Below are 40,380 nucleotides of genomic sequence, written 5' to 3' on the forward strand. Positions count from 1 at the left end.
CCTCAGACAGCGAGATTGACACGGCAGAAGGCCCAGGACCTGACACCCGAACAGGGTAGCAACTTACCCTCGTGATTTCTGGCGCACCACACTAGCGTGACGGCCATGGCAATCACCGCTTCCACCGCATCCAGTACCTCCATCGCGTCCGTCACCCTTGAGGTGGCCGATCCCGAGGCCACTCGCCGCTTCTACACCGCCTTCGTGGCATCGCCCGAGTCCTGGCCCTCGGCGGCCGGGAGACCGGTGAGCGGCACGAGTATGAGGAGGGCGTGGTCGTCGTCCTGGCCGATCCCGAGGATCACGAGTTCTGTCTGAGTCAGTTCTACTGAGTCGCTCCGCGTCGAGGCAGTCCGTCTTCGTGGTCGGTCAGCCGAGTGAGGTGACGTCGCCCGTCGGGAGCGGCGGCGGCGGAGCCGGGGGGCGGCAAGGCCACCGAGGTAATGACCCGGCAAGCCCAGCCGCCCGCCTCAGGCTGGTTGGTCACGGTCTTGTCCAGTAACTGGTCTTTGGCAGGAGGGTGATTGGTCAGGACTGGATCCTGGGGGACACCGGCGGGAGGAAGAACCCACTGGTATGTTGCGCCGATGTCAGCGATCAAGAAGTTCCAAGTCACCTTTGACTGCGCAGAACCTGAGCGTCTCGCTCGTTTCTGGTGCGAGGTGTTGGGGTACGTCGTACCACCCCCACCGGAGGGGTTTGCCACTTGGGACGACTTCAAGTGCTCGCAGCCACCCGAGCAGCGGGATTCATGGTTCGCCTGCATAGATCCCTCAGGTGTGGGCCCGCGACTGTACTTCCAGCGCGTACCCGAAGGGAAGGCCGCCAAGAACCGGCTACATCTTGATGTGCGGGTCGGCACCGGACTCGTGGGGAAGGAGCGCCTCGCGGCACTTGAGGCCGAATGCGCACGATTGGTCCCGCTCGGCGCGGTACACGTGCGAACGCTGTATGACGGCAATGATTCGTGCATCCCGATGCTGGACGTCGAGGGCAACGAGTTCTGTATCGACTGAGCATTCCGCGTCCTTCCAAGCGGGCGGTCGAGGGCGGTCAGCAGGACCGCGACGCCGGCCACGACCACTACGAGACCGAGGGTGTCCAGGCCCAGGGGTGGTGCCTGTCTGGTCGGGCGGGGCCGCAGGGCGGAGAGCCGTCTGGTTCCCGACCGTGGTGGCGGAGGAGGTGACGCCGAAGACCAGGGACACCGGTCCGTGCACCAGGTTCCGGCTGGCGACCGGGCGCGAGAGCAGTACGGAGACGGCGCCCATGGGCAGCAGCAGAAGTCCTGACGTCGCGGCGGACATGCCGCGCGCGGACTCGACCGGCGGTTATGGCGATGCCGCGAGATGGACTCAGCACACGAGGGCGAACCGCACTCCCAGGAGCGGGCGGCAGTGTGGTCGCCGGTGGACAGGGGGGCAGTACGCTGAGCGGCCGGATCGACCCGCGCATCACCCGAACCACCCAGGCCTTCGAGCAGGCCATCGTGGAACTCGCTTCGGAGCGTCCGGTCTCCCAGATCAGCGTCGCCGAGCTGGCCGACCGCGCCGGGGTCACCCGTGCGACCTTCTACAACCGCTACAGCACTCCGCTGGCGCTGCTCATCCAGGTCCGCGATGCCGACCTGGACCGTGGTCACCGGCTGGAGGACGAGAGGGCGGCTACTCGGCTGCGGAGTTGCTGCGCCTGACCACCGCGGAAGTGGGCAACCACGTCGAGCGGTTCCGGGCGATCTACCGGCTCTCCCTCGACGATCCGGCGGACAGCGGAGTCCACGAAGCGCTCGTGTGCCACTTCAGCGAGTACGCCCTGGCGTTCATGGCGCGCGGTGACCGCTCAGAGCTTCGCGACGCCAACCCTCAAGTGATCGCACAGTTCATGGCTCACGGCTTCGCCGGCGCCATCAAGGCCTGACTCAAGGACCCCTCGGTCACCAAGGACGACATGGTCGACGCAGCCGTGGCCTGTGCTCCCGCATGGTGGACGCCCGGCTGTCTGCCGCGTGGGTCCTGACCGCGGCTCACTGGTCGGCACGGGCTGGTCGGATCAGCGCGGGCTACTGCGACGCGGCCCGGCGATCCGAGAACCCGCGCCCTCACCGGCACCTGCCGTAGCCCCTACCGCACCGCTCCCCCGCCCTGGGCGGCCGAGGCGTACGACGTCGTCCGCTATGCCGCCCACGGACCTGCCGCACCCGGCGGCGACGAACACGACTCGCTGCGTGCGGAGTTGTTGCGCAGGCCGTGGCAGGCTCGCATCACCCGCCGGTACAGCTACGGGAGCCGGTCCCAGTACCTGATGACCGACCGGGACGGCGGCTGGTTCCCCTACCGGGTGGAGGGTGCCAGAGCCAGGTTGGTGGCCCGGCACGACGACATCGGCAAGACCACCTGGATCGGTGGGCCTCTAGAGGTCTTCCGGCGTCCCCAGTCCCGTCAGCGCGCCCACCGGGTCCAGGTCGGGGGTGCCTCGGGGCCACCAGTCGTCGTGGTCCGGTTCGGACTCGTAGGCGTACCACAGGCCGTCGCGGCCCAGCCGGAGCTGGACATGGCCGCCGGGGTGGGTCAGGTGGTTGCGCCACGGGCGGAATGCCGGGAGGTCGGCGGCCAGGAGCAGGGGTCTGGCCCGGTCGAAGCGGCCGGCCGGCGGATCCCAGGGCTCCTCCAGCACGGCCAGTCCCTCCAGGCCGCCCTGCCGCCAGGCGGCGACCGCGCGCGCCAGGTCGCCCGGGGTACGGCCGACGGCGTCCGCGAGCGACGCGTAGAGGGCGCGGGTGGACGCGGTCAGGCCGGAGCCGGGGCGGGCCGCGGCGAGGCGTACCGCGTCCTGCCAGAGGGTCAGTTCGCCGACCGGGTCGCGTCCGGTGGCGAGCAGGGCGTGGGCGCGGGCGGCGGCGTCCGTGGCGAGCTGGTCCAGCGTGAAGGGGTCGGGTCCGCCGGGCACGCCCGGGTACACCGGAGGCTGCTCGGGGTGCGGCGGAACCGGCAACGGGGGTGGCAGCGGCGGGAGTTGACGCGCTACGAGGGCCTCGGTGGCCCGGACGCCGGGCAGGGACACCGGCTGCCGCTCCCGGGCCGCGCGGGCGGCGTTCCGCCTGGACAGCGCGTCGAGTACCTCGCGCTCCCCGCGGCCGCGCAGCAGAAGCAGCACGAACGGGTCGGCGTCCAGCAGTCGCGCGGTCTGGTAGCAGAGGGCGGCCGCGTGCTTGCAGGGATGGCCGGAGTCCGGGCAGCTGCAATGGGGTTCGAGCTCACCGGGCCCCGGCAGCAAAGGCACCCCGCTCTCGGCGAGGGCCTGCGGCAGCTCCTTGTCGAGCAACGCGGCGATGTCCGCGGGCCGGTCGGCGGCGGCCTCCAGGAACCGCTCCCACTCGTCCGCGCCGAAGGTACGCAGCCGAACCTGCACGCGATACGGCCGCGGCCGGCTCCCCTGCACATACGCCAGGACCAGCCCGGGGGTCACGGTGATGGCGTCCACATGCCCCCGCTCGGCATAACTCCGCCCCCGCGCCAGCCGCTTGACGTCCAACGCCCCCTCTTCCAGCGCCCGAACCCAGGCGTTACCCCACCAGGTCTCGGCGAAGTCCGGGCCGGAGGCGCCGACACGGGAGTGGAGGGTGGGGAAGGAAGGGAAGGTCCGGCGTAGTTCGGTGTCGCGGTGGGGGGTGGCCATGGTGCGGGGCAGGCGAGGGGTGGTGGAGGTCGCCGCCGGGTCCGGGTGGCCGGCAGCCGTGGTGGGTGCGGGGGTGTGCGACTCCGGGTGGTCGGAGGGCGTGGCGGACACAGCGGCGCCCGGCTCCGGGTGTCCGGGGGTCATGGCGGACGCGGGGGCCGTCGGCTCCGGACGGCCGGGGGCCGCGCCGCACACGGGAACGGCCAGCTCCGGATAGCCGGGCGCCACGGTAGACCCGGAGACGCCCGACAACGGAGGCTCGGACGCTCCAGCAGACCCGGGAACGCCCGACTGCCGACGCTCAGACGCCCCAGCAGACCCGGAGACGCCCGACTGCCGACGCTCGGACGCCCCAGCAGACCCGGGGGCGGTCGGCTCCGGTCGGGCGGAGGCCGCGGCGGGCGCGGAGGGAGTGGGATCCGTTTCGTAGCCCTGCGATGCGGTGAGGTGCGCGCCGTCCTCGTCGAAGGGTTCCGTCGAAGTACCTTGATCTGCCTGGGCGGTGGCCCGCCCCGGCTCGTCCGGCTCGGAATCCTCCTTCGGCATCAGGAACGCAGTGGCCAGGAACTGCCTCAGGTCGCGGGCGCGACCGCGAGCCGCATCCGCCGGGGCCGGCGACGGCAGCCGGCGTACCGCGCGAGCCGGGGCCCTTTCCGAAGCCTCTGCCGCTGTCGCCTCGGCCCGCCGTGCCTCCGCGCGCGCCGCACGCAGCGCCTCGCGCGCCACGTCACCGGGGCGGGCGGCGCCCGGCCGTACGGCAGCGGATGCCGCAGCACCGGCGTCCACCACCCCGGCATCCTCGTCGGCCTCGGGTTCGGCGTCCCCCTTCTCCGCCTCCCTCGCCGCGGCAGCCGCCCGCAGCGCCAGCCGCGCGGCGTCACTCGGCCTGGGCACTCGCGCCTCCGAGGCATCCGCACCCGGCGGAGCCGAGCCTTCAGGCCACGCCCCGGCTGGAGCCGCCTCGTCGGCCCCGGTCTCCGCACCGTGTCCCCGCGCCGCTCGCAACGCCCGCCGTGCCGCATCGCCCGGCCGCTGCTCGCCCTCGCTCATGACGTCCTCCGCAGCGACACCAGGTCGGACAGCTCGCGGTCCGTCAGTTCGGTCAGGGCGGACTCGCCGGAGCCCAGGATCGCGTCGGCGAGGGCGCGCTTGGCCTCCAGCATCTCGGCGATGCGGTCCTCCACCGTGCCCTCGGTGACCAGACGGTGGACCTGGACGGGCTGGGTCTGGCCGATGCGGTAGGCGCGGTCGGTGGCCTGCTCCTCCACCGCCGGGTTCCACCAGCGGTCGAAGTGGACGACATGGCCCGCGCGGGTGAGGTTGAGGCCGGTGCCCGCGGCCTTCAGCGACAGCACCAGGACCGGGGTCGCGCCGCTCTGGAAGCGGTCCACCATGCGCTCCCGCTCCGGTACCGGTGTGCCGCCGTGCAGGAGGTCGACCGGGACCGCGCGGGCCTGAAGGTGGGCGGTGATCATGCGGGCCATGCCGACGTACTGGGTGAAGACCAGCGCCGAGCCGTCCTCGGCGAGGACGGTGTCGAGCAGTTCGTCGAGCAGGGTGAGTTTGCCGGAGCGGGCGGCCAGGCCGTCGACTCGTGTCTCCTCTTTGAGGTACAGCGCGGGGTGGTCGCAGATCTGCTTCAGGGCACCGAGCAGCTTGAGGACCAGGCCCCGGCGCGCGATGCCCTCCGCCGTCTCGATGGCGAGCATCGATTCACGGACCACCGCCTCGTACAGGGCGGCCTGTTCGCGGGTGAGCGGGACCGGGTGGTCCGTCTCCGTCTTGGGCGGCAGCTCGGGAACGATGCCCGGGTCGGACTTCTTGCGACGCAGCAGGAAGGGGCGGACCAGGCGGGCGAGCCGGGCCACCGCCTCCTGGTCCTCGCCGTTCTCCACGGCGCGCGCGTGCCGGGCGCGGAAGGACTTCAACGGACCGAGGAGTCCGGGGGTGGTCCAGTCGAGCAGGGCCCACAGTTCGGAGAGGTTGTTTTCCACGGGGGTGCCGGTGAGGGCCACGCGCGTGGGGGTCGGGATGGTGCGCAGCGCCTTGGCGGTGGCCGAGTAGGGGTTCTTGACGTGCTGTGCCTCGTCGGCGACGACCATGCCCCAGGGCTGGTCGGCGAGCCTGGCCGCGGTGGCGCGCATGGTGCCGTACGTGGTGAGGACGAAGCCACCGTCGAGGCCGTCCAGGGTGCGGCCCTGGCCGTGGAAGCGGCGGACCGGGACGCCGGGGGCGAACCGGGCGATCTCCCGCTGCCAGTTGCCGAGCAGCGAGGCGGGGCAGATCACCAGGGTCGGTTCGGTGCGGGCCCGCTTGAGGTGCAGGGCGATGACGGTGATCGTCTTGCCGAGGCCCATGTCGTCGGCGAGGCAGCCGCCGAGGCCGAGTGAGGTCATGAGGTCGAGCCAGGCCAGGCCCCGCAGCTGGTAGTCACGCAGGGTGGCCTGCAGTGCGGCGGGCGGCTCGGCGGGCCGGATGCCGGCCGTGAGGCGGTCGCGCAGGGCCGCGAGGAGGCCGACGGGGACCGCCTCGACGGTCTCGCCGTCCACCTCGGCCTCGCCGGTGAGCGCCACGGAGAGCGCGTCGACCGGGTCGAGCAGGCCCAGTTCGCGCTTGCGGGCCTTGCGTACCAGGGCCGGGTCGACAAGCACCCAGCGGTCCCGCAGGCGTACGACCGGACGGTGGGCCTCGGCCAGGGCGTCCATCTCGGCGTCGCTGAGCGGGTCCCCGCCGAGCGCCAGCTGCCAGCGGAACTGGAGCAGTTCGTCGCCGTCGAAGAAGCCTGTGCCGTCGGTCGCCGATCCGGGGGCGGAGCGGACCACGGCGGCCGCGGTGAGGTCCTGGGCCAGGTCCCGGGGCCAGTGCACGGCGACCCCGGCCGCCGCGAGCCGGGTCGCGGCCACTCCGAGCAGATCACCCAGCTCTTCTTCGGAGAGGGCGAGTACGTCCGGCACGTCCTGCTCGGCCAGCCGGTCCAGCGGTGGCCACACCCGCGCGGCCCGGCGCACGGCCAGTGCCGCGTCCACCCGCGCGCGGGGGCCGAAGGCGGCGTCGGACTGCCCCGACCACAGCGCCGCCGCGTCGGTCATCAGGGTGGGGTCGGCCAGGCTGTGCACCTGGACGATCGCCGCTCCCGCGCGGTGCGCTCCCTCACCGTCGTCGAAGAGGTCGTACGCCGAGAGGTCGAGGCGCAGTGAGATCCGCACACCCGCGTCCATGCCGGCGGCGACCTCCGCGGCCCACTCCTGGGCGTCGGGCAGTGGCTGGGCCTCGCGGGCGGCGAACGGCCTGCCCGCGGTGTGGGGTGCGGCCGGGGTGCGGGGCAGGGTGTCGGCGACCGCGTCCAGGAAGGAGCGGATCAGCGCCTCAGGCTGGGGCAGCCGGAGCGGGCCGTGGCCGGGCAGCGGCACGGCATGGCCCTCGGCGGGCAGGGCGGCGGCCACCGCGCGCAGGTGGGCGATGTCGGCGGGCTCCAGAGGCCCGGCCCGCCAGGCGTCGTGTCCGGCCGGGGTGAGGCCGGGCAGCAGGCGGCCCCGGGCGGCGAGCCTCAGCGCGTGCTGGGCGGCGGCGCCCCAGCAGGCTGTGGCGGGGTGGGCGGCCGGGTCGCGGCGGGCCCGGACGAGCAGCGGGAGGGCCTCGCCGAGCGGCAGGGTCAGCGCGGGCACCTGCCGACGGCGGACACCGGCACCGTGCCGTCGTACGACCGTCAGGTCCTCGGTCGCGGCGCCCGGCAGCGGGTCGCCGTCCGGGTCCCAGAAGGCGATGCGGCCCTCGCGCGGGAGGTCGGCGGGCAGATAGATCGCCGCCAGGCGCAGGGGGACGACGCCCTCAGGGGTCTCGGTAACCGTGCCACCCATACGTTCTGCCACCTCCTGCCCACATCTCGGATCAGACGTCTTCGACTGTACGGGCGGGGTCTGACAACCGGCCCCGGCGACCGGCCGGGGGCCGTCTCTACGGCACGGTGCGTGAGACGACGTAGATCATCGGGTAGTTCGGGTCGGCCGTGTTCACGACCACGTCCTGGGTGGGCGCCGGGTTCTTCTGCTTGTGCGTCAGGCCCGACCAGGCACCGGGGGCGGTGAACTTCCAGCCGGTGACCTTCTGGTCGCGGGTGCTGATGCTGATGTCGTCCTTCTTGAGGTCGTCCCGCTTGACGCCCATGCCTTCCAGGAAGCTGTCGAGTCCGGCGCTGTTGGTGCGGAACTGGACGTAGAGACGGCTGGTCTTCCAGTTGTTCGTCTCGTAGTACGCGATCTTGTCGGCCGGGTGCGGGACCGGTACCTGGTAGAGCCGCCGCTGCACCTTCGACGGCCAGCCCTCGCTGAGGCCGGTCGCCGAGTACTTGGACTCCTTGTCCTTGCCGCTGTTGCGGCTCTGGTTGGCGGAGATCACCAGATAGCCGGCGGGTACGCCGATGAGCAGCACGATGATCAGCAGCGTCAGCGCCCGGCGACGCGCCTTGTGGCCGGGGGTCTCCGGCGGGCGGTGCGGTTCGTCCGGGGGCACGGCCTGGCTGGGCAGCGAAGCGGTCATGCGCTGTCCGGGGTACGGCGGGCCTCCGCGAACCGCTCGTAGCGCTCGTACCGCTCGACCCGGCGCCGCTTGGCGCGCCGGAAGCGGCGGGCGACAAGGCGGGCGAGGTCGGCGGCGCCGACCATGCCTGCCTCGGGGCCCAGCTGGGCGCGTGCGATCCGGGCCTCGGGGCGGTAGCCGCGGCCGGTCAGCTGGCGCTTGAACGCGTCCCGCGCGGGGCCGATCAGCAGGTCGTCGGCGGCGCTCACGCCACCGCCGATCACGAAGCAGGACGGGTCGAGGGCGGCGGCGAGGTTGGCGATGCCGACGCCGAGCCACTGGCCGATGTCCTGGAGCAGCTCGACGCACATGGCGTCGCCCTCGCGGGCCAGCTCGGTGATCATCGGGCCGCTGATCTCGTTGATGTTGCCCTTGACGTGCTCGATGATCCCGTACGCCACCGGGGAGTCGGCCGCGGCCAGTTCCTTGGCCTCGCGGACCAGCGCGTTGCCGGAGCTGTACTGCTCCCAGCAGCCGCGGTTGCCGCACGGGCAGCGGTGGCCGCCGGGCACGACCTGCATATGGCCGAACTCGCCGGCGACGCCGTACTTGCCGCGCTTGACCTGGCCGTCCTCCAGGATGGCGCCGCCGATGCCGGTGCCGAGAGTGATCATGACCAGGTGGTCCTCGCCGCGGCCGGCGCCGAACCGCCACTCCGCCCAGGCGGCGGTGTTGGCGTCGTTGTCGACCAGGACGGGAACCGCCAGGCGGCCCGAGAGGCGGTCCCTGAGGGGCTCGTTGCGCCAGGACAGGTGGGGCGCGAACAGCACGCGGTTGCGGTCGGCGTCGACCCACCCCGCCGCGCCGACGCCGACCGCGTGCACGTCGTGCCGGTCGGACAGGTCCAGGACCAGCTCGACGATGGTGTCCTCGACGACCTTGGGGCTCTTGGACTTGTCCGGGGTCTCCGTGCGGAGTTTCTCCAGGATGTTGCCGTCGGCGTCCACTACGCCCGCCATGACCTTGGTGCCGCCGATGTCGATGCCGACGGTGGGGACACGGGGGGCCGTCAGGTGGGACCGGCGCTCCCTTGTGCCGACCGTTCGCAGGACGGTGGCTCGGCGGGAGCCTATGGGGGCGGTGAGGTCGCGGTAGGTGCTCATCGGGCTTGATTCTGCCGCACGAGAAAGGGTGGCGCCGTTCAGGGGAGATAAGGAGCGGGGCGTCGCCGTTGCCGGGTGACGGTCGTATGTGGCTGGTCGCGCCCACGCGGCGGAGCCGCACATGGATACGCCCGCGCCCCTTTCAGGGACGCTGCAGCTCGTGGCGTAGAGCGTCGAGGTCGCTTCCACCAGCCATCTGGCCGGTCAGTTCCTCCAGCGTGATTTGGTCACGTGTGTAGCTCCCCACCATCGTGCCCCTCTTCAGCAGCACAAAGCGATCGCCCACCAAGTACGCGTGATGCGGATTATGGGTGATCAACACAACACCCAGCCCCTGGTCCCGTGCCGCCGCCACGTATTTCAGCACCACACCGGACTGCTTCACTCCGAGTGCCGCCGTCGGCTCGTCCAGGATCAGGACCTTCGCGCCGAAGTAGACGGCCCTCGCGATCGCCACGCACTGGCGTTCGCCGCCCGACAGGGTGCCGATGGGCTGGTCGACGTCCCGGAGGTCGATGCCCATGCGGAGGAGTTCGGTGTGGGTGGTGCGGCGCATGAAGTCGACGTCCAGGCGCTTGAGGACGCCCTTGCGGGGTTCCGAGCCGAGGAAGAAGTTGCGCCACACCGGCATCAGCGGGACCACGGCCAGGTCCTGGTAGACGGTGGCGATGCCGCGGTCCAGGGCCTCGCGCGGGGAGGCGAGGGTCGTCTCCTCGCCCTCGATGCGCAGGCTGCCGCCGTCGTGCCGGTGCAGGCCCGCGACAATCTTGATCAGGGTGGACTTGCCGGCTCCGTTGTCGCCGAGGACGCAGGTGATCTCGCCCGCGTGGACCTCCAGGGAGACCCCTTCCAGGGCGCGGACGGTGCCGTAGTGCTTGCTGACGTCGGTCAGCCGGACGAGGGTCATGCGGTGGCCTCCGCGCGCTTGCGGACCCAGGTGTTGAGCAGGGTCGCGAGGAGCAGCATCGCTCCCAGGAAGAACTTGAACCAGTCGGGGTTCCACTCGGCGAAGACGATGCCCTTGCTGGTCATACCGAAGATGAGCGCCCCGACCGCCGAGCCGACGGCACTGCCGTAGCCGCCGGTGATCAGGCAGCCGCCGATGACGGCCGCGATGATGTAGATCAGCTCGTTGCCGACGCCCTCGCCGGACTGGACGGCGTCGTAGGAGAAGAGCAGGTGCTGCCCGGAGATCCAGGCGCCGAGCGCGACGCCCATGTAGAGGCCGATCTTGGTCCTGGTGACGGGGACGCCGACCGCGCGGGCCGCGTCCTGGTTGCCGCCCACCGCGAAGATCCAGTTGCCGGCGCGGGTGCGTAGCAGGATCCAGGAGGCGATCGCGACCAGGGCGAGCCACCAGAGGATCGTGATCTTGAAGTCGACTCCGCCGACGGTGAGCGTCGAGGCGAAGACCGCGCGGGCGGACGGGAAGCCCTCCATGTCGGCGATCGTCTTGGTCGAGACCGTGCCGTCGATCAGCTTGGTGAAGCCGAGGTTCATGCCGGTGAGCATCAGGAAGGTGCCCAGGGTGACGATGAAGCTGGGCAGCTTGGTGCGGGCTAGCACGAAGCCGTTGAAGGCGCCGATGGCGAGGGTCACCAGGAGCGAGACTCCCACGCCCACCCAGGTGTTCGCCGTCATCTGGTAGCTGAACATCGACGAGATGAGGGCGGAGGACGTCACCAGGACGCCCGCGGAGAGGTCGAACTCGCCGCCGATCATCAGCAGCGCCACCGGGACGGCCATGATGCCGATCGTCGAGGAGGCGTAGAGGACCGTGCTGATGCTGGACACGCGCAGGAAGCCGTCTGCTGCCACCGCGAAGAAGAGGAAGACGGCGACCGCGCCGACGACCGAGCCCAGCTCCGGACGGGAGAGGAGTTTCCGCAGCGGAGAGGTCTGCAGAATCCTTTCGTCAAACGGGTGTTCCATGGTGGTGCTCATCGGGTGCCCCGCTCGGTGTACTTCGCCAGTGCGGCCGCCTGGTCCTTGGTGATGATCTGCGGGCCGGTGAGCACCGGCTGCCCGCCGCCGAGGACGTCGCCGTTGTACTTGTAGAGCCACAGCAGGTCGACCGCCTGGTAGCCCTGGAGGTACGGCTGCTGGTCCACGGCGAAGCCGAGGGAGCCGTCCTTCAGTTCGGCGGCGACCTTGGCGTTGAGGTCGAAGGTGTCGACCTCGGCCGTGCTGCCCGCGTCCGTCTTCGCCTTCACGGCGGTGTCGGCGTACGGCGCCCCGAGGGTGACGACCGCGTCGATCGACCTGTCGGCCTGGAGCTTCGCCTCGATCGAGGACTGCACGTCGGGCATGTTGGTGCCGTTGACGTAGAGGTTCTCGACCTCGCCGTCGAAGTTCTTCGCGACGCCCGCGCAGCGCTGCTCGTGGCCGACGTTGCCCTGCTCGTGCAGGACGCACAGAGCCTTCTTCTTGCCGCGCTTGTTCAGCTCGTCGCCGACCGCCTGGCCCGCGATGGTCTCGTCCTGGCCGATGTGCGCGAGGGCGCCGAACGCCTTGGACTCCTCGGAACCGGAGTTCACGGTGATCACCGGGATGCCGGCCTTCTCGGCGCGGGCCACGGCCGCCTTGAGGGCGTCGGGCTTGGCGAGGGTGACGATGATTCCGTCGACCTTCTTGTCGACCGCCGCGTCCACGAGCTGGGCCTGCTGCTGGGCTTCGTCGTCGTGCGAGTAGAGGAAGTCGATGTTGTCCTTGCGGGCGGCCTGCTCGGCACCGCTCTGCACGATGTCCCAGAAGGTGTCGCCGTCCCCCGAGTGAGTGATCATCGCGAAGGTCCAGCGGGGGGTGTTCACCGCCGCCCTCCCCTGGGCCGCCGCGGCGTTCCGGGCGTCCTCCGCCCGCTTGCCGCCGGTACTGCTGCATCCGGCGAGGGTGACGCTGAGCGCCCCCGCCACCGCGATGCCCACCCAGGTCCGAAACCGTGCCACGAGGCCGTGCCCTTCTTGCCGTGCTCATACGTGCGAGAGGGGCGGGCGAGCTCACCGTGGGTGACCACCGACGGCGACCGCGCCTGCCCCAAAAGCCTCAGTATCGAACATGGGGTACACCCCTTACGGCGGCGGGGGCACTCTACGGTCGCATTGTCCGGACATTGCGACTAACAGAACGTCGGGAACCGGGCCGTGCGCTCAGGACCGTACGAGCAGCTGGAACTCGAAGGAGTAGCGGGTCGGCCGGTAGATGTGGTCGCCGAACTCGACGGCGCGGCCGGTGTCGTCGTACGTGGTGCGCCGCATGGTGAGCAGCGGGGCGCTCTCCGGCTCGGCGAGCCGCTCGGCCTCGGCGGCCGTGGCACCGCGCGCGCCGATGGACTGGCGGGCGCTGTGCAGGGTGATCCCGGCGGCCCGCATCAGACGGTAGAGGCCGGTCGCCTCCAGCTGCCCGGTCTCCAGGTCGAGCAGGCCGGGCGGCAGGTAGTTGGTCAGATACGCCATCGGCTCGCCGTGCGCCAGCCGCAGCCGCTCGATGCGGTGCACCTCGGTGTCCTCGGCGACCGCGAGCGCTGCGGCGACTTCGGCGGACGCCGGGACGACGGTGTTGACCAGCACCTTCGTCGCGGGGCGCTGGCCGGCCGACTCCAGGTCGTCGTAGAGGCTGCTGAGCTCCAGGGGGCGTTTGACCTGACTGTGCACGACCTGGGTGCCGACACCCCGGCGACGGACCAGGAGGCCCTTGTCGACGAGGGACTGGATGGCCTGACGCACGGTCGGGCGGGACAGGCCGAGCCGTGCGGCGAGCTCGATCTCGTTGCCCAGCAGGCTGCCGGGGGTGAGCGAGCCATGCTCGATGGCCGCCTCCAGCTGCTGCGCGAGCTGGAAGTACAACGGCACCGGCGAGCTCCGGTCCACACTCAGGTCGAGCGGCACGGTCGGGTCCACATCTGGTTTCGGCACGGGCCCGAGCGTATCCCCGTGACGGGTTGACGGGAAGTTGTGTAGTCCGATTGTCCGGACATACGGATTGACAGCGCGCGGGGTGCACCCGCACCTTGTTCCCATGCGCATCGGGGTCATCGGTACGGGCCGCATCGGTACCATTCATGCGAACACGCTCAGCCGTCATCGCGAGGTCGGATCGCTGATCCTCACGGACGTGGATCCGGCGCGGGCCCAGGATCTGGCGCACCGGCTCGGCGAGACGGCGGCGCCCGGCGCGGACGAGATCTTCAAGTGGGGCGTGGACGCCGTGGTGATCACCACGGCCACCTCGGCGCACGCCGACCTGATCGGCCGGGCGGCGCGGTCCGGGCTCCCGGTCTTCTGCGAGAAGCCGATCGCCCTGGACCTGCCGGGCACGCTGCATGCCCTGGCCGAGGTGGAGAAGGCCGGGACGGTGCTGCAGATGGGCTTCCAGCGGCGCTTCGACAAGGGGTACGCGGGCGCCCGGGAGGCCGTGCGCTCGGGCCGGCTCGGACGACTGCACACCGTACGGGCGCTGACCTCCGACCAGTCCCCGCCCCCGCCGGAGTGGCTGCCGCTGTCCGGCGGGCTGTTCCGGGACGCGCTGATCCACGACTTCGACGTGCTGCGCTGGGTAACCGGCCGCGAGGTCGTCGACGTGTACGCGACCGGCTCGGACGCCGGACCCGCCGTGTTCCGCGAGGCCGGTGACGTGGACACCGGCGCGGCTCTGCTCACCCTGGACGACGGCACGCTGGCGACGGCCACCGCGACCCGGCTGAACGGCGCCGGGTACGACGTGCGGATGGAGCTGGCCGGGGAGCGGGACACCGTGGTGGTCGGCCTGGACGACCGTACGCCGGTGGCCTCCACCGAGCCGACCGGGCCGCCGCCCGCGGACAAGCCGTGGCCCGGCTTCCTGGAGCGGTTCGGAGCCGCCTACGAGGCCGAGCTGTGCGCCTTCGTGGAGGTGGTGCGCGGCGGCCTGGCCAACCCCTGCGACGGGCGTGAGGCGCTCCAGGCGCTGCGGATCGCAGAAGCCTGCGAGCTCTCCCGGCACGAGCGAAGACCGGTGGCGCTCGCGGAGATCCCGGACCGGCTGGGCTGATGACCTGACCGCGCCCTCGCCCGCGCCCTGCCGCGACCACGGCTACGGCTACGGCTACGGCTACGGCTACGGCTACGGCTACGGCTACGGCTACGGCTACCAGCGCACCGGAAGGCTGCGCACCCCCCTCATCAGCGTGCCCGGCAGCCACTCCCCGTGCCGGCCGTCCAGGGCCAGGTCCGGGGCGCGCTCCAGGAGGGAGCGCAGGGCGATACGGCTCTCCAGGCGGGCCAGGGGCGCGCCCAGGCAGAAGTGGATGCCGTGCCCGAAGGCGAGGTGGCCACGGTTGTCGCGGCGGATGTCGAAGCGGTCGGGCTCGGGATAGCGGGCGCCGTCGCGGTCGGCGGCGGTGAGGCCGATCATCACCGGGTCGCCCCGGTCGATGGCGGTGCCGGCGATCTCCAGGGGCTCGGCGGCGTACCGGTACGTTGCGTTCTCCACCGGGCCCTCCCAGCGCAGGATCTCCTCGACCGCACCGTCCAGGAGGCTCATGTCGGCGCGCAGGGCGGCGAGTTGGGCGGGGTGGGTGAGCAGGGCGAGGACGCCGTTGCCGATCAGGTTGACGGTGGTCTCGTGGCCGGCGATCAGCAGCACGTAGGCCATACCGCGCAGCTCCTCGACGGAGAGCCGGTCGCCGTCCTCTCCGGTGGTGCGGATCAGGTCGCTGAGCAGGTCGTCGCTCGGGCCCGCGGTCCGCTTGTCCTCGATCAGCACCTTCAGAAAGTCGGCGAGCTCGGCGAACGCGTCGTACTCGTTGCCCGGACGGGCGGAGCCGACCACCTCGTTGGAGAGTTTCCGGAACCGCGCGCGGTCCAGCTCGGGGACGCCGAGCAGTTCGCTGATCACCGTGATCGGCAGCGGGTAGGCGAGGGCGTCGATCAGGTCGGCGCGGCCGCGCGGGAGCATCTCGTCGAGCAAGCGGTCGGTGATCTCCTGGATTCGCGGCTCCAGTCCGGCCACCCGACGGGCTGTGAACGCACGCGTGATGAGCCCGCGCAGCCGGGTGTGCTGGGGCGGGTCGGCGGCCAGCAGGTGCTTGCCGATCCGCTCCTCGTCTAGGAACTTGAAGCCGACCCTCTCGGTGTCCTTGGCCAGTCTGGGGTCGGCGAGTGCCGCGCGGGCCTCCTCGTACCCCACGACCAGCCAGGTCTCGTGGTACGCGTCGGGCAGCGGCCAGCGCACCCGGTGCACCGGGCCGCGCTCGCGCAGCCGGGCGTACACCGTGTGCGGGTCCGTACGCAGACCGTCGCCGTACTCGCCGAGGTCGGTCACCTGCATGCCGTACTCCCCCTTCAGGAGGTCCCCGAGGCCGTCCCGTATCCGCAGAACGCTCGGGGCCCTCGACTGGTGCCCCTACTCCTCCGGCAATCCCGCGTCGTACGCAAGCAGCGCGATCTGGACGCGGTTGTTCAGGCCGAGCTTGGCCAGGATGCGGGAGACGTGGGTCTTGACGGTGGCGACGCTCATGAACAGGCCCGTGGCGATCTCGGCGTTGGCGAGGCCCCGGCCGACCGCGACGGCGACCTCGCGTTCGCGGTCGTTGAGTGCGGCGAGCCGCTCACGCGCGCGTGCCTGCCGGGTGTCGGCCTGCGTGCCCGCCGCGTGCCGCATCAGCTGGCGGGTGACGGCGGGCGACAGGACGGGGTCGCCGGCCGCGACCCGGCGCACCGCGTCGACGATCTCGGCGGGCGGGGTGTCCTTGAGGACGAACCCGGCGGCTCCCGCGCGCAGGGCGTGCAGCACCTGTTCGTCGGCGTGGAAGGTCGTCAGGACGACGACCTGCGGGGCGTCCGCACGGGCGCGCAGCCGCTCGGTGGCGGTGAGCCCGTCCACGGACGGCATACGGATGTCCATCAGGACGACGTCCGGGCGGGTGCGGTCGACGAGCGCCTCGACCTCGTCGCCGTCGGCGCCCTCTCCGACGATCTCGATGTCCCCGGCGCCGCCCATCATCAGGGACAGCCCCGCCCGCACCAGGGGGTCGTCGTCGACGAGCAGCAGTCTGATCGCGGTCATGGCTCCTACGTAATCACGCGGGTACGACATCACGGGGTCGTTCAGCCTGCGGCCCAGGGGAGCCAGGCCCGCACCTCGAAGCCGCCGTCGCCGGTGGCCCGGTGCCGCAGCCGGCCTCCGGCCAGCGTCGCGCGTTCGGTCAGGCCGATCAGGCCCTGGCCGGAGCCGGGGACGTGCGGGACCTCGGTCCCGGGGGCCGGGTTGTGCACGGTGATGTCCAGGCCGTCGCCGGGGGCTCCGGCGACACGGACGGTGACCTCGGCGCCGGGGGCGTGCTTGCGGGCGTTGGTGAGACCCTCCTGGGCGATCCGGTAGGCGGTGCGGCCTACGGAGGCGGGAACGGCCGCCGGGTCGCCCACGTGGTTGTCGAGGATGACCTTCATGCCGGCCTGGCGGGACTCGCTCACCAGCGCGTCGAGGGCGGCCAGCGTGGGCTGCGGCCGGCCGCCCGCCTCGTCGCCGTCGGCGGCGCGCAGCACGCCGATGATCTCGCGCAGGTCCTGGAGGGCCTCATGGGCGCTTTCCCGGATCACCCCGGCCGCGCGGGTGATCTCCTCCCGGGGCGCGTCGGGACGGAACTCCAGGGCCCCGGCGTGCACGCTGAGCAGGGTCAGCCGGTGGGCGAGGACGTCGTGCATCTCACGGGCGATGGCCTCCCGGGCCAGCCGCTGGGCCCGCTCGGCGCGCAGCCCGGCCTCGGTCTCGGCGCGCCGGGCCCGGTCGCGCAGGCTGAGCATCAGGTGCCGCTTGGAGCGGACGAACATGCCGAGGCTGGTGACCAGGAGGATGAACAGCGTGACGAGGGCGACGACAGCCAGGTAGGGCAGGTCGGGGTCGGGCCGGAGCCAGTAGAAGAACGGGATGATCGCGAGGTTGCCGGCGGCGATCCAGGCGACGTAGCGGAACGGGCGGTGCACGGCCGCGGTGAAGAGGGCGACCATGGCGGCACCGCCCGCGGTGTCGGAGACGAAGCTGACCGGGATCATCGCGATGGCCAGGCCCATCGGCCAGCGGCGGCGCAGCCAGACCGCGCCGCAGGCCAGACCGCCGATCAGCTGGTCGGCGACCGCGAGGCCGTGCGAGACGTTCGGGTCCTGCCGCATGGTGTTCGCGGCAGCCGCGCCCAGGAGGACGGCGAGCACGAAACAGCTGAAGTCGACGAACCAGTCGCGCGCGGTGCGCCGGGGCCGCCGGCCGGCCGGGCCGGCGTCGGGATCGAGTTCATGGATCACGGCGGACGGGAAAAGCCACCGTCGCCGCTCGAACGTCCGTATCGAGATGTCACCGGTCACGGTCGGCAAATCTACGCAGGACCGGTGCGTGCCACCTCCCCGCGCACGGGATCGTCGACCAAAGTTGGGCCCCTGTGGACTTTCGGTACGGCACGCGCGCGTGCGGACAGACTTCCGGCAGGCACAACTCGCCCCACGGCCGATGGCATGGGGGGAAGCCGCGGGGCGAGAGTCGTGCTGTGAAACAGCTGCTGGAACTGCTCGGATTCGTCGCTCTGGTGCAGGGTGCGCTGGGCCTGCTGCACGAGTTCACCCACTGGCACGTGGGCCTCCTGCAACGGCTCGGCTTCCTCGACGGCTACGGCGTCTACGCGAGCGTCGCGCTGATCGTGCTGGCGTTCGCGCTGTTCGCCGTCGCGGGGAGCCGGAGATCCGGCTGAACGCGGACCGGACCTCCGGCTGGTCGCGCCGTTCCTGGCGACCGACCGATGGACTCGGCCAGGGGCTCAGCAGCCGAAGTTGACCAGGTCGAACGTGACGTAGTGGTCCGCCGTGTAGTAGTCCTCCTGGGTCTTCTTGCCGGTCACGATGCGACGTGCTCCGCGCGTAGAAGAACCGGGCGTCTTCACGGTGTACTCGTGGTAGTAGCCAGAGGCCTGGCTCGGCAGTACGCCCTCCTGGTTGCGGAAGACGACGCCGTCCTGCGAGTACGGGAACGGGCCGCCCGACGCGATCAGGTCGAGGGTGTCGTACGCCTGCGACGGCAGGTCGCTGTAGCAGATGCTGCCGACCGAGGCGGCAGCCGCGTCCGCCGTGGTGGCGGTGACCGTACCGCCGACGAGGAGGGCGGACAGGACGGCGCCCGCGGCGCCGATGCGGGTGATTCGTGGGGGGAATCTCATGGCTCCATGATGACGCGCGTAGACAGTGGCATGTCAATGACAAGTCTGGAGAATTTCCCGGCAAGTCCCTTTAGTTTTCGGGGAGTTAACCTGGGGCCCGCGGCCTTCACAGGGCGGGCCCCGGCCAACGGCGCTAGGCGTTCGCGTCGGCGATGTACGAACCGTAGTCGGGGCGGCCCGCGAGGTCGTACGACTGGACGGAGACGCCCGCCGCGGTGACCCGGCCGCCGGTGTGCCGGAACTTCGTGGGCACGGCGCCCTCCTGGAAGAAGCGGCGGCCCGTGCCCAGCACGACCGGGAACGTCAGCAGGTGGAGGGTGTCGACCAGGCCCAGTCCAGCAGGGAGCCGACCAGCGCGCCGCTGCCGTGCACCTGGAGCTCTCCGTCGGTGCGCTCCTTGAGGGCGGTGACCTCCTTGGCGAGGTCACCGCCCAGGACAGTGGTGCCGGACCATCCGGGGTCGGTGAGGGTCGCGGACGGGACGTACTTCGGGAGCGCGTTGAGCTTGGCCGCGACCGGGTCGGCCGGGTCGGTGACCTTCGGCCAGAACGAGGCGAAGACGTCGTACGTACGGCGGCCGAGCAGGAAGGCACCCACCCGGTCGAAGACCTCGGTGACGAACCCGCCGAAGTCGTCGTCGCCGTAGGGGTGGCTCCAGCCGCCGTGGGTGAAGCCGCCGCCGGGGTCCTCCTCGGGGCCGCCGGGCGCCTGGTAGATGCCGTCGAGGGTGACGAACATGGTGGAGACGAGCCTGCCCATGAGAGGTGCCTGCTTCCTGGGGTGCGGTCAGCTGTCGTCAGCTCAGACCCCGGGGGCGCCCACAACTCGTCGGCCGTGATCGTCCCTACGGCACCTCACCCCGCGTGCGTCGAGAACAGTCCGCCGGTCGGGCCCTGCTTGTCGCCGCCCTGGGCCTTCTTCAGGGCGTTGGCGAGGCTCTCGATGGTGAGGGACTGCAGGATCACCCGGCCGTTGCCCTCCAGGGTGGCCAGGGAGAGGCCCTCGCCGCCGAACACCGCGTTCATGAGGCCCTGGCGGTTGAGGCCGCCGACGCGCTGGACGCCGTACTGGATGCCCTCCTCGAAGGCGACGACACAGCCCGTGTCGACCTCGATACGGCCGCCGAAGTCGGCGGGGTTGAGGTCGATGAAGTTGCCCGCGCCGGCGATGATCACCGTCCCGTGGCCGGTGAACTTCTCCAGGATGAAGCCCTCGCCGCCGCTCATGCCGGTGCGGCCGCCCTGGAAGGCGATGCCGAACTCGACGGTGGACTCGGCCGCGACGAAGGCGTCCTTCTCGGCGAACCACGCGCGCGTGCCGTTGAGTTCCAGAGCGCGCATCTCGCCGGGCAGCACGCCCGCGAAGCCGACGGTGCCTTCACCGCCCTGTGCGCTGAAGTACTGGAACGCCAGCGACTCGCCGGCGAGCATGCGCTGGCCGACCTGCATGGCGGTGCCCATGGCCTGGCGCAGCATGCCGCCCATGCCGCCGCCTCCGCCTTGCGGCTGGCCGCCGCCGTTCGGGCCGCCGAGCCGCGTCTCCATGGTCACGTTCGTGGTCTTGAACAGGAACTTTCCGGCTTCGCAGTAGACGGTCTGGCCGGGGTGCAGGTTGACGACCGCCATCTGCATGGCGTTGCCGACGATTTCTTGCTGAAGGGTCACGGAAAAGGAACGTAGCCGACGCTCCAGCGGTTCCCTCGCCCACCCACCCGGATGCCCGGGGACGGCCAGGCGGGTGGGAAAGCAATCGTCAGGACAGTTCGCGGTGCCTCGCTGTCAAGGCTGCTGATCCCGTCTCCGTCGGTGAGCCGTACAGCCGCAGGCGGGAGATTCCGCCGTCCGGGAAGATGTCCACGCGCGCGTGCGTGCCTACGGCGGGGGAAGCCAGGACGAAGCGGTGGTTCGTGTCCGGCAGGAGGCGGGTGCGCGGGAGGACCTCCCGCCAGTCGCCGTCGCCGTTGTTGTCGGCATCCTTCACCGACACCGAGGCCCAGCCCGCGCTGTTGCCCTTGAGGTACGCCGTGTCGATCTCGATCGCCCGGATCTGGGACCGGGCCACCAGCCGGTAGCGGATCCAGTCGTTGCCCTGGTCACGGCGGCGGCGCGTCTCCCAGCCGTCGTCCATCTTGCGGGAACGGCCCGGCTGGATGGTGTTCGTCGCCGGTGAGTAGAAGAGGTTGGAGGCGTCCTCGACCTGGCCGCCGTTCTCCAGAGCGACCACGTCGAAGGTGCCCAGGGCCGACAGCCACTCGGGGTCCGGGACGACCTCGCCGTACACGCGGAGGCGGGCGATGCCGCCGTCGGGGTGCTGGTTGACGCGGAGGTGGGTGAAGCACTGTTCGACGGAGACGGCGAAACCGTTTGCCGCGTGGCCGCCCACCGGCGTGCGTGGGACCAGCGGAGTCCACTTCACGTCGTCGCCGAGCAGCTCCGCCGGGGACGGGAAGCCGGGGACCGACGTGCCCTCGACCGACACCGCCTGCGGGTAGTTGCCGCGGAAGTGGGCCGTGTCGACGACGATCCCGCGGACCACGCCGGGGGCGCCGAGGCGGACCAGCGCCCAGTCGTGGTCCTCGGCCGTCGGCCAGGGGTGGCCGGCCGAGGCACCGCGGCGCCGGCGCGTCTCCCAGCCGTCCATGATCTTGCCCTTGTGCCCGAAGTGCTCGGGGTCGAACTCGGCCCGCCCGGGCACCAGCAGGTTCTCCCGCTGGGCGAAGAACTCGTCGTTGGCTGCGATGACCCCGGCGCCGAGCTGCCGGTCGGCGAGGTTGGCGTACTGGGTGAAGGGGAAGTCGGCCGTGCGGTAGTCGGCGTACGGGTCGCCGCCGGAGTAGGGGTGCGCGTCGCCGGTGAAGGTCGGGATCGCCGTCAAAGAAGGTCTTCCTCTCGGGTGTCGGCCGCTGCGGGTGCGGGAGCGGGATCGGTCAGGGGGTGCGGGTGAGCAGGCGTCCCTTCGGGGCCGTGAACTCGCCGTCCGCGACGATGCGTTCGCCGCGCAGCCAGGTGGACTTCACGACGCCGTACAGGGTCTTGCCCGCGTACGCGGTGACCCGGTTGCGGTGCTGAAGGCCGGCCGGATCCACGGTGAAGGTCTCGTCGGGCGCGAGGACGGCGAAGTCGGCGTCCCGGCCCGGAGCGATGGCGCCCTTGCGCTCGTCGAGGCCGACGAGCGCTGCCGTGCGGGCCGACATCCAGCGGACCACGTCCTCCAGGCCGTGGCCACGCCTGCGGGCCTCGGTCCAGACGGCGGGGAGGCTGAGCTGGAGGCCGGAGATGCCGCCCCAGGCGGTCGCGAAGTCGGCGGTCTTCAGGTCGGCGGTCGAGGGCGAGTGGTCGGTGACCACGCAGTCGATGGTGCCGTCGGCCAGCGCCTGCCAGAGCAGGTCCTGGTTGGCCGATTCCCGGATGGGCGGGCAGCACTTGAACTCGCTGGCGCCGTCCGGAACCTCCTCGGCGGTGAGGGTGAGGTAGTGCGGGCAGGTCTCGACGGTGAGGCGGACGCCCTCCGCCTTTGCCGCCGCGATCAGCGGCAGCGCGTCCGACGAGGACAGGTGCAGGACGTGCACGCGCGCGTGGAGGCGTTTCGCCTGGGCGATCAGCTGGGCGATGGCCGTGTCCTCCGCGTCGCGCGGACGCGACGCCAGGAAGTCGGCGTATCTGGGGCCACCGTGCTGCGGGGCGGCGGCCAGGTGGTGCGGGTCCTCGGCGTGCACGATCAGCAGGCCGCCGAAGGAGGTGATCTCCGCCAGGGACTGGGCGAGCTGCTCCTGGTCGAGGTGCGGGAACTCGTCCACACCGGACGGCGACAGGAACGCCTTGAAGCCGAAGACTCCGGCGTCGTGCAGCGGGCGCAGATCCTTGACGTTGTCGGGCAGCGCGCCGCCCCAGAAGCCGACGTCCATGTGCGCCTTGTCGGCCGCGACCTCCTGCTTGGCGCGGAGGTTGCCGACCGTGGTGGTCGGCGGCAGCGAGTTGAGCGGCATGTCGACAAGGGTGGTGATGCCGCCGGCCGCCGCCGCGCGCGTGGCGGTCCAGAAGCCCTCCCACTCGGTGCGGCCCGGGTCGTTCACATGCACATGGGTGTCGACCAGGCCGGGCAGCAGCACGTCGTCGCCGAAGTCCTCCAGGCGGGCGCCCTCCGGGACGGGGGCGTCGTACGGAAGTACGGCCGTGATCGTCCCGGCGGACACGGCGACCGAGGCGGCCCGTGTCCCCTCCGGGGTGATGACGCGCGTCGAGCGCAGCACCAGTTCAGCGTCGGACACCCGGACCCCTCTCTCTGGCCGCCGTTTTACTTCCGGGAAACGGGATTTACACCCACGTAACGGAATTCAACGTTCTGTTGAAGGAGTCTTCACTCCCACCCCCGCGCCGTCAAGGGCACACTGCTTCTCGGGGGCTCACAGGCGCACACTCTGGACGTTTCCACAAAGTGGAATTATAATTCCGGCAAGCAGAACGTAGCTACGTACAAGCAAGGCGTCAACCGGCTGCCCGGTAGGCTTCTGCTCTTCTGCCCGGTCCGAAAGGCAGCCCCGAAAGGAACGCGCCGTGCCGACGTCCAGCGCCAGCACCACCGGCTCCGCCAAGTCCAACGGCGGTGGGGTCCAGTCCCTCGAGCGCGCCTTCGATCTGCTGGAGCGGATGGCGGACGCGGGCGGCGAGGTCGGCCTGAGCGAGCTGTCCGCGAGCAGCGGGCTGCCGTTGCCGACGATCCACCGGCTGATGCGCACGCTGGTCGCCTGCGGCTATGTACGCCAGCAGCCCAACCGGCGGTACGCGCTCGGGCCCCGGCTGATCCGGCTCGGCGAGTCGGCGGCCCGGCTGCTGGGCACCTGGGCGCGCCCCTACCTCGCGCGGCTGGTCGAGGAGACCGGCGAGACGGCGAACATGGCGCTGCTCGACGGGGACGAGATCGTGTATGTCGCACAGGTGCCGTCGAAGCACTCGATGAGGATGTTCACCGAGGTGGGCCGGCGGGTGTTGCCGCACTCCACGGGCGTGGGGAAGGCGTTGCTGGCGAATGTGCCGGACGCCGAGGTGCGGGCGTTGCTGGCCCGGACCGGGATGCCGGCGGCCACGGAGAAGACGATCACCACTCCGGAGGGGTTCCTGAACGCCCTGGAGGAGGTACGGCAGCTGGGGTACGCCGTGGACGACAACGAGCAGGAGGTCGGGGTGCGGTGCCTGGCGGTGTCCGTGCCGGATTCGCCCACCGCCGCGGCCGTTTCGATCTCCGGGCCCGCGGGGCGGGTCACCGAGGCGGCGACGGAGAAGATCGTGCCAGTGCTGCAGCAGGTGGCCGTTGAACTGTCCCAGGCGCTGGCGAGTTCGGGGGCCTAGTGTGTGTCCCGGCAGGTTGGTGACGCGGCTGGCCAGGGTGTGGTGCGCGCGGCTGCAAGGCGGAGGAGGCGTGGACGTCAGCCGCTGGCGCGGCGGGCGACGCGGTGGGGGCACTCCCCGCCGAAGGCTGGGGGACGTCGGCGAGTGACGACACCGCCACTGGGGGTCGCCCTCTGGGGGAGCGCGTGCCCCACCCCGCGTCTGCGGCATGATCCGCCGGACAGGCGCCCTAGGGGGCCGTGGGCCTCTAACGTCTCGGCGATTGCCCGAACAGGTCCACCGCCTGGCGTACGTCCGACAGGCCCCGGGACAGTGCGCTCACCGAACCGATCGCTCCCGCGATCAGTAACAGGGAGCGGCGCAGGCGCGGGATCTCCGGCATGCCGCCCGTCGCCATCGCCGCCAGGGCCGCCAGCTCGTCCTCGGCTATCGCACGGTCCGTGAACTCGGCCGGATGTGCGGCCAGTTCACGGCGCAGTCGGGAGACCGCCGTTCGTAGTTCGGCAACCCTCGGATCCTCGTCACTGCCGGTCACTGGTCTCTGTCCCAAGCTCCGCAACACAGCTCTCCCCCCTCGCCCGTTGCCCCATGACGGAGGTCGGGCGCCCGGCGACGCGGGTCAGTAAACGCCCTCCCGTGCGGAAAGCGCTACAGCGCGGGCCGAAATTCAGCCCTGCGGAACCGGCCGCCCGCCCCAGTGTCGGGTATGCAGGACGCATGACGGACACGCATGACCAGATCGCCGGGCTGCTGCTCGCCGCCGGCGGCGGCAGACGGCTCGGCGGGCGGCCCAAGGCACTGCTCACGCATCGCGGGCGACCGCTGGTGGAGTACGCGGTCGGGGTGCTGCGCACGGGCGGCTGCGGGCCGGTGCACGTGGTTCTCGGGGCCCACGCGGACGACGTGCGGGAGCGGGCCGAGCTGGGCGGCTGTGTGGTCGTGGAGAACCCGGACTGGGCCGAGGGCATGGGGTCCTCGCTGCGGGTGGGGCTGGCATCGCTGGCCGGGGCGGGGGTGGCGGCCGCGCTGGTGTCGCTGGTGGATCAGCCGGGGATCGGGGGCGAGGCCGTGGCACGGGTACTCGGCGGGTACCGGGACGAGGACTCGCTGGTGGCGGCGGCCTACGACGGGATACGCGGGCATCCGGTGCTGTTCGGCGCCCGGCACTGGCCGGAGATCGCCGCCAGCGCGACCGGAGACCGGGGTGCTCGTGCCTATCTCAAGGCCCATGAGGCGGCCATCGCGCTGATCGAGTGCGGGGATGTGGCCGTGCCGTTCGACATCGACACCGAAGCCGATCTGAGCCACCTTGAGTGAACGGGATGGCACTGAGCGCCACCTTGGCTCGACACAGAGAATCTCGATATCAACAAACCATTGAACTTCCACAATGAGGAAACTAGTATCCACTGTTCAGAAGCGCCCGACCCCTGATCGGGTGTGCTTCGCTCTACCCGGAACGACTGGCACCCGGTGCCACCGCTGAAGGAAGTGACAGCTCATGTCCGCACCAGCGCCGTCTCCGCCGGCCATCGTCGACGCCGAGCCCCTGCCCCGGCAGGAGGAGGTCCTCACCGACGAGGCACTCGCCTTCGTCGCCGAGCTGCACCGGCGGTTCTCGCCGCGCCGTGCCGAACTCCTCGCCCGCCGGGCCGAGCGCCGCGCCGAGATCGCCCGCACCTCCACACTCGACTTCCTCCCGGAGACCGCCGCGATCCGCGCGGACGACTCCTGGCGGGTGGCCCCCTCCCCCGAGGCGCTCAACGACCGGCGCGTCGAGATCACCGGCCCCACCGACCGCAAGATGACCATCAACGCCCTCAACTCGGGCGCCAAGGTCTGGCTCGCGGACTTTGAGGACGCCTCCGCGCCGACCTGGGAGAACGTCGTCCTGGGCCAGCTGAACCTGATCGACGCCTACACGCGGAACATCGACTTCACGGACTCCGGCTCGGGGAAGTCGTATGCCCTGCGCCCGAACGAGGAGCTGGCGACGGTCGTGATGCGGCCGCGCGGGTGGCATCTGAACGAGCGGCACGTCGAGGTCGACGGCGAGCAGGTGCCGGGCGCCTTCGTCGACTTCGGGCTCTACTTCTTCCACAACGCGCAGCGACTGCTCGACCTCGGCAAGGGTCCCTACTTCTACCTGCCGAAGACCGAGTCGCACCTCGAAGCCCGGCTGTGGAACGACGTGTTCGTCTTCGCACAGGACTACGTCGGCATCCCGCAGGGCACCGTCCGCGCCACCGTGCTGATCGAGACGATCACGGCCGCGTACGAGATGGAGGAGATCCTCTACGAACTCCGCGACCACGCCTCCGGGTTGAACGCCGGCCGCTGGGACTACCTGTTCTCCATCGTCAAGAACTTCCGTGACGGCGGGCCCAGGTTCGTCCTGCCGGACCGCAACGCCGTGACAATGACGGCCCCGTTCATGCGGGCGTACACCGAACTCCTCGTCCGCACCTGCCACAAGCGCGGCGCGCACGCGATCGGCGGCATGGCGGCCTTCATCCCGTCCCGCCGGGACCCCGAGGTCAACAAGGTCGCCTTCGAGAAGGTCCGCGCCGACAAGGACCGTGAGGCGAACGACGGTTTCGACGGCTCCTGGGTCGCCCACCCCGACCTGGTCCCGATCGCCATGGAGTCCTTCGACCGGGTCCTCGGCGACAAGCCGAACCAGAAGGACCGGCTGCGCGAGGACGTCCATGTCGAGGCCGGCGACCTGATCGCGATCGACTCGCTGGACGCCAAGCCGACCTACGCCGGTCTGGTCAACGCCGTGCAGGTGGGCATCCGTTACATCGAGGCGTGGCTGCGCGGGCTCGGTGCGGTGGCCATCTTCAACCTCATGGAGGACGCGGCCACCGCCGAGATCTCCCGCTCGCAGATCTGGCAGTGGATCAACGCGGGCGTCGAGTTCGAGAACGGCGAGAAGGCAACCCCGGAGCTGGCCCGCAAGATCGCCGCGGAGGAACTCGACGGCATCCGCAAGGAGATCGGCGAGCAGGCCTTCGCGGCCGGCCACTGGCAGCAGGCCCACGACCTGCTGCTCACCGTCTCCCTCGACGACGACTACGCCGACTTCCTGACGCTGCCCGCCTACCGGCAGCTGCGCGGCTGACCCGCCGTCACTTGTCCGAGTGGCCCAGGGACTTCCCCGGGGCCACTCGGTCGCGTACGGCCTGCTTCACGGCCGTCGGCTCGGGGAAGCCCTGTTCCTTGCGGTCCCAGACCACCTCGTCGTTCACACGGACGACGAAGATCCCGCCCTTGCCGGGCTTCAGGGCCAGTTCGGTCAGCTCGGCCTCGAAGGTGGTCAGCAGCTCCTGCGCCAGCCAGGCCGCGCGGGGCAGCCAGCGGCACTGGGTGCAGTATTCGATCTCGACGCGCTGGCTGTCACTCATCCGAGGTGTACCGACCAATCCTGTTGAGCCGCGGGCTTGCCGTGCAGGTCGGGAACCTGCTTCAGCCAGGCCGGGCGTCCCTGTTGTGCCCTGGCCGCACGGGCGGCCTCCTCGGCCGCGAGCTGGTCGCCGCCCGGGAAATCGGTGGGGAGCCACTGGGTGGAGGCCCGGACCCGGGCCAGCAGATAGCCCAGGTAGGCCTCGCGCATCTCGTCGGGCGTGCCGAAGTCGGTGAGCCAGGCGTCCGGGACCTCGGCGAGGGTGTCCCTGAGCAGCTTCTCGGTCACCCTGGGCGCGAGTTCGGCGTCGGCGGCCCGGGTGTCGGGGCCGTACCGGCCGAGGGCGTGGTGGCGGAAGTCGTAGGCCTTCTCGGGTGCCGAGGTGTCCCAGCGGTGGTGGAAGACGAGGGCGGCGCCGTGGTCGATGAGCCACAGGTGCGGGGGCGCGGTGCCGAACGTCGGCCAGACCATGAGGTTGGAGCTGTGGACCGTACGGTCGACGTTGACGGTGAGCGCGTCCAGCCAGACGATCCGGCCGGCCTCCAGCGGGTCCACCGGGAAGACCTCGGCGATCTCCGGGGTGAAGTCCTTCGCCCCGGGCAGGAAGTCCATCCCGAGGTTCACCCCGCCGCTGGCCGTGTGCAGCTCGCGCACCTCCTGGTACGGCTCGTGCCCGGCGATCGCCGGGTCGAAGTGCACAAGCACCAGTTCGGGGAACCGCAGCCCGAGCGCCCGCGCCAGCTCTCCCACGATGACCTCGGCGACCAGCGCCTTGCGGCCCTGCGCGGAGCCGGTGAACTTGACGACGTACGTCCCGAGGTCGTCGGCCTCGACGACTCCCGGGACGGAACCGCCGGACCGCAGGGGTTCGATGTAACGGGTGGCGGTGACCTCTCTCAGCATCGTCGCCCCTCGCTTCCGGCCTTCGGCGTGAAGTGACAATGGTAACCGAGCGTGACAGGCGGCGAAGGACAAGGTGCGCTTCTTTCGCGGGCGGACGCCTCGCGCGAAGCAGCGGCGGAAAAGCGCCGGGCGAGCGAGGCCGGCCGGTTCAGTCGGCCACGGTCGGCCACGGGCGCCGTGCGACCCAGCAGATACGTCAGATCGACCAGTTCCGCGGGGTAGATCCTGGCCGGGTCCTGCACCTGCGGCCGCAGATGGCCGTAGATCTCCAGCGACACGAGCCCGTGCAGGCGTCCCCACAGTCGCATCGCGACGGCGGCGGCGGGGTGGGTGCAACTGCTCGGCGAGCAGGGCTCGGGCCCGTTTGGTGTCCCCGAGACGGACGAGCGCCTGCGCGGCGCTGGCGCGGATATCGCCTTCCGGTGCGCACGGCGCCGGGAAGTGCGGTCCTCAGCGATCGCCGCCCCGGATGCGGAAACCGAACGGCACCGTTCCCGGGTCGAGGGCCGTGATACCGCCGTCCACCGTGAGGGTCGCGCCGTTGACGAAGGAGGCCGCCGGTGACAGCAGCCAGGCGATCGCCTCGGCGACTTCGGACGGGTCTCCGGGGCGGGCGGTGGGCACCAGTCGCGTGGCCTGCGCGTAGGCCTCCTCGATCCCGCCGTCCATTCCCTCATCCGCCGCGAACCGGGCCATGCGCCCGTCGGCCATCTCGGTGCGCACCCAGGTGGGACACACGGTGTTGGCCCGCACGCCCTGGCTTCCGTAGTCGACGGCCACCGAGCGGCACAGCTGGAGAAGCGCGGCCTTGGAGGTGGCGTACGCCGCGTTGCCCCACCCGTTGCGCAGCGCCGCGACGGAGGCGACCGCGACCACCGCGCCGCGGGCCTCGAGCAGGTGCGGGAGAGCCGCGCGGAGGGTCAGGAACGGGCCGGTCAGGTTGGTGCGCAGCACCTCGTCCCAGGTCTCGTCCGAGAGGTCCCCGACCGCGCCGCTGCGGCCGATGCCCGCGTTGAGGACCAGTCCGTCGAGCCTGCCGTGGCGGGCGACCGTGGTGTCGATCAGGTCCTGGATCGCCGCCGGGTCCGAGAGGTCCCCGGGGTGCGCCACGGCGCCGGTCTCGTCGGCCAGTCGCCGCAGCGGATCTGGCCGCCGCCCGCCGATGACGACCTGGTGCCCGGCGGCCCGCAGCAGCCGGGCGGTGGCGGCACCGATGCCGGTACCGCCACCCGTGATGACGACAACATGTCCTTCGGCCATGGCCGTTGGGGCTCCTCACCAGCCGGATCGGGCGGCATGATCCTAAACGGATCCGCCACCTCGGCCCGGCGACCGCCACGACTTCAGGCCAGGGGGTTCGGCAGCGGCAGATAGCGGGCGTCGGCGCCGTCCGCGCCGGTCCAGCGCAGCAGCAGGTTCGTCTTGCCCGGCAGGGTCGGCGACGCCAGCAGCCCGGCCACCTCCGGGAGCGGCTGCCGTGCCAGCTCCCGGCGGGCCGCGGGCCATGGGTCGAACCCGGGGCGGCGCTCGGCGAGCACGGCGGCGACCTCGGTCAGATGGTTGACGACCAGGCAGTACACCAGCCGCTCCCACCCGGCGGCCCGCTCCACGTCGGCCAGCAGCTTGACGCCCTCGGCGTCCCGGTACAGCGCCTGCACCGGCGTACCGGCCGCGTCGACGGCGACCAGGGTGTTCTGCAGATGCGCTTCGACTACGACGCCGTGGTCGGCGAAGGCGGTGAGCGCCGGGGGTACGACCGCCCGCAGGTACGCCTCCCACCAGGCCCCCGGATCCGCCGCCGCGGTCAGGGGGCTGCCGTCGAAGCCCTCCACCAGGCCGGCCGCGAGCAGCGGGGTCGCCCCAGGCAGCAGCGACCCGCGCAGCCCGTCCCGCACGACGACCGCGAGTTCCTCGAAGGCGAAGCGGGCGGTGCGGTAGCCGCGGTCGCCGAGCCAGGCCGCCGGCCCGCCCATCGCCGCGAAGGCGGCGGTCACGGCTGTGTCCGTACGGCGCAGTTTCCGCAGGTCGTGCGCCCACAGCCGGCGGATGTCGTTGGTGATCCGGACGTCCAGGCTGAACTTCAGGAAGAGATCCCGCACCGGTTCGTACACGGTGCGGATCGCGGCCGTCGGCCAGACCGCGAAGTCGGTCTCCCGCAGCCGAACCAGACGGCCGTCGGCGAAGGCCGGGGCCAGGTCACGGGCGACCAGGTCGAGCTGCCAGGGGTGGGCCGGCAGCAGCCGGTATCCCGGCGGTACGGCCGCCAGCGCGTCGAGCGCCGACGTGTCGCCCTCCTCGGCCACCTGGTCCTCGCGCACCCCCAGCAGCACCAGCGGGAACCGGGCGTGGGCCTCGGGCGCGTACGGCAACCAGGCGGTGACCGGGCCGCCGCCGCGTGCCTTGGGAGCCGGGTGGTAGGGATGGCCGGTGATGAGGGACTGCTCCGAGCGCAGATACGGGTCGTCGGGCGCCGTCGCCCGGGCGCGTGCCGTGAGCAGCGCGGCGACCGCGTCCCGGCTGTCGATCATCTCGGCCGGCAGATCGCCGTTGGACAGCCCGGTGTGCCCGCGCAGCACCTCGGCGACGAGTTTCACCAGCTCGGTGTGGCCGACGCGGTACCAGCGGCCGGCCGCGTACGCCTCGGGCGCGGCAGGCCGGCGCGCACCGCGCACCCGCAGCAGCCGTCCGCCGCCAGGGAGCCGGTAGACCCGCGCCCCCCCTTCCCCGGCGTCCGGGAGCGGCTCGGCCACCTCCCGCAGCAGGCAGTTGAGCAGGGGCGCGGCAGCGTACGCGTCGGCGCGTTCTCCGACGGCGTCGCCGGGGTGCATCAGGTCCACGCGATCCATTCGCTCTCTACGTCCACACGGTCCGATCACGATCAGTATGTCTCTTGTCAGCAGCGATGATGACTGTCGTACCCGTCCCGAGGAGCCCTCACGTGCACCGTCCCTCCCTCATCGAGACCCAGCTCGCCACGGAGCTGGCCGAGGCGCGGCCGGACCTGGTCTCCGGGTACCCGGCCGAGCTGCCCGGTGCGCGGGCGGCGGTGCTGACCCGGCTGTGGCGGGCACTGGCGCACGAGCCGCTGCCGTGGGTGACGCGCCGGGTACGCGGAGCGCACAGTCTGGCCCTGTGGCTGGCCGACGGGCGCGCGCTGCACGGCCCGCCAGCGGATCCGTACGCCACCGACGCGTATGTGACCGCCGTACGGCTGGACGGGGTGTCGTACGACGATCCGGCGCGGTTGATGACCGATCTGGGGTGGCCGCACTCGGCGGGATTCGCGGGCGAACTCGGCCACAGTGCCGCCTCGTTGGCGCTCTCGCGGGCGAACCGGGGCTTGCCTCCGAAGGAGTGGCCCGGGCGCGACTGGGAGTGGGAGCAGCGGGTGGTCGACGGGCATCCCTTCCACCCCAACTGCCGTTCCCGGCCGGGTCTCTCGGCGGCGGAGCAGCTCGCGTACGGGCCGGAGCACCGCCCGGTGGTGCGGCTGGAGACGGTCCCGGTCGAGGCCGGGGACTGTCTGCTGACCGGCGACTGGCCGGACGAACTCCGGGATGCGGGGCGGCTGTTGATCCCGGTGCATCCCTGGCAAGCCGCCCATGTCCTCAAGGGCGCCCCCGGCGAGCCCTGGCGGACCGGGCACCCGCTGTTGTCCCTGCGCACCCTCGCCCTTCCCGACGGGAAGCATGTGAAGACCGCGCTCAGCGCACGGCTCACCTCGTCCGTCCGGGACATCTCGACGTACTCGATCGGCGCGGCGATGACGCTGTCGTCGTTCGCCACGGATCTGGCGTCCCACACGGACGGGCTCCTGCACATCACCCGCACCCTGGGCGCGGCGACCGCCGGCTCCCCCGACCTGGCGGCCGTGTTGCGCGAGTCGCCCGAGGTGTACGCGGGCCCGGGCGAGCGGGTCCTCCCGGTGGCCGCCCTGGCCACCACCGCCCTGCCCGAATCGCCGTCCTGGCTGGACGGGTTCACCCGGCTCGCCCTGACGGTGGGGCTGCGCCTGCTGGATCTGGGCGTGGCCCTGGAGGCGCACGGCCAGAACCTGCTCGTGGTGCTGTCCGAGACCGGCGCTCCGCTACGGCTCGTCTACCGCGATCTGGCCGACATCCGCCTCAGCCCCGCCCGGCTGGCCCGGCACGGCATCACCCCGCCGGAGCTGACGGGACGCCTGGTCACGGACGACGAAACGACGCTGCGCCGCAAGCTGTTCGGCTCCCTGATCGCGGGCGCCCTGGCGGGCACGGCGGGTTCGGGACCGGCTCTGGCGGCGGCTCTGGAGACGGCCGTACGAGACCTTCCCGCCACTCCGGACCTCAGGGCACTCCTCGAAGGACCGCTGCCGGCGAAGGCGTTGACGCTGATGCGGCTGTCGCCGGAGGTGCCCGGGGACCAGTGGGCGGCCCTGCCGAATCCGCTGGCCGGCACGCAGTGAACGCTCACCTGCCCGCGCGCCACCCTCCGTTGGCCTGCCGGCCGCCCGCGTTTTGGCGGACGGACCTCGTTTTGGAGCCCGGCGCCTCTGATCAATAAGATCCGCCGATGATCAGAACACAACGGACGGCGGCGGGAGTCTGCGCTCTGCTCGCCGCCCTGGCGGCCGGGATCGCGTTCCCCGGCGGAGCGGTCGCCGACGAGACGGACGAGACGGGTCAGGCCGCTCCCAAGGTGGAGCTGGTGCTGGACGTCAGCGGTTCCATGCGGACGGCGGACATCGACGGCGGGACGCGGATGGCCGCGGCCAAGCAGGCGTTCAACGAGGTGCTGGACGCGACGCCCGAGGGGGTCCAGCTCGGCATCCGCACACTCGGCGCCAACTACGCCGGAAACGACAAGAAGACCGGCTGCAAGGACACCGCGCAGCTCTACCCGGTCAGCACGCTGGACCGCACCGAGGCGAAGACCGCCGTCGCCACACTCACACCGACCGGGTGGACCCCGATCGGCCCCGCGCTGCTCAAGGCGGCCGACGATCTCGAAGGCGGTGCCGGGACCCGCAGGATCGTCCTGATCAGCGACGGTGAGGACACCTGCCAGCCACTGGACCCGTGCGAGGTGGCCCGCGAGATCGCCGCCAAGGGTGTCGGGCTGACCATCGACACGCTCGGACTGGTGCCGGACGCCAAGACCCGGGACCAGCTGAGCTGCATCGCGGACGCGACCGGCGGCACCTACACCTCCGTACAGCACAAGGAGGAACTGACTGACCGGGTGGGGCAGTTGGTGGACCGGGCCGCCGATCCGGTGGTGACGCCGGTGGCCACGGACGGCACCGACCAGTGCTCCTCGGCACCCGCGCTGAAGTCGGGGCTGTACACGGACCGTGAGGAGTTCGGGCAGCAGCGCTGGTACAAGGTCGACGTCAACCCGGGCCAGGAGCTGCGGGCTTCGGTCAGTGTCGCCGCCGACCGGGCCGTCAACCCGGACTACGGGGTGCTGCTGCGGGCGGTGACCGTGCACGGACGGGAGATCGTGCGCGGCGAGGCGTCGGGCACGGGCCGTACGGATGTCATCTCGACCGGTCTGCGGTACCCGAAGGCCGAGAGCGACGACGAGGGCACCACCCCGGAGACCGTCTGCCTCCAGGTGACCAACTCGTTCTCGGCCGCGTCCGGTGTGAAGACCAGCCCGGGCCTGCCCGTCGAGCTGACCGTCGACGTGGTCGACGGGCCGTCGAAGGCGTCCGACGTCGCCTCCTTCGGCCTCGGCCGCGGCTGGTGGCTGCTCGGGGCGCTGGTACTGACCGGCTTCCTCGCGGGTCTGGTGTGGGGCTGGGTGTCGCGCTGGCGGGTAGCGGTCTGGAGGACCAACTGATGTCGATCACACGTGTGTTGAGCGCCGCCCTGCTGGCGGTGGGACTGGCCGCGGGACCGGCGGCCGCCGACGACGCCTCGCCCTCCCCCAGTGCCTCGGCTGACAGCGGCGCGCCCACCCAGGCGGGCACGTCCTTCCGTACGGCGACCGAGATCGACCAGGGGCAGCAGGCCACCGCCAGCGGATCGACGGGCGACTACCTGTACTGGTCGTTCCCCGCCGACGCCGGGCAGCGCCCCGACGTCAAGGCGACGGTGAAGCTGCCCGACTCGCACGCGGCGCAGACCTGGCAGATCGACGTGTACGACGGTCTGCGGCGCCGCCAGTCCTGCCAGTACGGCGCGCAGACCCGCACGGCCGCGCAGGGCGCCACCTCGGTGGAGCTGGCCTGTGTGACGCGTACCGTCCGGGGCTGGTCGGAGCCGTGGGCCAACGACCCGCTGCCCGGCACGTACTACGTCCGGCTGACAGCGGTGGATCTCGGCAACGCGGACCTCGGCAAGCCGGTGAGCGCCGAGATCCAGGTGGACTCGAAGGACATCGGCGGTTCGGCGGCGGTGGACGGTTCGCTGGCGAAGCCGCTGGTTCCCGGGATCGCGGTCAGTTCCGCGAAGCGCGACGGCGACACCAAGGCGGCGGTGCTCTCCAGCTTCGGTGCGGACGACGGCTGGTCGTCCGGCTGGTGGACCGACCGTTGGGTGTGGACCGGGATCGGCGGGCTGCTGGCCGCGCTGGCCGGTATCGGCGGGTACACGCTGACGCGGGGTTCTGGGCGGCCGTACCGGGTGCCGCCGGGCGCCTGATCCCTCGTACCCCGGTGACCGGGCCTCCGTTCGCGGCGGGCCCGGTCGCCGTTTTCAGGCGTCCCGCAGCCCCTTGGCCGGCGCGCCGTCCCCGGTCACCGTCACGCGCCCGGCCCGTACCGCGTCCCCCAGGCTCAACTCCCCCCGGGCCAGGGACGCGCACGTCCCGGCGTCGAGGACGAGCCGTGCGTCGGGTTCGCGTGGTGCGGGGCCGTCGCCGTACACCGGGCCGTCCTCCGCGCCCGCGTACAGATGGAAGTGCCCCTCCTCCAGCCGGACTTCGACCAGCCCCTCGCCGTTCAGGGACCGCAGCAGCGGCAGCGCGAACCAGTGGGCGCGTACCGCGTCGGTGGGCCGGCGCTCGCCCAGCTCGGCCTCCCCCCAGCTGCCCAGCGCCTGGATCACCGGGAGCAACTCCCGCCCGCGCCCGGTGAGTTCGTAGACGTACGCCGCAGCCGGCGGGGGCAGCCGCCGCCTGGTCGTGACCCCGTCCCGCTCCATGTCCTTCAGCCGCGAGGCGAGGACGTCCGTGCTGACCCCCGGCAGATCCGCGTGCAGGTCCGTGTAGCGGCGGGGACCGGCGAGCAGTTCCCGGACGATCAGCAGGGTCCAGCGGTCGCCCACGACGTCGAGGGCGCGGGCCGCGGAACAGTACTGGTCGTAGCTTCGGCGAGGTGACATGCGGCGCAGTCTAGACAAGATGTTGGACTTTCCAAGCTGGTACTTGGTAAAACCAAGCAACACGAGTTTCCGGAGGGGCGCATGGAGTTCCGGCAGTCCAACAAGCTCAGCGAGGTCTGTTACGAGATCCGCGGACCGGTGATCGAGCACGCCAACGCGCTGGAGGAGGCGGGCCACAGCGTGCTGCGCCTGAACACCGGCAACCCCGCGCTGTTCGGCTTCGAGGCGCCGGAGGAGATCCTCCAGGACATGATCCGGATGCTCCCGCAGGCACACGGCTACACCGACTCGCGCGGCATCCTCTCCGCCCGCCGGGCCGTGGCCCAGCGCTACCAGGCGCTGGGCCTGGAGGTCGGCGTCGACGACGTCTTCCTCGGCAACGGCGTCTCGGAGCTGGTCTCCATGGCCGTACAGGCGCTGGTGGAGGACAGCGACGAGATCCTGATCCCCGCCCCGGACTTCCCCCTCTGGACGGCGGTGACCACCCTCGCCGGCGGCAAGGCGGTGCACTACCTCTGCGACGAGCAGGCGGACTGGTACCCGGACCTGGCCGACATGGAGTCGAAGATCACGGACCGCACCAAGGCCGTGGTCCTCATCAACCCCAACAACCCCACCGGCGCCGTGTACCCGAAGGAGATCGTCGAGGGCATCCTCGACCTGGCCCGCCGGCACGGCCTGATGGTCTTCGCGGACGAGATCTACGACCAGATCCTGTACGACGACGCCGTCCACCACTCGGCCGCGGCCCTCGCCCCCGACCTGGTCGTCCTCACCTTCTGCGGCCTCTCCAAGACCTACCGGGTGGCGGGCTTCCGCTCGGGCTGGCTGGTCATCACCGGCCCCAGGCAGCACGCGAAGGACTACCTGGAGGGCCTCACCATGCTGGCCTCCATGCGGCTGTGCGCCAACGCGCCCGCCCAGTACGCCATCCAGGCCGCGCTCGGTGGCCGCCAGTCCATCCGCGAACTCGTCTCCCCCGGCGGCCGGTTGCACGAGCAGCGCACGGTGGCCTGGGAGAAGCTCAACGAGATCCCCGGCGTGACCTGCGTCAAGCCCAAGGGCGCCCTCTACGCCTTCCCGCGGATCGACCCCAAGGTCCACCGGATCCACGACGACGAGAAGTTCGTCCTCGACCTGCTCCTCCAGGAGAAGATCCAGGTCGTCCAGGGCACCGGCTTCAACTGGCCCACCCCGGACCACTTCCGCATCCTCACCCTCCCGTACGCCGACGACCTGGAGACGGCGATCGGCCGCATCGGGCGGTTCCTGAGCGGTTATCGGCAGTAGGGGCGTGCCCGGGCTGGGTAACCCCTTCCCATGACTCCGCGCCCGCTGCTCCTCCTCGACGTCGACGGACCCCTCAACCCGTTCCGGGCCCGGCTGTTGTGGCATCGCGGGTATGTGACCCGCAGGCTGCGTCCGGCGAACTGGTCCGCCCGCCAGGAGCCCGGCTCCCGCCAACTCCGCCGCGGGCTGAGGGTGCGGCTGCACCCGGGGCACGGGGCGCGGCTGCTCGCACTGCCGTACGAGCTGGCGTGGGCCACCACCTGGATGCATCAGGCCAACGAGATGATCGGTCCGGTCATCGGGCTGCCCGAGCTGCCCGTCATCGAGTGGCCCGAGCTGTTCGCCAAGGATCCGGACGGGTTGTACTGGAAGACGCGGACCGTCGTGGCGTGGGCGGCGGGGCGGCCGTTCGTCTGGGTGGACGACATGATCACCGAACTCGACGTCCGCCACGTCGCCGAGCACCACGCCGGCCCCGCGTTACTCCTTCCGGTCGACCCGCGCCACGGACTACGGGCGCGTGAGTTCGCCGAACTGGAACGCTGGGCTTCTAGCCTCTGACGTATGGCTGATGTCTTTCTCGTCCGGCACGGTGAGACCGAGTGGTCGCGGTCCGGACGGCATACCGGGTGGACCGACGTGCCCCTCACCGAGCACGGTCGGGAGGAGGCGCGGCGGCTGGTGCCGTTGATCCGCTCGCATCGCATCGGCGCCGCCTTCGTCAGCCCGCTCCAACGGGCCCGTGAAACCGCCGAGCTGATCGGCGTACCCGACGCCCGGGTCGACGCCGACCTGCGGGAATGGGACTACGGCGGCTACGAGGGCGTGACCACGGCGGAGATCCAGCGCACCCGGCCCGGCTGGTTCCTCTTCACCGACGGGGTCGCGCCCGGTCCGCCGGAGCACCCCGGGGAGACCCCGGAGCAGGTCGGGGAGCGGGCCGACCGGATGCTGTCCAAGGTCGACGCGGCCCTCGCCAACACGGAGGGGGTCGTGCTGCTGGTCGCCCACGGCCACTTCCTTCGCGTCCTGACCGCCCGCCGCCTCGGCCTGCCGCCGTCCAACGGCGCCCTCTTCCAGCTGGCGACCGGCACCCTGTGCCGCCTGAGCACGGAGCACGCGCGGCCGGTGATCGCGGGCTGGAACATCCGCCCGTGCGAGCCGAGCCGCTGACGGCGATCGGCGGCTGGTGATGTTCGTCCGGTCGAGTGTCAGTGCGCGGTCGTAGCCTTCGAAGCACGGATCGGTACGCGCCCGTACGGATCGACGCCGGAGAGGAGCACGCCGTGACCCGACCGCCCACCGCCGCGCAGCGGCGGGTCATCGATGGCGCTGATCCGGTCAGCGGGCGGCTGCGGGGTACGGAGGCTCAGTTGGCGGCGCTGGTGAAGCAGGGGCTTGCCTTTCGGCATCCGCGACCGCCGCACGATCACTTTCTGACGCCGGCGGGGCATCGGATACGGGAGGCCGCTCCTCAGCCGCAGGCGGTGGCCGCGGCCGAGCCGGACGGGGTGTTCGCCGCGCGGGTCGGCGGTGAGGAGGCCGTCGATGACGGGCCCGCCCGCGTGCGGGAAGTGCACAGTGCCTGGCAGGGGCTTCTGGAGCTGCGCCGGATGACCAATCCCGACGGCGCCACGGACCGGCCGTGCGGCTGGGAGCGTGCGCATCTGGTGCGGGCCGCCGCGCTCGCCCTGGAGGCGGCCGGGCACCCGCCCGAGGGACCGGCTGCCGCCGGCTACCGGGTGCGGGCGACCCCGCAGCCCGAGGCGGTCGCCGTGTACGCACCGGAGGGCGAGCCCCTGCGGGCCTGCGCGGCCACCCTGGAGCGGGCGGGATGGCAGACCGGCGAGTACACGGAGCCGCGGACTCGAACGCGCTATCTGCTGGCATCGCCGCGCCGGGTGTGACGGGCGTGTCAGGATGCCGGCAAAGGATCAGTGCGTCGTACACGAGACGTCCTACACGAGAAGGGGAAGTCGTGAGCGAACCGTATTCCGTCCGCGTCACGGTCCGTGGCTACGAGACCGATGTGCAGGGCCATCTGAACCAGGCGGTGTACCTCAACTACGCCGAGCACGCCCGCTGGTCGCTGCTCCAGGCCGCCGGGATCACCCAGGCCCGGCTGGTCGGGCGGGGCGTGGGCCCGGTGGCGCTGGAGACGACCATACGGTACCGGCACGAGGTCGATGTGACCTGTGGGTTCGAGTGGAGCGGGGGCAAGACGTTCCGGATGCTCCAGTCGATAACCAGGGCGGACGGCACACTGGCCGCCGAGGTGGACGCGGTCGGCGGGCTGCTGGACCTCAAGGCCCGGCGGCTGGTCGCCGATCCGGGCGAGGTGTTCAAGGAGCTCACCTCGGCCCCGGACCTGTTCGGCTTCTGAGGGGCCAACGCCGTCTACGCGTCGAGCAGTTCGGGCTGATGCTCGGCATCGTAGGCCGCCCGTGCCTCCGCGATGTAACCGCGGTTGCGCTCGGCCCAGTCGGTCAGCCGCCGCAGCGTCTCGTGCAGCTCCAGGGCCACCGGGGTGAGCCCGTACTCCACCTTCGGGGGCACCGTCGGATACACGGTGCGGGTCACCAGCCCGTCGCGCTCCAGGTTGCGCAGGGTGAGGGTCAGCATCCGGCGGCTGATGCCCTCGATCCCGCGCTCCAGCTCGGTGAAGCGGATGGGGCCGTGCGAGGCCGCGACCAGGATCTGGACGCTCCATTTGCCGGCGACCCTGTCCAGAACCTCGCGGACCGGGCAGGTGGCCGCGTTCACGACCTGGACGGTCACACCGGTGTTCCTCTGGGACATCGAGCTGCCTCCTTACGTCTCCCCCATGGTCACTCACCATGAACTCCGTTACAAGCCGTGCACTGTGTACACGATCCGTTCCTGTTCATCTGCCTGGTGAGTTCTACGGCGATTGCGGAGGCCAGCGGCCATGTCGACCACGACCGGAACACCGACACCGAAACCGACACCGGCGGGCCCGGTGGGACTCTCACGAACATACCCCCGTTGGGCGTCCCTCGCCGTTCTGTGCGCGGGGACGCTGATGACCGTCCTCGACGGCACCATCGTCACGGTGGCGCTGCCGGCCATTCAGCGCAACCTTGGTTTCAGCGGTCCCGGGCCGGCCTGGGTCGTGAACGCGTATCTCATCCCGTTCGGCGGGCTGCTCCTGCTGGCGGGCGGCGGCCTTGGCTGCCACGCCTCGGGGACCATGTCCGCACATCGCGTCAGGCCCAGCCGCTACGCCTTCGTCGACGCTGACCTGCTCGCCCGCCTCACGGCGTGGCCGGGTCTCGACGGGTCGGAACCGGTACCTGGTTGAAGCCGTAGTAGAGGGCAAGCAGTCCGTGCGCGGCCAGGGTGAGCGGCGCGGAGACGAAGGCCAGGCCGACCGTGATCGGGTAGCCCAGTGAGCCGAGGGCGAATCGAGTTCGGGTCGCACGCGCGGCCTCGGCGTCGACGCGGGCGTCGAAGAGATGCCCGGTACGGGTGAGATGCCACCACAGAGCGTCTCTAATTGGCTAGGTTTTCCTGGGTGATCCCGGGTGTTCGGGATCGCCTGGGTGGGGGGCTCGGTTCCGGTCCCGGTGGTCTGGCCACC

40 protein-coding genes and 2 pseudogenes are annotated in these 40,380 nt (G+C 71.5%); 18 read left to right on the plus strand and 24 right to left on the minus strand.

The features are described from left to right. Positions 1 to 221: 221 nt before the first annotated feature. The 4 genes from ABTY98_RS38850 to ABTY98_RS38865 all read left to right on the plus strand — a co-directional run bounded on the left by ABTY98_RS38850 (position 222) and on the right by ABTY98_RS38865 (position 1,917). On the plus strand, positions 222 to 332 hold the full coding sequence (locus ABTY98_RS38850) for a VOC family protein (RefSeq protein WP_352225904.1): 111 nt from the start codon (positions 222 to 224) through the stop codon (positions 330 to 332). Positions 333 to 587: 255 nt separating this feature from the next. Continuing rightward, a complete protein-coding gene (locus ABTY98_RS38855) occupies positions 588 to 1,016 on the plus strand; it encodes a VOC family protein (protein WP_352225867.1) in 429 nt (142 codons plus the stop codon). A 383-nt stretch (positions 1,017 to 1,399) separates the two neighbouring features. Beyond that, positions 1,400 to 1,693 (plus strand): TetR/AcrR family transcriptional regulator, encoded by a 294-nt coding sequence (locus tag ABTY98_RS38860; protein WP_352225868.1) that lies wholly within the window; start codon positions 1,400 to 1,402, stop codon positions 1,691 to 1,693. Further along, complete coding sequence (locus tag ABTY98_RS38865) at positions 1,681 to 1,917, plus strand: hypothetical protein (protein ID WP_352225869.1); 237 nt, start codon at positions 1,681 to 1,683, stop codon at positions 1,915 to 1,917. Before ABTY98_RS38860 ends, ABTY98_RS38865 begins: the two co-directional genes overlap by 13 nt. Positions 1,918 to 2,409: 492 nt before the next feature. Here ABTY98_RS38865 and ABTY98_RS38870 read toward each other — a convergent pair whose 3' ends face one another. From ABTY98_RS38870 to ABTY98_RS38905, 8 genes are all read right to left on the minus strand, one after another. After that, positions 2,410 to 4,569 carry an SWIM zinc finger family protein gene (locus ABTY98_RS38870; protein ID WP_502994462.1) on the minus strand — a complete coding sequence of 720 codons (2,160 nt, stop codon included), beginning with the start codon at positions 4,567 to 4,569 and terminating at the stop codon, positions 2,410 to 2,412. Between the two features lie 152 nt (positions 4,570 to 4,721). Then, positions 4,722 to 7,532, minus strand: a complete 2,811-nt coding sequence (locus ABTY98_RS38875; protein WP_352225871.1) for an SCO1167/SCO6262 family helicase — start codon at positions 7,530 to 7,532, stop codon at positions 4,722 to 4,724. Between the two features lie 97 nt (positions 7,533 to 7,629). Beyond that, positions 7,630 to 8,211, minus strand: coding sequence for a sugar kinase (locus ABTY98_RS38880; protein WP_352225872.1), 582 nt, complete (start codon positions 8,209 to 8,211; stop codon positions 7,630 to 7,632). Beyond that, on the minus strand, positions 8,208 to 9,353 hold the full coding sequence (locus tag ABTY98_RS38885; RefSeq protein ID WP_352225873.1) for an ROK family glucokinase: 1,146 nt from the start codon (positions 9,351 to 9,353) through the stop codon (positions 8,208 to 8,210). The genes ABTY98_RS38880 and ABTY98_RS38885 overlap by 4 nt, the downstream gene beginning before the upstream one ends. A gap of 142 nt (positions 9,354 to 9,495) precedes the next feature. Further along, positions 9,496 to 10,260 (minus strand): ATP-binding cassette domain-containing protein, encoded by a 765-nt coding sequence (locus tag ABTY98_RS38890; protein ID WP_352225874.1) that lies wholly within the window; start codon positions 10,258 to 10,260, stop codon positions 9,496 to 9,498. Beyond that, entirely contained in the window at positions 10,257 to 11,285 is a 1,029-nt protein-coding gene (locus ABTY98_RS38895; protein ID WP_352225875.1) for an ABC transporter permease, read from the minus strand. Before ABTY98_RS38895 ends, ABTY98_RS38890 begins: the two co-directional genes overlap by 4 nt. An 8-nt stretch (positions 11,286 to 11,293) precedes the next feature. Continuing rightward, positions 11,294 to 12,298: a sugar ABC transporter substrate-binding protein gene (locus ABTY98_RS38900; RefSeq protein ID WP_352225876.1), complete on the minus strand. Its 1,005-nt coding sequence runs from the start codon at positions 12,296 to 12,298 to the stop codon at positions 11,294 to 11,296. A 201-nt stretch (positions 12,299 to 12,499) separates the two neighbouring features. Then, positions 12,500 to 13,237, minus strand: coding sequence for a GntR family transcriptional regulator (locus tag ABTY98_RS38905; protein ID WP_352225905.1), 738 nt, complete (start codon positions 13,235 to 13,237; stop codon positions 12,500 to 12,502). A 130-nt stretch (positions 13,238 to 13,367) separates the two neighbouring features. Here ABTY98_RS38905 and ABTY98_RS38910 point away from each other — a divergent pair, with 130 nt between their 5' ends. Beyond that, the gene (locus tag ABTY98_RS38910) at positions 13,368 to 14,378 is read left to right on the plus strand and encodes a Gfo/Idh/MocA family protein (RefSeq protein WP_352225877.1); all 1,011 of its coding nucleotides are present in this window, start codon (positions 13,368 to 13,370) and stop codon (positions 14,376 to 14,378) included. Positions 14,379 to 14,474: 96 nt separating this feature from the next. Here ABTY98_RS38910 and ABTY98_RS38915 read toward each other — a convergent pair whose 3' ends face one another. The 3 genes from ABTY98_RS38915 to ABTY98_RS38925 form a co-directional block, all read right to left on the minus strand. Beyond that, positions 14,475 to 15,656, minus strand: coding sequence for a cytochrome P450 family protein (locus ABTY98_RS38915; protein ID WP_352225878.1), 1,182 nt, complete (start codon positions 15,654 to 15,656; stop codon positions 14,475 to 14,477). A 75-nt stretch (positions 15,657 to 15,731) separates the two neighbouring features. After that, complete coding sequence (locus ABTY98_RS38920; protein ID WP_352225879.1) at positions 15,732 to 16,394, minus strand: response regulator transcription factor; 663 nt, start codon at positions 16,392 to 16,394, stop codon at positions 15,732 to 15,734. 41 nt (positions 16,395 to 16,435) lie between these two features. Then, positions 16,436 to 17,695 (minus strand): histidine kinase, encoded by a 1,260-nt coding sequence (locus ABTY98_RS38925; protein WP_352225880.1) that lies wholly within the window; start codon positions 17,693 to 17,695, stop codon positions 16,436 to 16,438. A gap of 170 nt (positions 17,696 to 17,865) precedes the next feature. Here ABTY98_RS38925 and ABTY98_RS38930 point away from each other — a divergent pair, with 170 nt between their 5' ends. Next, a complete protein-coding gene (locus ABTY98_RS38930; RefSeq protein ID WP_352225881.1) occupies positions 17,866 to 18,066 on the plus strand; it encodes a hypothetical protein in 201 nt (66 codons plus the stop codon). A 66-nt stretch (positions 18,067 to 18,132) separates the two neighbouring features. Here the strand turns inward: ABTY98_RS38930 and ABTY98_RS38935 are convergent, their stop codons facing one another. The 5 genes and pseudogenes from ABTY98_RS38935 to allB form a co-directional block, all read right to left on the minus strand. Beyond that, a complete protein-coding gene (locus tag ABTY98_RS38935; protein ID WP_352225882.1) occupies positions 18,133 to 18,528 on the minus strand; it encodes a ribonuclease in 396 nt (131 codons plus the stop codon). A gap of 133 nt (positions 18,529 to 18,661) precedes the next feature. Beyond that, positions 18,662 to 19,287 (minus strand): annotated as a pseudogene (locus tag ABTY98_RS38940) (dihydrofolate reductase family protein). A gap of 95 nt (positions 19,288 to 19,382) precedes the next feature. After that, the gene (locus tag ABTY98_RS38945) at positions 19,383 to 20,192 is read right to left on the minus strand and encodes an AIM24 family protein (RefSeq protein WP_352225883.1); all 810 of its coding nucleotides are present in this window, start codon (positions 20,190 to 20,192) and stop codon (positions 19,383 to 19,385) included. An 88-nt stretch (positions 20,193 to 20,280) separates the two neighbouring features. After that, the gene (gene alc, locus ABTY98_RS38950; protein ID WP_352225884.1) at positions 20,281 to 21,402 is read right to left on the minus strand and encodes an allantoicase; all 1,122 of its coding nucleotides are present in this window, start codon (positions 21,400 to 21,402) and stop codon (positions 20,281 to 20,283) included. Between the two features lie 52 nt (positions 21,403 to 21,454). Further along, on the minus strand, positions 21,455 to 22,795 hold the full coding sequence (gene allB, locus ABTY98_RS38955; protein WP_352225885.1) for an allantoinase AllB: 1,341 nt from the start codon (positions 22,793 to 22,795) through the stop codon (positions 21,455 to 21,457). Between the two features lie 286 nt (positions 22,796 to 23,081). Here allB and ABTY98_RS38960 point away from each other — a divergent pair, with 286 nt between their 5' ends. Further along, positions 23,082 to 23,873 carry an IclR family transcriptional regulator gene (locus tag ABTY98_RS38960; RefSeq protein ID WP_352225886.1) on the plus strand — a complete coding sequence of 264 codons (792 nt, stop codon included), beginning with the start codon at positions 23,082 to 23,084 and terminating at the stop codon, positions 23,871 to 23,873. 247 nt (positions 23,874 to 24,120) lie between these two features. On the opposite strand, the gene ABTY98_RS38965 is transcribed toward ABTY98_RS38960, so the two are convergent. Further along, a complete protein-coding gene (locus ABTY98_RS38965) occupies positions 24,121 to 24,408 on the minus strand; it encodes a DUF5955 family protein (protein WP_352225887.1) in 288 nt (95 codons plus the stop codon). A gap of 182 nt (positions 24,409 to 24,590) precedes the next feature. Between ABTY98_RS38965 and ABTY98_RS38970 the strand changes: the two genes are divergently transcribed. Both ABTY98_RS38970 and aceB read left to right on the plus strand, forming a co-directional pair. Then, positions 24,591 to 25,190 carry a nucleotidyltransferase family protein gene (locus ABTY98_RS38970; protein ID WP_352225888.1) on the plus strand — a complete coding sequence of 200 codons (600 nt, stop codon included), beginning with the start codon at positions 24,591 to 24,593 and terminating at the stop codon, positions 25,188 to 25,190. 184 nt (positions 25,191 to 25,374) lie between these two features. Next, positions 25,375 to 26,997: a malate synthase A gene (gene aceB, locus ABTY98_RS38975; RefSeq protein WP_352225889.1), complete on the plus strand. Its 1,623-nt coding sequence runs from the start codon at positions 25,375 to 25,377 to the stop codon at positions 26,995 to 26,997. 7 nt (positions 26,998 to 27,004) lie between these two features. On the opposite strand, the gene ABTY98_RS38980 is transcribed toward aceB, so the two are convergent. The 5 genes from ABTY98_RS38980 to ABTY98_RS39000 all read right to left on the minus strand — a co-directional run bounded on the left by ABTY98_RS38980 (position 27,005) and on the right by ABTY98_RS39000 (position 31,028). Beyond that, the gene (locus ABTY98_RS38980; protein ID WP_352225890.1) at positions 27,005 to 27,280 is read right to left on the minus strand and encodes an Rdx family protein; all 276 of its coding nucleotides are present in this window, start codon (positions 27,278 to 27,280) and stop codon (positions 27,005 to 27,007) included. Beyond that, a complete protein-coding gene (locus ABTY98_RS38985) occupies positions 27,277 to 28,182 on the minus strand; it encodes a HipA family kinase (RefSeq protein ID WP_352225891.1) in 906 nt (301 codons plus the stop codon). The genes ABTY98_RS38980 and ABTY98_RS38985 overlap by 4 nt, the downstream gene beginning before the upstream one ends. Beyond that, complete coding sequence (locus ABTY98_RS38990) at positions 28,176 to 28,640, minus strand: TetR-like C-terminal domain-containing protein (RefSeq protein WP_352225906.1); 465 nt, start codon at positions 28,638 to 28,640, stop codon at positions 28,176 to 28,178. Before ABTY98_RS38990 ends, ABTY98_RS38985 begins: the two co-directional genes overlap by 7 nt. Further along, complete coding sequence (locus ABTY98_RS38995; RefSeq protein ID WP_352225892.1) at positions 28,633 to 29,442, minus strand: SDR family NAD(P)-dependent oxidoreductase; 810 nt, start codon at positions 29,440 to 29,442, stop codon at positions 28,633 to 28,635. Before ABTY98_RS38995 ends, ABTY98_RS38990 begins: the two co-directional genes overlap by 8 nt. 83 nt (positions 29,443 to 29,525) lie before the next feature. Continuing rightward, a complete protein-coding gene (locus ABTY98_RS39000) occupies positions 29,526 to 31,028 on the minus strand; it encodes an IucA/IucC family protein (RefSeq protein ID WP_352225893.1) in 1,503 nt (500 codons plus the stop codon). A 92-nt stretch (positions 31,029 to 31,120) separates the two neighbouring features. Between ABTY98_RS39000 and ABTY98_RS39005 the strand changes: the two genes are divergently transcribed. From ABTY98_RS39005 to ABTY98_RS39015, 3 genes are all read left to right on the plus strand, one after another. Next, positions 31,121 to 32,626, plus strand: a complete 1,506-nt coding sequence (locus tag ABTY98_RS39005) for an IucA/IucC family protein (protein WP_352225894.1) — start codon at positions 31,121 to 31,123, stop codon at positions 32,624 to 32,626. A 107-nt stretch (positions 32,627 to 32,733) separates the two neighbouring features. Then, a complete protein-coding gene (locus tag ABTY98_RS39010) occupies positions 32,734 to 34,005 on the plus strand; it encodes a VWA domain-containing protein (RefSeq protein WP_352225895.1) in 1,272 nt (423 codons plus the stop codon). Continuing rightward, complete coding sequence (locus ABTY98_RS39015) at positions 34,005 to 34,808, plus strand: hypothetical protein (protein ID WP_352225896.1); 804 nt, start codon at positions 34,005 to 34,007, stop codon at positions 34,806 to 34,808. Before ABTY98_RS39010 ends, ABTY98_RS39015 begins: the two co-directional genes overlap by 1 nt. A gap of 54 nt (positions 34,809 to 34,862) precedes the next feature. On the opposite strand, the gene ABTY98_RS39020 is transcribed toward ABTY98_RS39015, so the two are convergent. Then, positions 34,863 to 35,489: a winged helix-turn-helix transcriptional regulator gene (locus ABTY98_RS39020; protein WP_352225897.1), complete on the minus strand. Its 627-nt coding sequence runs from the start codon at positions 35,487 to 35,489 to the stop codon at positions 34,863 to 34,865. Positions 35,490 to 35,570: 81 nt separating this feature from the next. Here ABTY98_RS39020 and ABTY98_RS39025 point away from each other — a divergent pair, with 81 nt between their 5' ends. The 5 genes from ABTY98_RS39025 to ABTY98_RS39045 all read left to right on the plus strand — a co-directional run bounded on the left by ABTY98_RS39025 (position 35,571) and on the right by ABTY98_RS39045 (position 39,162). After that, the gene (locus tag ABTY98_RS39025; RefSeq protein WP_352225898.1) at positions 35,571 to 36,779 is read left to right on the plus strand and encodes a pyridoxal phosphate-dependent aminotransferase; all 1,209 of its coding nucleotides are present in this window, start codon (positions 35,571 to 35,573) and stop codon (positions 36,777 to 36,779) included. A 30-nt stretch (positions 36,780 to 36,809) separates the two neighbouring features. Further along, the gene (locus ABTY98_RS39030) at positions 36,810 to 37,340 is read left to right on the plus strand and encodes a hypothetical protein (RefSeq protein WP_352225899.1); all 531 of its coding nucleotides are present in this window, start codon (positions 36,810 to 36,812) and stop codon (positions 37,338 to 37,340) included. A 3-nt stretch (positions 37,341 to 37,343) separates the two neighbouring features. Continuing rightward, entirely contained in the window at positions 37,344 to 37,952 is a 609-nt protein-coding gene (locus ABTY98_RS39035) for a histidine phosphatase family protein (protein ID WP_352225900.1), read from the plus strand. A gap of 113 nt (positions 37,953 to 38,065) precedes the next feature. Then, the gene (locus ABTY98_RS39040) at positions 38,066 to 38,686 is read left to right on the plus strand and encodes a hypothetical protein (RefSeq protein ID WP_352225901.1); all 621 of its coding nucleotides are present in this window, start codon (positions 38,066 to 38,068) and stop codon (positions 38,684 to 38,686) included. 71 nt (positions 38,687 to 38,757) lie between these two features. Next, positions 38,758 to 39,162: an acyl-CoA thioesterase gene (locus ABTY98_RS39045; protein ID WP_352225902.1), complete on the plus strand. Its 405-nt coding sequence runs from the start codon at positions 38,758 to 38,760 to the stop codon at positions 39,160 to 39,162. Positions 39,163 to 39,176: 14 nt separating this feature from the next. Here ABTY98_RS39045 and ABTY98_RS39050 read toward each other — a convergent pair whose 3' ends face one another. Further along, positions 39,177 to 39,578 carry a winged helix-turn-helix transcriptional regulator gene (locus tag ABTY98_RS39050; RefSeq protein ID WP_352225903.1) on the minus strand — a complete coding sequence of 134 codons (402 nt, stop codon included), beginning with the start codon at positions 39,576 to 39,578 and terminating at the stop codon, positions 39,177 to 39,179. Positions 39,579 to 39,708: 130 nt separating this feature from the next. On the opposite strand from ABTY98_RS39050, the pseudogene ABTY98_RS42430 reads away from it, so the two are divergent. Next, positions 39,709 to 39,960: pseudogene (locus ABTY98_RS42430) on the plus strand (MFS transporter); the annotation flags it as partial. Between the last annotated feature and the right edge of the window lie 420 nt (positions 39,961 to 40,380).

It is taken from the genome of Streptomyces sp. NPDC096040, from assembly GCF_040303265.1.
Taxonomy (GTDB): domain Bacteria; phylum Actinomycetota; class Actinomycetes; order Streptomycetales; family Streptomycetaceae; genus Streptomyces.

Excerpts from the sequence above, each read along its gene's own strand:
- ABTY98_RS38855 (WP_352225867.1), top strand. The coding sequence starts at position 588 with ATGTCAGCGATCAAGAAGTTCCAAGTCACCTTTGACTGCGCAGAACCT.
- ABTY98_RS38875 (WP_352225871.1), bottom strand. The coding sequence starts at position 7,532 with ATGGGTGGCACGGTTACCGAGACCCCTGAGGGCGTCGTCCCCCTGCGC.
- ABTY98_RS38880 (WP_352225872.1), bottom strand. The coding sequence starts at position 8,211 with ATGACCGCTTCGCTGCCCAGCCAGGCCGTGCCCCCGGACGAACCGCAC.
- ABTY98_RS38885 (WP_352225873.1), bottom strand. The coding sequence starts at position 9,353 with ATGAGCACCTACCGCGACCTCACCGCCCCCATAGGCTCCCGCCGAGCC.
- ABTY98_RS38890 (WP_352225874.1), bottom strand. The coding sequence starts at position 10,260 with ATGACCCTCGTCCGGCTGACCGACGTCAGCAAGCACTACGGCACCGTC.
- ABTY98_RS38895 (WP_352225875.1), bottom strand. The coding sequence starts at position 11,285 with ATGGAACACCCGTTTGACGAAAGGATTCTGCAGACCTCTCCGCTGCGG.
- ABTY98_RS38910 (WP_352225877.1), top strand. The coding sequence starts at position 13,368 with ATGCGCATCGGGGTCATCGGTACGGGCCGCATCGGTACCATTCATGCG.
- ABTY98_RS38915 (WP_352225878.1), bottom strand. The coding sequence starts at position 15,656 with ATGCAGGTGACCGACCTCGGCGAGTACGGCGACGGTCTGCGTACGGAC.
- ABTY98_RS38920 (WP_352225879.1), bottom strand. The coding sequence starts at position 16,394 with ATGACCGCGATCAGACTGCTGCTCGTCGACGACGACCCCCTGGTGCGG.
- ABTY98_RS38935 (WP_352225882.1), bottom strand. The coding sequence starts at position 18,528 with ATGAGATTCCCCCCACGAATCACCCGCATCGGCGCCGCGGGCGCCGTC.
- ABTY98_RS38970 (WP_352225888.1), top strand. The coding sequence starts at position 24,591 with ATGACGGACACGCATGACCAGATCGCCGGGCTGCTGCTCGCCGCCGGC.
- aceB (WP_352225889.1), top strand. The coding sequence starts at position 25,375 with ATGTCCGCACCAGCGCCGTCTCCGCCGGCCATCGTCGACGCCGAGCCC.
- ABTY98_RS38980 (WP_352225890.1), bottom strand. The coding sequence starts at position 27,280 with ATGAGTGACAGCCAGCGCGTCGAGATCGAATACTGCACCCAGTGCCGC.
- ABTY98_RS38985 (WP_352225891.1), bottom strand. The coding sequence starts at position 28,182 with ATGCTGAGAGAGGTCACCGCCACCCGTTACATCGAACCCCTGCGGTCC.
- ABTY98_RS38995 (WP_352225892.1), bottom strand. The coding sequence starts at position 29,442 with ATGGCCGAAGGACATGTTGTCGTCATCACGGGTGGCGGTACCGGCATC.
- ABTY98_RS39000 (WP_352225893.1), bottom strand. The coding sequence starts at position 31,028 with ATGGATCGCGTGGACCTGATGCACCCCGGCGACGCCGTCGGAGAACGC.
- ABTY98_RS39010 (WP_352225895.1), top strand. The coding sequence starts at position 32,734 with ATGATCAGAACACAACGGACGGCGGCGGGAGTCTGCGCTCTGCTCGCC.
- ABTY98_RS39015 (WP_352225896.1), top strand. The coding sequence starts at position 34,005 with ATGTCGATCACACGTGTGTTGAGCGCCGCCCTGCTGGCGGTGGGACTG.
- ABTY98_RS39020 (WP_352225897.1), bottom strand. The coding sequence starts at position 35,489 with ATGTCACCTCGCCGAAGCTACGACCAGTACTGTTCCGCGGCCCGCGCC.
- ABTY98_RS39025 (WP_352225898.1), top strand. The coding sequence starts at position 35,571 with ATGGAGTTCCGGCAGTCCAACAAGCTCAGCGAGGTCTGTTACGAGATC.
- ABTY98_RS39030 (WP_352225899.1), top strand. The coding sequence starts at position 36,810 with ATGACTCCGCGCCCGCTGCTCCTCCTCGACGTCGACGGACCCCTCAAC.
- ABTY98_RS39035 (WP_352225900.1), top strand. The coding sequence starts at position 37,344 with ATGGCTGATGTCTTTCTCGTCCGGCACGGTGAGACCGAGTGGTCGCGG.
- ABTY98_RS39050 (WP_352225903.1), bottom strand. The coding sequence starts at position 39,578 with ATGTCCCAGAGGAACACCGGTGTGACCGTCCAGGTCGTGAACGCGGCC.